At 35.1% G+C, this 57,671-nt stretch carries 63 protein-coding genes and 1 riboswitch (2 of these 64 only partly in view); of the genes, 59 read left to right on the plus strand and 4 right to left on the minus strand.

Annotated features, from left to right (window positions below):
- A protein-coding gene (locus AC4CVH_RS01110; protein ID WP_490785871.1) for an MBL fold metallo-hydrolase crosses the window boundary here: on the minus strand, positions 1 to 332 show its start. It extends 418 nt beyond the left edge of the window; 332 of the gene's 750 nt are visible here — the first part of the coding sequence; its start codon is at positions 330 to 332; its stop codon lies off the left edge, out of view.
- A gap of 111 nt (positions 333 to 443) precedes the next feature.
- Here AC4CVH_RS01110 and AC4CVH_RS01115 point away from each other — a divergent pair, with 111 nt between their 5' ends.
- From AC4CVH_RS01115 to AC4CVH_RS01290, 36 genes are all read left to right on the plus strand, one after another.
- Complete coding sequence (locus AC4CVH_RS01115; RefSeq protein ID WP_490786299.1) at positions 444 to 815, plus strand: VOC family protein; 372 nt, start codon at positions 444 to 446, stop codon at positions 813 to 815.
- Positions 816 to 1,016: 201 nt separating this feature from the next.
- Positions 1,017 to 2,486 carry a spore germination protein gene (locus AC4CVH_RS01120; protein WP_490785872.1) on the plus strand — a complete coding sequence of 490 codons (1,470 nt, stop codon included), beginning with the start codon at positions 1,017 to 1,019 and terminating at the stop codon, positions 2,484 to 2,486.
- Positions 2,487 to 2,503: 17 nt separating this feature from the next.
- Entirely contained in the window at positions 2,504 to 3,679 is a 1,176-nt protein-coding gene (locus AC4CVH_RS01125) for a Ger(x)C family spore germination protein (RefSeq protein ID WP_490785873.1), read from the plus strand.
- A 16-nt stretch (positions 3,680 to 3,695) separates the two neighbouring features.
- Positions 3,696 to 4,793, plus strand: a complete 1,098-nt coding sequence (locus tag AC4CVH_RS01130; protein ID WP_490785874.1) for a GerAB/ArcD/ProY family transporter — start codon at positions 3,696 to 3,698, stop codon at positions 4,791 to 4,793.
- 75 nt (positions 4,794 to 4,868) lie between these two features.
- Positions 4,869 to 4,971: riboswitch (TPP riboswitch) on the plus strand.
- A gap of 102 nt (positions 4,972 to 5,073) precedes the next feature.
- On the plus strand, positions 5,074 to 6,387 hold the full coding sequence (gene thiC / locus AC4CVH_RS01135; protein WP_490785875.1) for a phosphomethylpyrimidine synthase ThiC: 1,314 nt from the start codon (positions 5,074 to 5,076) through the stop codon (positions 6,385 to 6,387).
- A 62-nt stretch (positions 6,388 to 6,449) separates the two neighbouring features.
- On the plus strand, positions 6,450 to 6,782 hold the full coding sequence (locus tag AC4CVH_RS01140) for a single-stranded DNA-binding protein (RefSeq protein WP_490785876.1): 333 nt from the start codon (positions 6,450 to 6,452) through the stop codon (positions 6,780 to 6,782).
- Positions 6,783 to 6,966: 184 nt separating this feature from the next.
- Positions 6,967 to 7,305 (plus strand): hypothetical protein, encoded by a 339-nt coding sequence (locus AC4CVH_RS01145; RefSeq protein ID WP_490785877.1) that lies wholly within the window; start codon positions 6,967 to 6,969, stop codon positions 7,303 to 7,305.
- A gap of 90 nt (positions 7,306 to 7,395) precedes the next feature.
- Entirely contained in the window at positions 7,396 to 8,247 is an 852-nt protein-coding gene (locus AC4CVH_RS01150) for a flagellin N-terminal helical domain-containing protein (protein ID WP_490785878.1), read from the plus strand.
- Between the two features lie 325 nt (positions 8,248 to 8,572).
- Positions 8,573 to 8,965 (plus strand): flagellar basal body rod protein FlgB, encoded by a 393-nt coding sequence (flgB, locus tag AC4CVH_RS01155; protein ID WP_490785879.1) that lies wholly within the window; start codon positions 8,573 to 8,575, stop codon positions 8,963 to 8,965.
- A gap of 11 nt (positions 8,966 to 8,976) precedes the next feature.
- The gene (gene flgC, locus AC4CVH_RS01160; protein ID WP_490785880.1) at positions 8,977 to 9,408 is read left to right on the plus strand and encodes a flagellar basal body rod protein FlgC; all 432 of its coding nucleotides are present in this window, start codon (positions 8,977 to 8,979) and stop codon (positions 9,406 to 9,408) included.
- 17 nt (positions 9,409 to 9,425) lie between these two features.
- On the plus strand, positions 9,426 to 9,764 hold the full coding sequence (gene fliE, locus AC4CVH_RS01165) for a flagellar hook-basal body complex protein FliE (protein ID WP_490785881.1): 339 nt from the start codon (positions 9,426 to 9,428) through the stop codon (positions 9,762 to 9,764).
- Between the two features lie 17 nt (positions 9,765 to 9,781).
- Positions 9,782 to 11,386, plus strand: coding sequence for a flagellar basal-body MS-ring/collar protein FliF (gene fliF / locus AC4CVH_RS01170; protein ID WP_490785882.1), 1,605 nt, complete (start codon positions 9,782 to 9,784; stop codon positions 11,384 to 11,386).
- A 5-nt stretch (positions 11,387 to 11,391) separates the two neighbouring features.
- Positions 11,392 to 12,408 carry a flagellar motor switch protein FliG gene (gene fliG / locus AC4CVH_RS01175; RefSeq protein WP_490785883.1) on the plus strand — a complete coding sequence of 339 codons (1,017 nt, stop codon included), beginning with the start codon at positions 11,392 to 11,394 and terminating at the stop codon, positions 12,406 to 12,408.
- Positions 12,392 to 13,159 carry a FliH/SctL family protein gene (locus AC4CVH_RS01180; protein WP_490785884.1) on the plus strand — a complete coding sequence of 256 codons (768 nt, stop codon included), beginning with the start codon at positions 12,392 to 12,394 and terminating at the stop codon, positions 13,157 to 13,159. The genes fliG and AC4CVH_RS01180 overlap by 17 nt, the downstream gene beginning before the upstream one ends.
- 26 nt (positions 13,160 to 13,185) lie before the next feature.
- The gene (fliI, locus tag AC4CVH_RS01185) at positions 13,186 to 14,490 is read left to right on the plus strand and encodes a flagellar protein export ATPase FliI (protein ID WP_490785885.1); all 1,305 of its coding nucleotides are present in this window, start codon (positions 13,186 to 13,188) and stop codon (positions 14,488 to 14,490) included.
- Between the two features lie 14 nt (positions 14,491 to 14,504).
- On the plus strand, positions 14,505 to 14,951 hold the full coding sequence (gene fliJ / locus AC4CVH_RS01190) for a flagellar export protein FliJ (protein WP_490785886.1): 447 nt from the start codon (positions 14,505 to 14,507) through the stop codon (positions 14,949 to 14,951).
- A gap of 26 nt (positions 14,952 to 14,977) precedes the next feature.
- Positions 14,978 to 16,381 carry a flagellar hook-length control protein FliK gene (locus AC4CVH_RS01195; RefSeq protein WP_490785887.1) on the plus strand — a complete coding sequence of 468 codons (1,404 nt, stop codon included), beginning with the start codon at positions 14,978 to 14,980 and terminating at the stop codon, positions 16,379 to 16,381.
- 31 nt (positions 16,382 to 16,412) lie between these two features.
- The gene (locus AC4CVH_RS01200) at positions 16,413 to 17,123 is read left to right on the plus strand and encodes a flagellar hook capping FlgD N-terminal domain-containing protein (RefSeq protein ID WP_490785888.1); all 711 of its coding nucleotides are present in this window, start codon (positions 16,413 to 16,415) and stop codon (positions 17,121 to 17,123) included.
- 18 nt (positions 17,124 to 17,141) lie between these two features.
- Entirely contained in the window at positions 17,142 to 17,540 is a 399-nt protein-coding gene (locus AC4CVH_RS01205) for a TIGR02530 family flagellar biosynthesis protein (RefSeq protein ID WP_490785889.1), read from the plus strand.
- 84 nt (positions 17,541 to 17,624) lie between these two features.
- Entirely contained in the window at positions 17,625 to 18,473 is an 849-nt protein-coding gene (locus tag AC4CVH_RS01210) for a flagellar hook-basal body protein (protein WP_490785890.1), read from the plus strand.
- A 118-nt stretch (positions 18,474 to 18,591) separates the two neighbouring features.
- Positions 18,592 to 18,786, plus strand: a complete 195-nt coding sequence (locus AC4CVH_RS01215) for a flagellar FlbD family protein (protein ID WP_490785891.1) — start codon at positions 18,592 to 18,594, stop codon at positions 18,784 to 18,786.
- Positions 18,787 to 18,865: 79 nt separating this feature from the next.
- Positions 18,866 to 19,393 (plus strand): flagellar basal body-associated FliL family protein, encoded by a 528-nt coding sequence (locus tag AC4CVH_RS01220; RefSeq protein ID WP_490785892.1) that lies wholly within the window; start codon positions 18,866 to 18,868, stop codon positions 19,391 to 19,393.
- Positions 19,394 to 19,417: 24 nt separating this feature from the next.
- Positions 19,418 to 19,765 (plus strand): flagellar biosynthetic protein FliO, encoded by a 348-nt coding sequence (locus AC4CVH_RS01225; RefSeq protein ID WP_490785893.1) that lies wholly within the window; start codon positions 19,418 to 19,420, stop codon positions 19,763 to 19,765.
- 2 nt (positions 19,766 to 19,767) lie between these two features.
- Positions 19,768 to 20,559: a flagellar type III secretion system pore protein FliP gene (gene fliP, locus AC4CVH_RS01230; protein ID WP_490785894.1), complete on the plus strand. Its 792-nt coding sequence runs from the start codon at positions 19,768 to 19,770 to the stop codon at positions 20,557 to 20,559.
- Positions 20,560 to 20,570: 11 nt separating this feature from the next.
- Positions 20,571 to 20,840: a flagellar biosynthesis protein FliQ gene (gene fliQ / locus AC4CVH_RS01235; protein ID WP_490785895.1), complete on the plus strand. Its 270-nt coding sequence runs from the start codon at positions 20,571 to 20,573 to the stop codon at positions 20,838 to 20,840.
- A gap of 23 nt (positions 20,841 to 20,863) precedes the next feature.
- Positions 20,864 to 22,684 (plus strand): fused FliR family export protein/FlhB family type III secretion system protein, encoded by a 1,821-nt coding sequence (locus AC4CVH_RS01240; protein WP_490785896.1) that lies wholly within the window; start codon positions 20,864 to 20,866, stop codon positions 22,682 to 22,684.
- Positions 22,685 to 22,727: 43 nt separating this feature from the next.
- A complete protein-coding gene (gene flhA, locus AC4CVH_RS01245; protein WP_490786300.1) occupies positions 22,728 to 24,758 on the plus strand; it encodes a flagellar biosynthesis protein FlhA in 2,031 nt (676 codons plus the stop codon).
- Positions 24,755 to 25,906 carry a flagellar biosynthesis GTPase FlhF gene (gene flhF / locus AC4CVH_RS01250; RefSeq protein ID WP_490785897.1) on the plus strand — a complete coding sequence of 384 codons (1,152 nt, stop codon included), beginning with the start codon at positions 24,755 to 24,757 and terminating at the stop codon, positions 25,904 to 25,906. The genes flhA and flhF overlap by 4 nt, the downstream gene beginning before the upstream one ends.
- A complete protein-coding gene (locus AC4CVH_RS01255) occupies positions 25,900 to 26,778 on the plus strand; it encodes a MinD/ParA family protein (RefSeq protein WP_490785898.1) in 879 nt (292 codons plus the stop codon). The genes flhF and AC4CVH_RS01255 overlap by 7 nt, the downstream gene beginning before the upstream one ends.
- Before the next feature lie 14 nt (positions 26,779 to 26,792).
- On the plus strand, positions 26,793 to 27,464 hold the full coding sequence (locus tag AC4CVH_RS01260) for a flagellar brake protein (RefSeq protein ID WP_490785899.1): 672 nt from the start codon (positions 26,793 to 26,795) through the stop codon (positions 27,462 to 27,464).
- A gap of 3 nt (positions 27,465 to 27,467) precedes the next feature.
- Complete coding sequence (locus AC4CVH_RS01265) at positions 27,468 to 28,196, plus strand: FliA/WhiG family RNA polymerase sigma factor (protein ID WP_490785900.1); 729 nt, start codon at positions 27,468 to 27,470, stop codon at positions 28,194 to 28,196.
- A gap of 13 nt (positions 28,197 to 28,209) precedes the next feature.
- Entirely contained in the window at positions 28,210 to 28,602 is a 393-nt protein-coding gene (locus tag AC4CVH_RS01270; protein WP_490785901.1) for a hypothetical protein, read from the plus strand.
- 5 nt (positions 28,603 to 28,607) lie between these two features.
- Entirely contained in the window at positions 28,608 to 28,805 is a 198-nt protein-coding gene (locus AC4CVH_RS01275; protein ID WP_490785902.1) for a hypothetical protein, read from the plus strand.
- Complete coding sequence (locus AC4CVH_RS01280; RefSeq protein WP_490785903.1) at positions 28,802 to 29,578, plus strand: flagellar basal-body rod protein FlgG; 777 nt, start codon at positions 28,802 to 28,804, stop codon at positions 29,576 to 29,578. The genes AC4CVH_RS01275 and AC4CVH_RS01280 overlap by 4 nt, the downstream gene beginning before the upstream one ends.
- Before the next feature lie 27 nt (positions 29,579 to 29,605).
- On the plus strand, positions 29,606 to 30,379 hold the full coding sequence (locus AC4CVH_RS01285; RefSeq protein ID WP_490785904.1) for a flagellar basal-body rod protein FlgG: 774 nt from the start codon (positions 29,606 to 29,608) through the stop codon (positions 30,377 to 30,379).
- A gap of 79 nt (positions 30,380 to 30,458) precedes the next feature.
- Positions 30,459 to 30,761, plus strand: coding sequence for a hypothetical protein (locus AC4CVH_RS01290; protein WP_490785905.1), 303 nt, complete (start codon positions 30,459 to 30,461; stop codon positions 30,759 to 30,761).
- Positions 30,762 to 30,808: 47 nt separating this feature from the next.
- On the opposite strand, the gene AC4CVH_RS01295 is transcribed toward AC4CVH_RS01290, so the two are convergent.
- Positions 30,809 to 32,455 carry a putative manganese-dependent inorganic diphosphatase gene (locus tag AC4CVH_RS01295; protein WP_490785906.1) on the minus strand — a complete coding sequence of 549 codons (1,647 nt, stop codon included), beginning with the start codon at positions 32,453 to 32,455 and terminating at the stop codon, positions 30,809 to 30,811.
- Positions 32,456 to 32,682: 227 nt separating this feature from the next.
- Here AC4CVH_RS01295 and AC4CVH_RS01300 point away from each other — a divergent pair, with 227 nt between their 5' ends.
- Positions 32,683 to 35,220: a calcium-translocating P-type ATPase, PMCA-type gene (locus tag AC4CVH_RS01300; RefSeq protein WP_490786301.1), complete on the plus strand. Its 2,538-nt coding sequence runs from the start codon at positions 32,683 to 32,685 to the stop codon at positions 35,218 to 35,220.
- 37 nt (positions 35,221 to 35,257) lie between these two features.
- Here the strand turns inward: AC4CVH_RS01300 and AC4CVH_RS01305 are convergent, their stop codons facing one another.
- Positions 35,258 to 35,665, minus strand: coding sequence for a hypothetical protein (locus AC4CVH_RS01305; protein WP_490785907.1), 408 nt, complete (start codon positions 35,663 to 35,665; stop codon positions 35,258 to 35,260).
- Between the two features lie 232 nt (positions 35,666 to 35,897).
- On the opposite strand from AC4CVH_RS01305, the gene AC4CVH_RS01310 reads away from it, so the two are divergent.
- Positions 35,898 to 38,210 carry an AAA family ATPase gene (locus AC4CVH_RS01310; protein WP_490785908.1) on the plus strand — a complete coding sequence of 771 codons (2,313 nt, stop codon included), beginning with the start codon at positions 35,898 to 35,900 and terminating at the stop codon, positions 38,208 to 38,210.
- A 59-nt stretch (positions 38,211 to 38,269) separates the two neighbouring features.
- Here the strand turns inward: AC4CVH_RS01310 and ychF are convergent, their stop codons facing one another.
- Positions 38,270 to 39,370 (minus strand): redox-regulated ATPase YchF, encoded by a 1,101-nt coding sequence (gene ychF / locus AC4CVH_RS01315; protein WP_490785909.1) that lies wholly within the window; start codon positions 39,368 to 39,370, stop codon positions 38,270 to 38,272.
- 232 nt (positions 39,371 to 39,602) lie between these two features.
- On the opposite strand from ychF, the gene mraZ reads away from it, so the two are divergent.
- The 21 genes from mraZ to AC4CVH_RS01420 form a co-directional block, all read left to right on the plus strand.
- Entirely contained in the window at positions 39,603 to 40,031 is a 429-nt protein-coding gene (mraZ, locus tag AC4CVH_RS01320) for a division/cell wall cluster transcriptional repressor MraZ (protein ID WP_490785910.1), read from the plus strand.
- Positions 40,032 to 40,061: 30 nt separating this feature from the next.
- Positions 40,062 to 40,991, plus strand: a complete 930-nt coding sequence (gene rsmH, locus AC4CVH_RS01325) for a 16S rRNA (cytosine(1402)-N(4))-methyltransferase RsmH (protein ID WP_490785911.1) — start codon at positions 40,062 to 40,064, stop codon at positions 40,989 to 40,991.
- 36 nt (positions 40,992 to 41,027) lie between these two features.
- Positions 41,028 to 41,471: a hypothetical protein gene (locus tag AC4CVH_RS01330; RefSeq protein ID WP_490786302.1), complete on the plus strand. Its 444-nt coding sequence runs from the start codon at positions 41,028 to 41,030 to the stop codon at positions 41,469 to 41,471.
- 6 nt (positions 41,472 to 41,477) lie between these two features.
- A complete protein-coding gene (locus AC4CVH_RS01335; protein ID WP_490785912.1) occupies positions 41,478 to 43,667 on the plus strand; it encodes a stage V sporulation protein D in 2,190 nt (729 codons plus the stop codon).
- A 138-nt stretch (positions 43,668 to 43,805) separates the two neighbouring features.
- Entirely contained in the window at positions 43,806 to 45,272 is a 1,467-nt protein-coding gene (locus tag AC4CVH_RS01340) for a UDP-N-acetylmuramoyl-L-alanyl-D-glutamate--2,6-diaminopimelate ligase (protein WP_490785913.1), read from the plus strand.
- Between the two features lie 63 nt (positions 45,273 to 45,335).
- Positions 45,336 to 46,745 carry a UDP-N-acetylmuramoyl-tripeptide--D-alanyl-D-alanine ligase gene (locus AC4CVH_RS01345; protein ID WP_490785914.1) on the plus strand — a complete coding sequence of 470 codons (1,410 nt, stop codon included), beginning with the start codon at positions 45,336 to 45,338 and terminating at the stop codon, positions 46,743 to 46,745.
- A gap of 30 nt (positions 46,746 to 46,775) precedes the next feature.
- Positions 46,776 to 47,729, plus strand: coding sequence for a phospho-N-acetylmuramoyl-pentapeptide-transferase (mraY, locus tag AC4CVH_RS01350; RefSeq protein ID WP_490785915.1), 954 nt, complete (start codon positions 46,776 to 46,778; stop codon positions 47,727 to 47,729).
- Between the two features lie 54 nt (positions 47,730 to 47,783).
- Positions 47,784 to 48,902, plus strand: coding sequence for a stage V sporulation protein E (gene spoVE, locus AC4CVH_RS01355; protein ID WP_490785916.1), 1,119 nt, complete (start codon positions 47,784 to 47,786; stop codon positions 48,900 to 48,902).
- A gap of 188 nt (positions 48,903 to 49,090) precedes the next feature.
- Positions 49,091 to 49,864: a cell division protein FtsQ/DivIB gene (locus AC4CVH_RS01360; RefSeq protein ID WP_490785917.1), complete on the plus strand. Its 774-nt coding sequence runs from the start codon at positions 49,091 to 49,093 to the stop codon at positions 49,862 to 49,864.
- A 12-nt stretch (positions 49,865 to 49,876) separates the two neighbouring features.
- Positions 49,877 to 50,605 carry a DUF881 domain-containing protein gene (locus tag AC4CVH_RS01365; protein WP_490785918.1) on the plus strand — a complete coding sequence of 243 codons (729 nt, stop codon included), beginning with the start codon at positions 49,877 to 49,879 and terminating at the stop codon, positions 50,603 to 50,605.
- A 20-nt stretch (positions 50,606 to 50,625) separates the two neighbouring features.
- Positions 50,626 to 50,970 carry a small basic family protein gene (locus tag AC4CVH_RS01370; protein ID WP_490785919.1) on the plus strand — a complete coding sequence of 115 codons (345 nt, stop codon included), beginning with the start codon at positions 50,626 to 50,628 and terminating at the stop codon, positions 50,968 to 50,970.
- Positions 50,971 to 50,980: 10 nt separating this feature from the next.
- Positions 50,981 to 51,712 (plus strand): DUF881 domain-containing protein, encoded by a 732-nt coding sequence (locus AC4CVH_RS01375; RefSeq protein ID WP_490785920.1) that lies wholly within the window; start codon positions 50,981 to 50,983, stop codon positions 51,710 to 51,712.
- 154 nt (positions 51,713 to 51,866) lie between these two features.
- A complete protein-coding gene (locus tag AC4CVH_RS01380; protein ID WP_490785921.1) occupies positions 51,867 to 52,535 on the plus strand; it encodes a YggS family pyridoxal phosphate-dependent enzyme in 669 nt (222 codons plus the stop codon).
- 52 nt (positions 52,536 to 52,587) lie between these two features.
- Positions 52,588 to 53,046 (plus strand): cell division protein SepF, encoded by a 459-nt coding sequence (locus AC4CVH_RS01385; RefSeq protein WP_490785922.1) that lies wholly within the window; start codon positions 52,588 to 52,590, stop codon positions 53,044 to 53,046.
- An 18-nt stretch (positions 53,047 to 53,064) separates the two neighbouring features.
- Entirely contained in the window at positions 53,065 to 53,331 is a 267-nt protein-coding gene (locus tag AC4CVH_RS01390) for a YggT family protein (RefSeq protein WP_490785923.1), read from the plus strand.
- Position 53,332: 1 nt separating this feature from the next.
- Positions 53,333 to 54,112: a YlmH family RNA-binding protein gene (locus tag AC4CVH_RS01395; protein WP_490785924.1), complete on the plus strand. Its 780-nt coding sequence runs from the start codon at positions 53,333 to 53,335 to the stop codon at positions 54,110 to 54,112.
- A 17-nt stretch (positions 54,113 to 54,129) separates the two neighbouring features.
- Positions 54,130 to 54,792: a DivIVA domain-containing protein gene (locus AC4CVH_RS01400; protein ID WP_490785925.1), complete on the plus strand. Its 663-nt coding sequence runs from the start codon at positions 54,130 to 54,132 to the stop codon at positions 54,790 to 54,792.
- Positions 54,793 to 54,860: 68 nt separating this feature from the next.
- Positions 54,861 to 55,943: a 3-dehydroquinate synthase gene (aroB, locus tag AC4CVH_RS01405; RefSeq protein WP_490785926.1), complete on the plus strand. Its 1,083-nt coding sequence runs from the start codon at positions 54,861 to 54,863 to the stop codon at positions 55,941 to 55,943.
- A gap of 18 nt (positions 55,944 to 55,961) precedes the next feature.
- Positions 55,962 to 56,657 (plus strand): 5'-methylthioadenosine/adenosylhomocysteine nucleosidase, encoded by a 696-nt coding sequence (locus AC4CVH_RS01410; protein ID WP_490785927.1) that lies wholly within the window; start codon positions 55,962 to 55,964, stop codon positions 56,655 to 56,657.
- A 3-nt stretch (positions 56,658 to 56,660) separates the two neighbouring features.
- Entirely contained in the window at positions 56,661 to 57,113 is a 453-nt protein-coding gene (gene lspA, locus AC4CVH_RS01415) for a signal peptidase II (protein WP_490785928.1), read from the plus strand.
- On the plus strand, positions 57,103 to 57,671 hold the 5' portion of the coding sequence (locus tag AC4CVH_RS01420; RefSeq protein WP_490785929.1) for an RluA family pseudouridine synthase. 349 nt of this gene lie beyond the right edge of the window; the window shows 569 of its 918 coding nt (coding positions 1–569); the start codon lies at positions 57,103 to 57,105; the stop codon falls past the right edge of the window. Before lspA ends, AC4CVH_RS01420 begins: the two co-directional genes overlap by 11 nt.

Here is a 57,671-nt window from a genome sequence, read left to right on the forward strand (position 1 = left end):
AGGGTAATTTCACTGTACCTTGAAATACTGTGATGATTTTTCACCTTTGGAGATATATTTACATCCGAGCTGAATACGTATTGTATATTCTCGTTTAGGGCTTCCCATTCCAATATTACAGGATTGAAATGGTCTTCATGACTATGAGATACAAATACGGTTATATTTTTTTTAGTGTCTATAAAATCATGTGAAACAATGCCGTTTTCTATGGAGCTTTTTTTACCGGGAAAACTGTCCTTGTAATAGTCGAATATCAGTATATTGTTTTGTGTTTCAACTGCGAATCCGCTGTGATGGAGATAATGCACCTTTATGTTGTAAATATTCAATAAAGTTTCACCCCTTTGTTAATAGTTATTATTGTTAATGATATAATAATATAAATGGTTTAATGCTGCAACGGTATTATCTTGCAGACTGAATTTATTCTGGAGGGATGTATTTTGAAATTTAATTTTAATCATAACAATATAAATGTGTTTGACCTTGAAAAATCAAAGAAATTTTATGAAGAGGCACTTGGTTTTAAAGAGATAGATAGAAAAATACCTGATGACAAAAGTTTTATTCTCGTGTACATGGGAGATGGTGAGAGCAGTTATAAAATTGAACTTACATGGCTGAGGGATAGAGAGAAATCGTATAATCTTGGTGACAATGAAATACACATGGCAGTTACAACAGATGATTACAAGTCGGCACACAGACATCATGAGGAAATGGGATGTATATGTTTCGAAAATCCCAAAATGGGATTATATTTCATAGAAGATCCTGATGGTTACTGGACGGAAATACTTCCTGAGAGGTAGAATCAAGTTAAATCAATGGCTTCATGGATTCCGTCAAAAAATTCGTCAGATTTGGTGTATAAGGGAATGGATATAGATTTTATGTAAAAATAAAATCTATATCCATTTTAGTTTGTTGAAATTGAATCAAATATAAATGCAATTATTGTATGAATAAATTAAGTCGATTTTACAAATTAATAATTATAAGGAGGATTTTCTATGGATGGAATATCAAAAAATATAGAAGTTACAAGAAGGTATATGGAAAAATACTTTTGCAAATGTTTTGATTTGATTGAAAGAGAAATTTTACTTTTTGGAAGGGAAGATATAAAGGCATTTGTAGTTTATCTTGAAGGACTATGCACGAAGGAAATAATAGAAGAGCAAGTCATATCGAGACTTTCGGCTCACGATGATGATTTTGAAGTGCCACAGGGAATTAATGAATCCGAGTTTTTTAGACAAAGTCTTGGAGTGGACGTGGATTTTGTACATGATACAATGAAAAAATCTGTAGATGCGGTTCTTTCAGGTAATCCGGTAATTTTCATATCAGGGTTGAAAGTTTCATTTGAAATGAATTTAAGCAGTCCACCTAAAAGAGATATAGGTGAACCTCCAATTGAAGTAATAAGCAAGGGGCCAAGAGAAGGCTTCACAGAAAGCTTTATGACAAATGTAAATCTTATAAGAAAACGAATAAAAAACTGTTCTTTGAAAATGGAAAAACTCAATGTAGGAGAAAAAACGCGTACAAATGTTATAATGGTATATTTGGATGGAGAAGCAGATAAAAGAACCGTCTCATCGCTTGAGAAAAAACTTCGGAGTTTAAAAATAGATTCGGTTCTTGATTCAAATTATATAAGTGAGTATTTACAGAATGATGATAGAACTATATATCCTAAGATATTTAAGACTGAAAAAGCAGATGTGGCATGCGCCAAGCTTCTTGAAGGAAGGGTTGTAGTTATTGTGGACGGTTCGCCGGTGGCTCTTTCACTTCCAGGTCTTTTTGTCGAGTTTTTGCAATCAAGTGAAGATTATTATATAAAATATTCATCAGCTACGCTGAACAGATATGTAAGATATATTTCACTTCTTATTACGGTTCAACTTCCGGCAATGTATGTTTCACTTACTACCTTTCATCAGGAACTTATACCAAGTAAGCTTCTTTTGAGTTTTATCGGGGCAAGAACAAATGTACCGTTGCCTGAGTTCTGGGAAACTTTGTTTATGTTGCTGGCATTTGAAATAATGAGGGAAGCAGGACTTAGAGTATCTAAAACACTTGGAACAACTATAAGTGTTATAGGGGCACTTATACTTGGGGATGCAGCGGTAAGTTCGGGAATAGTTGGTACACCGACAGTTGTTGTTGTGTCGCTTACTGCCATGACGAAATTTACCATACCGGGGTTTGAAATGGATCATCCTATTATATATGCAAGGCTTTTTCTGCTTATTTTAAGTGGGTGTTTTGGACTTATTGGGCTTACATGCGGTACACTTATGATTCTTATAAGGCTTGTTTCAATGAGAACTTTTGGAGTTCCATACATGTTTCCAATATGTCCGTTTAATATAAATTCAATGCAGGATGTTGCAGTAAGAGCCCCTATGACCAGATTGAAATATACTCAAAAAACACTTGGAATCAAGGCTAAAAAAGGTATTTTCTAGTGTAGAGGAGGGAAACTATGAGCAAATTTATTAAATCAGTTTCTCTTGCTATTTTATTTTTGTTCCCGGTTTTTTTTATTACGGGATGTCAGGACAAAAATGAAATTGAATCTCTTGGATTTATAGTTGCCATGGGAGTTGATACTGACAACAACGAAGATTTTAAAGTTAGCCTTCAGGTTATAAGAAAAGGTGCTTCAACTGAAAGAAATCAGGATGCAGAAGTACTCGTATATGTTTCAACAGGAAAGACTATAAGCGGGGCAGTAGCAAATATTTCGAAACAAATGAGCAAGAAAATAAAGTTTTCAAATGAAAAGTGCATAATTGTAGGTCAACGCCTTGCAGAGCGGGGCATACAGCCTGTTTTGGATTTTTCGCTTCGACGAAGTGACATAAGGCCTATTGTGCCTATCCTTGTAACAAAAGGTGAAGCAATTGATATAGTCAAAACGCGTACAAAGCAAAATTCCATATCCGGATATGAGATAGATAATCTGGTTAAAATACAAAGAAATTTAGGAGTGGCTGCAGTTTCTACAAGTCTTGATTTTGAAAAAAATAAAAGAGGCAGGGAATGCAGCCGGGAATGTGTGAATACAGCTGGTATAATAATGAAAAAAACACCAAGGGATACTGGATCGGAGAATGATCTTTCTATATCGGGGAGTGCAGTTTTTAAAAATTGTAAACTTATTGGATATATGAGTGAAAAAGAAACCCGCGGAATGAACTGGATAAAAGGAAAAGTAAGACGTGGAACTATTACAATACAGAAGGATGGCGACACAATAAATACTAATATTTTAAGAGCAGGAAGTTATATAGAGGCTCAAGAAGAAAAGAATGAAGTTGTGATTCATGTAAAAGTTACTGAGAAATCAAATATAGACGAGGTAAACAAAAATTCTGGAGAAGATATGGATTTTAACTCCAACCCGGATCTGGTGGATTTTTTGTCTGAAAACCAGAATGAAGCAATATATGATGAGATAATTTCGGCTCTTAATGTTGCAAAAAACACGCTTGGTGTTGATATATTTGGATTTGGCAATGTTGTGTATGAAGAATGTCCAAAAATATGGAACCATTTGAAGGAAAACTGGAATGAAAATTTCTCCAAACTTCGCGTAGATGTAAACGTTGATTCAAATATAACTAGAACTGGAATATTGTCAAAATCTATAAATTGACAAGGAGAATTTATTTATGACTAAAAGAATATCCATATATCAGTTTTTTGCATTGATGATAATTTTTCAATATGGAAGCGTGGTGTTGTATTTCCTTGCACCAGATGCGAAGCAGGATGTTTGGATAGGATATATTGTGTATTCCATTGTAGGGGTTATTCTACAGATGATATACATATATGTATATAGAAGATATCCGGAAGATACTATAGTAACATATCTTCCAAAGATATATGGAAAAATTTTAGGAAATATAATTTCCATTTTATATATATTGTATTTTATATATATTGCAGCAAATATATTCAGAGAGTTTATGGAACTTATAGCGACGACTGCACTCAGGTATACTCCAAAGGTTATGTTTGGAACACTTTCTGTAATTGTAATAATGTATGCAGCATATTATGGAATTGAAACAATTGCGGGTATGGCACAATTTTATATTATAATTGTTTTTATAATAAAAGTATTAAGCTTGGTGCTTATACTGCTTACTCCGGATACATTTGACATTTCAAATTTGAAACCTGTATTTGAAAATGGAGTGCTTAATTTCTTAAAAAATTCATGGATACTTATGCTTGTTCCATATGGGGAGACTGTAGTTTTTACTATGATTTATCCTATTACAAATGAAAATTCGAAAATAAAAAAATTTGCGTCCCTGGCAATTATGTTGGAGGGAATTATTCTTGCCATGAACAACATTTTGTTTATATGCACTCTCGGAGTTGATTTTGCAACGAACTGCAACTTTCCACTTCTTGAAACCTATAGAATTATAGATGCAGAAGACCTTCTCATAAGAATGGATATAATGTTTGCAATTACATTTATAATTGATGGATTTTTCAAGATCTCCATATTTATGTATGTTGCAATGAAGGGCATTTCACAGTTTTTTCATGTTTATAATTTAAAGGTAATTTCTTCAATTTTGGGGTGTGTGCTGCTTGCTGCGTCTTTTCTCATTTCAAGAAATTTACCTCAGCAGCTCAATATAGGACATAATTTTGTTATGAAGTATATACATCTTCCAATGCAGGTGATATTACCTTTTATAACTTTTTCTTTATGCTGTATTAAAAGTAAAAGTGTGCGAAAAATTTAAAATGTATGGAGTTGTATTTTGAAAACTGGATTTTATTGTGTTAAAATAAATTTGTATATTTTAAAATTTAATAAATTAGTTTACTGGGTGTGCCTTTTTGGCTGAGAGAAGCTTTGAGTTTCAAACCTTAGAACCTGATGTAGTTAATTCTACCGGAGGGAAGTAGTTGTGCTTTTTTAGGAGAAGTATAAGAACAGCTTTCATTTGTAGAAGGCTGTTTTTTATATATCTATAGAAGGGTTCGTATTAAGTAATGCTAATTTGAAGGGAGAAATTTATTATGAATTATTCAACTCAAATGGATGCAGCACGAAAGAATATAATAACAAAAGAGATGAGGCTTGTTTCTAAAAAGGAAAATATTGATTTGGAAGATCTTAGACAACTTATAGCAATCGGACAAGTAGTAATTCCGGCAAACAGAAATCATATGTTACTTGATGCTGAGGCGGTTGGAAAAGGACTCAAGACAAAAATAAATGTAAATCTTGGGATATCAAGAGATTGTCCTGATGTTAATGTTGAATTGAAGAAAGTTCAAAAGGCAATAGATATGAAGGCAGAGGCAATAATGGATTTGAGTTCTTTTGGAAAAACTGAAGAATTTAGAAAAAAGCTTATAAAAATGAGCAGTGCAATGATTGGAACGGTTCCGATATATGATGCTGTAGGGTTTTATGATAAAGAGCTTAGAGATATAACAGAGCAGGAATTTTTAAAGGTGATTGAAAAACAGGCTGAAGATGGTGTTGACTTTATGACGATACATGCGGGATTAAATAGAGAAACTGTCGAAGTTTTTAAAAGAAACAATAGGATAATGAATATAGTTTCAAGAGGCGGTTCTCTGATGTATGCATGGATGGAGCTTAACCATAAGGAAAATCCATTTTATGAATATTATGATAAAATCCTTGATATATGTGAAAAATATGATGTAACCATAAGCCTTGGAGATGCATGCAGGCCGGGATGTATTTCAGATGCCACGGATGCTGTACAAATAAAAGAACTTATAACTCTTGGTGAACTTACGAAGAGAGCATGGAAGAGAAATGTTCAGGTAATTATAGAAGGACCCGGGCATATGGCATTGAATGAGATAAAGTCAAACATGATTCTTGAGAAAAAGCTTTGTCATAATGCACCATTTTACGTTCTCGGACCTCTTGTTACAGATATTGCACCAGGGTATGATCATATTACAAGTGCAATAGGTGGTGCAATTGCAGCATCATGTGGAGCCGATTTTTTGTGTTATGTTACACCGGCGGAACATTTGAGACTTCCTACTATTGATGATATGAAAGAAGGAATAATAGCTTCAAAGATAGCGGCACATGCGGCAGATATAGCAAAAGGGGTGAAAGGTGCTGTGGATTGGGACAATAAAATGGCAGAGGCAAGACAAAAACTTGATTGGGAAAGTACATTCAAACTCTCAATAGACCCTGAAAAGGCAAGGAGATATAGAAGAGAGTCAACTCCTGAGTGCAGTGACAGCTGTACTATGTGTGGAAAGATGTGTTCTGTTAGAAATATGAATAGGGTTATGAGCGGAAAAGATGTAAATATACTCAGAAGAGATGAATAGCTGTGTTTAAAAATTTCCATTCTGGTCATAATTAATAAAAAAATAGTCGGGAGGTAATTTATTTGAATAATGTTACCCTTATAGGAAGACTGACCAGGGATGCTGAACTTTTTAAAATAGAAAATAGCAAGAGGAGCATTTTGAAATTTATACTTGCTGTAGATAAGAATTATTTAAACAAGCAAGGGGAAAGACAGGCTGATTTTATTTCGGTATCCTATTTTAGTGGTGGTGCTGAAAAGCTTCAACAGTATCTAAAAAAGGGGAGACTTTTGGGCGTAAGTGGAAAGATAACAACAAAGAGTTACATGAAAGACAATGTAAGAAAGTATTATACCAATGTTGAGGCGGATACAATCCAGTTTCTTGAGTACAAGAAAGAAACACTTGCCTGAGAAGACGGGCGTTTCAAACAAGTGAATTTTATTTTAAGGACATTTTCAAATTTGAAAGTGTCCTTAAAGCTTTTACATGATTGACACATATATGCAATTATTGATAATATAAGTTATAGCAATTATTTTGGGATTGAATCCATGGATTGGGGACTAACTATATTATGAAGTGAGGGGATATGAATTGGACAACAGTGATAAAATACTAATAAGTAAAAGTTGTATAAATAAAATAAAATTTGGACTTAAAGATATAAAGATGAATGAGAAGAGCAAAATTTTAAAAAAGCAGATTACAGAAATGCTGAGTATGCTTGAAAATGAACTTAGTTATGATGATCTTTCACTTGAAGACAGGATACTTAAGAAGATGAAAGAAACAAAAAGTTCTGATCCTGAGATGAATGCAAATTTATATATATTGTATCGCAATTTGACAAATGGGCGTATAACTCAAAGGCAAGCGCTTGAATTGTTTAACATGTACAGCAAAATAGAACCTTACCAGAAAACTATAGAATAAATTTACTAAAGTCAAGCTTGGCGGCATACGATAATAAGACAAACTTATTTTATCGTATGTTGTTTTTTATTAGCATGAAAGGAGTCAATTATGAGAATAAATTATAATATTCCTGCACTTACAATGAGTTTCATTCAAGATCAGGCGATTGGAAGGCAAAGCACAAGTCTGCAGAGAATAACAAGTGGTTACAAGATAAGTAGTGGAAAAGATAATCCCGGGGCAATTGTTCAGAGTGAAAATATAAGGATACGACTTTTAGGAATGCAGTCAGCAGCTCAAAATGCACAGGATGGTGTGAGTATGCTTCAAAATGCGGAAGGTGGAATGAATGAAGTAACGAACATGATTCAAAGAATAAGACAGCTAGTTGTACAATCCGGTGATGGATCAATTGCAGATAATGACAAAAAAATAATACAGAATGAAATTGATGAGGCACTTGATGGCATAAATGATATAGCTGGGAACACTGAATTTAATACATTTAAACTTCTTGGAAGTGACAAGAGCATAGATATTCAGATAGGTGCTGGTGCAGGGGAAAGTGTTTCTGTTCAGCAGATAAATATAACGGATAGTAGCAGCGATGATGGAATAAAGGCTTTGTATAATCTTAAAACTGGAGGAAGCAACAGTATTCTTAATGGAAATATAGACGAGTCATTGAATGCTGTGGATAATGCGATGAATTCTATTACTTCAATGAGGAGTCATTATGGAGCGTTGGAGAATAGATTTCAGTCGACTTATTATAATATCCAGGATTTAAGTGAACAAATGACTGATGCTGAGAGTAGTATTGTGGATACAGATATATCAGAAGAAATAGTTAATTATTCCAAAGAGGATATAATTGTACAAGCATCTAATGCCATGATAGCACAGGCAAATAAACTTCCACAAGATATTCTTCAAATACTTTCTACTTTTAATAAATAATAGAAAAAATATCCGCTTTAAAAAGTGGATATTTTTTTGTAAACTAAATGTAAAATTTAATGTTGCTAAAACTACATTAATGTTAAAATATAAGTAAAAATACAAATTAGTGTTAAGATTATGTAATGTACAATAAAATATATAAAAATAGAAAAAATTTTACATATTTATGTAGAATATAATGTTTAATTATGTTAAAATAAAATGTATTAAAAAAGTAATTTAATATAAAGTAAAATTAAATTAAAATTTCGTCTTTAAAAAGGATATTATAAATGTCTAAAATTGTTAATAAAATAAGAAATATAGTAAAGGAGGAAGAATTATGAACATACAGGACAGCCAGACTGTTGACAGTCTTATAAAAAAAGGACTTGATGCTGCTTCTGCAAGAAGCAGAGCCATATCGGACAATATGGCCAACATACAGACAAAAAATTACAAAAGAAAATATGTAACTTTTGAAGAAAATCTTAAAAATAGTATCGATAATCTTGAATTGAAAACCAGTGATAAAAGACATATGAAAGATGGAAATAGCTATGGGGATATAGAGACAAAAGTTGATAATTCTACAAGTATGAGGGATGATGGAAACAATGTGGATATGGAAGTTGAAACTGTAAACCAGGCAGCGAATGAGCTGATGTATTATTCTCTCATAACCATTGAAAACAATAGGTTTAGTATGCTTAATAATGTTATAACCGGTAACTAGGAGGTGATTTTATGATTCAGGCTTTTAATACGATGAGAATTAGTGCAAGTGGTCTTTCGGCAGAAAGGTTGAGAATGGACACGATATCGTCAAATATGGCGAATTCAGAAACTACACATGGTGCAAATGGACAACCATATAGAAGAAAGGTTGCGGTATTTCAAGAAAATATCAACAACATAATGAACGATAATGGTACATATGAAAAACAACCTATGGGTGTAAAAGCTATAGGGATAAAAGAAGATACTTCGCCTTTTAGGCGGGTTTATGATCCATCAAATCCCGATGCCGATGCTTCAGGATATGTTTCTATGCCTAATGTAAACATATTGAATGAAATGGCCGACATGATGACTGCTACCAGGTCATATGAAGCAGATATAAGCGCAATTAATTCAGAAAAGGGCATGTTTCAAAAGGCTCTTGAGATAGGAAAATAATCGGGAGGAAAATACATATGAAAATAAATGAATTTACACCAGATACCGGTGTATTTAAAAATATTAAAAATGAATCATCAGGAATAAATTCGGAAAATGATAGTAATAACAATTCAACAATTTCAGGTGAAAGTGCACTTGATTTTGGAAATATTTTAAAGGATAAGCTAGACGAGGTAAATGATTATCAGGTAAAGGCAAATAATGCAGAACAGGATTTTGTAGAAGGCGGAAATACGGATGTTCACACCGTAATGCTGGATGCAGAGGATGCCAAGCTGTCACTGGCACTTGCGGTACAAGTGAGAAACAAGCTAGTTGATGCATACCAAGAATTGAATAGAACTCAGATGTAGAAGGAGAGCTAGATTAAATGGGTAAGCTATCGCAGTTTTTTAAAAATTTGTTTGGCAAGTGGAATGGACTTGGGAGAAATAGAAAGATAGCTTTTGGCATATTGGCGGCAGGAGTTATCGCAGCTCTAATATTTGGCGGAGTTTCTGTCGGAAAGACGAAGTATGCTGTATTGTTTTCAAATATGAACAGTACAGATGCGGCAAATGTGTATAAACAACTTGAGAGTGACAAGGTTGATGTAAAAGTCCAGGGAAATTCAATACTTGTTCCGAAAGATCAGGTAGACAAGGTAAGAATGCAGGTTCTTTCAGAAGTTCAGCTTACAAATGGAAGCAAAGGATTTGAACTTTTGGATGATGATAAGTTCGGCCAGACAGATGAACAATTTAAAGTAAACTATCAAAGATCTCTTCAGGGGGAACTTGAAAGAACTATAAAATCACTTCCTCAGATATCCGATGCAAGAGTACATCTTGTATTACCGGATGATACTGAATTTGTAAAGGACTCAAATCCTGGAACGGCATCTGTAACTGTAAAATTGAAATCAGGACAGAGTCTTTCAGACGATCAGGTAAGGGCTCTTGTTTCACTTGTATCGGGAAGTGTCAAAAATCTTCCAAAAAAGAATATTGAAGTGGTAGACAACAAACTCAATCTTCTTTCTAGAAATTTATACAACAGTGATGGGACAGATGCTACTTCTGATGGAGGTTCCAGTGTATCTGCTGAAAAACAGCAGCAGCTTGAAACAAAATATGAAAATCAGATGGAGAAAAAGCTTCTTGCATTACTTGAACCTGTATATGGTAAAGACAAAGTTAAAGTTACAGTAAATGCGGATCTTGATTTTGATGCAGTTCAACAGGACAGTAAAACTTACGATTCTAAAAATGTTGTAGTTAGTGAACATGTTGTAAACAGTTCAAACTCAGGAGGTACGGAAGATTCAGGAAGTACAAGCCCTGTAGATAATAATATGAGCAATACTTCTGAAAGTACTACAAATAGTGGAAATTCTACGTCAAGTGATGTTACTAGAAATTATGATGTACCTACAGTAGAACAGAAGACGGTAAAGGCGCCGGGAAGTGTAAAAAGGCTGACAGCGTCAGTTGCACTTGACGGGGATGTTGATAATGCCACGAGAACGTCTATAAGAAATCTTGCAGTTTCAGCTATAGGATTTGATACGGCAAGAGGTGACACTATAAGTGTTGAATCTTTGCCATTTGATACAACTGCTCAGGACAATGCAAAAAAAGACTTGAATGAAATGCAGCAGCAGGAGAAAAAGGCTCAGACTCAAAAGTATATTATTGCCGGGGCAATAGGAGCAGCAATTTTAATAGCAGCTGTAATTGCATTTATAATATGGCGAAGAAGACATGCTGAGGATGATGAGGATATGTTCGAGGGTGAAGAATTTATAAAAGAAGCAGACCAGAATGAAGAGAATGATGTAACGGGTCAGCAGCAAAAACCTAAATTTGAACCTGTACAATTTGAACAGGAAAGTCAAGACACGCATGTTGAAAATGAAATAAAGAAGTATGCAAAAGAAAAACCTGATCAGGTTGCAGATATAATCAAGTCATGGCTGGCAGAGGATGAGAGGTGATGTAAGTGGCTAGAGACAAACAAGCTTTGACTGGAGTGCAAAAAGCCGCAATACTCTTTATAACACTCGGGCCAGAAGCATCTGCTGGAATAATAAAAAAGCTTCCAGAATCTGAAATACAAAAAATAACGTATGAAATAGCAAATATAAGCTCCGTAAAGTCAGATCAGAAAAAGGAAATACTGGGCGAGTTCATAGAGATGAACAAGGCAAAGGATTATTTGATAGAGGGAGGAATAGACTACGCCAAAAATCTTCTTGCAAAGGCACTTGGAAGCCAGAGGGCAATGGAGATATTGGACAAAGTTACGGAAGCAACACAGCAGTTTAGACCTTTTGCAATAGCTAGAAAAGCTGATGCACATCAGCTTCTTAATATAATATCAGATGAGCAGCCTCAGACTATAGCACTTATATTGTGCTATCTTCAAGCTGACAAGGCTGGTCAAATATTGTCGGCGCTTCCTGAAAATATTCAGGCTGAAGTTGCGTTTAGGATAGCTACTATGAGGAATACTTCTCATCTTGTAATAAAAGAAATAGAGAAAGTTCTTGATGATAAACTTTCATCAATAGTAAAATCCGATATGAAGGTAATAGGAGGAGTCCAGACTATAGTTGACATATTGAATCAGGTTGACAGGACTACTGAGAAGAATATTACAGAGGGACTCGAAAAGCAGGATGAGGAACTTGCAGAGAAGATCAAAGGCTCAATGTTTGTATTTGAAGATGTTACTACTCTTGATGATGTATCGATTCAGAGAGTTCTTCGTGAAGTGGATACCAAGGAACTTGCACTTGCACTTAAAGGATGCTCTGAGGAAGTTGCGGAATGTATATTCAGGAACCAGTCAAAGAGAGCTTCATCTAGCTTGAAAGAAGATATAGAATTCCTTGGACCTGTAAGGCTTATGGATGTTGAAAAATCTCAGCAGAAGATTGTAAACATAATAAGAAGACTTGACGAGGCAGGAGAAATAGTTCTGTCAAGAGGAGGAGAAGATGCAATCATCGTATAACAGGATATTCAAAGGTGACAGCATAAATAAACAGGGCCAAGAAAGTATATGTACGGAATTTGAAGTTAGACAGGAAAAAATAGATACAAATGGGGTACAGGAGAGCAATGCTATCATAGACAGTTATGAAAATATTGGTCAGTCGATTATTGAGAGTGCGCGTGCAAAAAAGGACAGCATAATTTCAGAAGCATACAAGCAGGCTTCCCTTATAAATAAAGAAGCATATGAAAAAGCATATCAAAAAGGGAATAAAGATGGAATGGATGCAGGATATAAAAAAGCATATGAAGATGGGTACCAGAAAAATATTGACATTGCAAAACGTGAAGGCGAAGCTATAAAAAAAAATGCAGATGATGTTCTAAAAAGTGCAATAGCAGAAAAAGAAAAGTATTTGAAAGACAACGAAAATAATATAAAAAGAATTATAATCGACTCTGTTGAAAGTGTTTTAAAACATGAGCTTAAAGATAGCAGCAACCTTAATGATGTAGTTTTGGATTTTTTAAGACAGATGAAAACCACAAAATCCTTTGTGATTAAAGCGAGGGAAAAGTACTGTATGGAGTTCAGAAAAAAAGTGGACGAGTGGAAGCAAAAAGCTCCCTTCAAAGGGGATATATTTATTGTTCAGGATGATTCTGTAGGAGAAGGCAGTGTAATTGTGGAGCATGATGGAGGCAAGATGGTTTTTGGAGTAGATATTGCATGTGAAAAGATAAAAGAAATATTTGAGGATGAAATTTAAAATCTAATCCGGGGTGGAATATTTTGATGAATATAGACTTTGAAGGACTTGATAGGAAAATACTACAATTGAGTTACTGCTATCAGGAAGGAACGGTAAAAAAAGTAATCGGACTTACAATAGAAGTTCAGGGTATAACTGCATTTGTAGGCGAAGTGTGCTCCATATACAATGAAATGAACGATAGGATAATGTGCGAAGTTGTAGGTTTCAATGATGACAATGTAATTTTAATGCCGCTTGGTGAACTTGTAGGAATATCGTCGGGATGCAGGGTTGTCCCGGAGAGAAGACCACTTAATGTAAAGTGCAGTGATGCGCTTCTTGGAAAAGTACTTGATGCACTTGGAGAGCCTATAGATGGCTCGGTTCTTCCGCCGGGGGTGCCGTATAATCTTGATGCGGAACCTCCAGATCCGCTAAAGCGAAAGAGAATTACAAAGGTGATTCCAACAGGAATACGTGCTATAGATGGATTCTTGACATGTGGTATGGGACAGAGAATAGGAATATTTGCAGGGAGTGGAGTTGGCAAAAGTACAACACTTGGCATGATAGCAAGGTATGCCGAGGCCGATATAAATGTTATTGCACTGATTGGCGAAAGAGGCAGGGAGGTGCGTGACTTTATAGAAAAAGATATTGGAGAAGAAGGAATGAAAAAGTCGGTTATAGTTTGTGCGACTTCAGATAAACCGGCACTTGTAAGGCTTAAAGGAGCTTTTACTGCTACGGCCATTGCCGAGTATTTTAGAGACAAAGGTAAAAAGGTAATCCTTATGATGGATTCAGTTACAAGATTTGCCATGGCACAGAGAGAGATCGGTCTTGCAGTTGGAGAACCTCCGGCAACCAAAGGATATACTCCTTCAGTGTTTGCAAAGCTTCCAAGGCTTATGGAAAGAGCAGGAATGTCAGATTCAGGTTCTATTACTGCATTTTATACAGTGCTTGTTGATGGAGATGACTTGAATGAGCCAATAGCAGATGCCGTAAGGGGAATACTTGATGGGCACATAGTTCTCTCTCGAAGTTTGGCAAATAAAAACCACTATCCTTCAATAGATGTGCTTGCAAGCATAAGTAGGCTTATGTCAGAAATAGTTACAAAAGAGCACAAGGAAAAGGCGTCTTTTGCAAGGGACATGCTTTCGACTTACAAAAACTCCGAAGACCTCATAAATATAGGTGCGTATGTCAAGGGCAGCAGTAAAAAAATAGATAAGGCAATAGCATGCCATGAAAACATAATAGATTTCCTTAGACAGGGTATGGATGAAAATTCTTCATTTGAAGAAAGTGTAAATTTACTTGAAATGATGTTTGATTGATATGGAGGATTTAAATGTCAAAGTATAAATTTAGGCTTCAAAAGCTTCTTGATATGAGAAAAGAAATGGAGCAAAAAAGCATAATGGAATTTCAAAAAGCAAGAAAAGAAAGCATGCTTGTAAAAGAAAAACTTGATGGTTTGAGAAAAAGTTATGAAAAGTACAAAAATATTTCAGAAATAAAAGGTGTGGTCGAACAGAAAATGGCCAGAGTTTATCTAAATAGCCTTACATATAGTATAGATGATGCTGAAAATAAACTTAAATTAAAGATGAAAATAGTCTCCCAAAGACGTGAGGAGTTAAAGAAGAAACAGGTCGACAGGAAGACTGTGGATATCCTTAAGGAAAAAGATGAAGCATCTTTTATAAAAGAACAGAACAGACTTGAACAGAATGCAAATGATGAATTTGCTCTTCAAGGATTTTTAAGAGCTAAGAGGGAACAAAGCAGAATATGAACCATTGAAAGGAGGTGAGTAAATAGATGAACGTATCACAAACATTGAATTCTTTAGCTGCTTCAAATGTTCAGGGAAATTCAAGCAGTAGTCCGAAAGTTTCTAAATCAGCTGAAGCGACTGATAAAAGATTTAGTTCGTTTATAAAAAAATCAAGTGATATATCAAAAGATGTATCAATAAATGATTCCGGCGATTCAGAAAAAGCTCCTGTGGAAAAAACTTCATCGGATGATATTTCTAAAATTGAAAAATATCTTAAACAGGCAGGTCTTGATGATAAGCAAATAGATGACATCAAGGAAAAGATTAATGATGGAGAGATTGATGGAACAGATCTTCTTGCAGCTTTAAGTGAGATTTTTTCTAAGGTCCAGAATATAAAGTCTGAATTTGGAAAGCTTATTGAAAATATTTCGAAAGAAATAAGTAGTTCTATTTCAAAAGATTCCACATTTGACCTTGATGGAAAAGGGACAGATATAAATTCATTGAAGGACATAATTTCCAATGCTGTTTCTGAAAATCTTGAAGTTGTCAAGAATGTTTTATCAAAATTTGACAATAAAGAAGAAATTGCAAAGACCATAGCATCTGCAATTTCAGAAAATGTAGTTTCAACGCTGCCTAGAAGTGAAGCATCTGTTGATTCTGATTTAAAATCTCAGATATATACAGAACTTGCATCAAAAATAGTCAAGGGGAATGATGACTCAGAAATGCCTAATTTACATAGAGAGCTTTCAAACTTGAACTTGTATGAACCTGTAAAAATTGAGGCTGAAAATGGACAGAATGCAGGATTGAGTCAGGACACTTCAAGTGAAAGTGGAGAAAAGTTTTCTTCGAGCAAAGACAGTGAAATTTTGAGCAAGATACTTGATGGAGAAAAATCTGACGACAGCAATATATCAAAAACAGTAAATTTTATGACACAATTTGATAAATTAAGTGGCAAGAATACTGCATCAGGTATTAATGCAGGACTTCAAAAACTGACTATAAACAAGAATAATTTAGGTCAGGATATTATAAAAACAGTCAAATATATGGAAGTAAACGACATGAAGGATCTTACAGTAAAAATAACACCTAAGGGACTTGGGGATGTTACTATAAATCTTGTAATGGAAGATGGAAAGATGAGAGCTGTCCTTACAGCTTCGAATAAAGATGCCTATAATGCATTAAATGCAAATCTTCCTGACATCTCAAGCAAATTTTCGGAAAATGCTATAAAGGTTCAGGATTTTTCACTTAATCTTTATCAGGAAGATACAACTTTTTTCAAAGGTCAGAATGGAAAAGAGAATCAGCAGGGAAGAGAAAAGAAAAATAGAGATGTTTCAGTGAAGGGAATGACTGAAGACAATTCCAAGGTGGAAGATGATGAGTATTATAATGACAGCAATGTAAATATGCTGGCATGATGAAATTTAATTTAAGGGAGGAGGATTGAGAATGTCAACGGTAATAGGAAATGATATTTTAGACAGTAAAATAGCTGCAAGTGCTGCAAGTTCGTATGCTCAAGATGACGATACTTCAAAGAAATCTTCAAGAAGCAGCAGTTTGGCTGACGAAAACATGTTTTTAAAGATACTTTCTGCAGAGCTTGCAAATCAGGATCCTACAAACAGTGACAGTCAGAGTGGTACCGAATATGTAAGTCAGCTGGCACAGTTCTCGGCGCTGCAGCAGATGCTTAATTTAAATGAGACGAGTAAGCTTGGTACAGCTAATTCCATGGTAAACAAGTATATCACTTCGACACAGCAAGATGGTGACGGCAATCCTATTGGAGGTCTTGTAACCGGAGTGTTAAAAGATGGGGATGACGTTTATCTGAATGTACTTGTCGGACAGAATACCGATAAAGATGGAAATACATCTGGAGAATATAAGAAAATAAATATAGATGATGTTTCAGATGTCGAGGATTTAGGTGATACGTATAATACATCTACGAACAACATACTTCTTTTAAACGCAAGCTCTCTTATAGGAAAAAAAGTGGAGACAAGTCAAAAGGATGCAGATGGAAAGTATTACAGTGGAACTGTTGAATCGGTATCGAGGAGCAATGGAACGGTAATTGTAATTGTAAAACTGGCGGATGGTACCGAGAAACAATTTGATTTCAATGATGTTTCAAGTATAGAAAATAAATAGGAAACGGATGTGATATCCATGGGGTATAGGATTGTCAATGGAAAACTGCACTTTGCCCAGGATCTTTCACAGGCTTACAGCAGCACAAAGTCAAATAGTAGAAAAAATGTGTCAAGTGAAAAATCTTTCAAGGATACTTTTGATTCTGAAATAAAAAAATCGCAAGGATTTACAATTTCAAACCATGCAGCAGAAAGGCTCAAAAGCAGAAAGATAAATTTAAATGAAGAAGACATGAAAAATATAGATTCTGCACTGAACAGGGCAGAGAACAAAGGATGCAGTGAATCCGCACTTTTGTACAAAAATACTGTACTTATTGCTTCCATAAAGAACAGGACAGTCATTACAGCCCTTGGAAAAGATGAAAGCAATGGAGGAATTTTTACAAACATAGACAGTATGGTTATAGTATAGCGGCTGGACCTTGTTTTGGAAGCCGCATCCTGTTGAATGACAGATACGGGATTAAAATTAAACACAAAATTGGAGGAAAAATATATGTTACCATCGTTGTATTCAGGAATAAGCGGGCTTAGAGCAAATCAGCAGAAGCTGAATGTAATTGCGAACAATATAGCAAACTCGTCAACTACGGGATTTAAAAGTCAGGCCATGAATTTTTCGGACATGATGAGCCAGACACTTTCAGATGAAAGTGCACCCGTAGAAGATGGAGTGGGAGGTATAAATGCAAAGCAAAGCGGTCTTGGAGTGAAAGTTGCGGGGATAAATACAGACTTTTCAGAAGGAAGCCAGCAGACTACAAATAGAACTTTGGATTTGATGTTAAGTAAAGGAGGAAGCTACTTTGTAGTAAGTGTAGATGGAGATAATGATTATTACACAAGAGATGGCTCTTTTACAATAGATTCAGATGGATATCTTGTTACTCAGGATGGACATCATGTTATGGGATATGAAACTCCAGGATCTACAAATACTGATAAACCTACCACGGAAATAAGGCTTACAGATGACCCTGAAACTAATAAGGTTACTTCAATATCAATTGGTACTGATGGAACTATAACTGTTAAAACCAAGAGTAATCCTGATGGAGAAGTTGTAGGACAAATTGCACTTGCATCATTTTCAAATGAAGGCGGGCTTTTGAAAAATGGAGGGAATCTGTATTCTTCCTCTAAAAACTCAGGAGATCCAGTATATGGAACAGGTGGTACGGATGAGTATGGAAGCATTATTACAGGTTCGCTTGAAATGTCAAATGTAGACCTCGCACAGCAATTTACCGATATGATAGTATCAACCAGGGCTTTCCAGGCAAATGGAAAGATAATAACTACAGATGATGAAATACTTGAGGATCTTGTAAACTTAAAGAGATAATTTTTTTACATAGGTAGAAGATAACTTCTTCTACCTGTATAATTTATAAAAACTGTACATAATACAGCGGTTTGGATTTATAATATAAACAATAATTATATTTATGGGAGGGCTTTTTATGATAAAACTTGTTGGTCTTGATAACAAGGAGTTTATTCTAAATTCCGATATTATTGAAAAATTGGAATCCATACCTGAGAGTTTAATAACACTTACAAATGGAAGAAAATATCTTGTACAGGAATCAAATGACGAGATAGTAGACAAAGTCATAGAATACAAAAGAAAGATATACGGGGGAAACTTTATATAATGTATAATGGTTATTCCCATGTTTTATATAGATTGACTGCAATGTTAAAATTGCAATTGGATGAATGGAGGTATACAAAATGGAAAACAAAACTGAAAAAGCAGGTTCATCAAAATTAAAAACTATAATTATATTTATATTGGTACTTGCAGTAGTTGGGGCAGGCGTATTTATAGGATACAACAAATTTTTAAAAAAAGGAAACAAGAATAGTAATGTTCAGAATCAAACAGTACAGACAAGTGCACCACAGGCTCAAAGTCAGGGACAGAGTTCATCGGATTCTTCCTATTTAAGTCAGGTTGTATCTTCAAAAACTTTTCAGCTTGATGAAATTACTGTAAATCTTTCAGATCAGGATGCAAAAAGATACTTGAAGGCGGATGTATATCTTGGGTATGATGAAAAGAAACTTACGGACGAACTCACTGATAAAAAACCTGTAGTCATGGATGCTGTTATTGGAATATTGAGCAGCAAAAAAGCTTCTGAAATAGTGCCTAAAAATATGGATAATATAAAGATGCAAATAATTCAAAAAATAAATCCAATGCTTGAAGATGGAAAGTTAAGCAATGTTTATTTTACAAATTTGATAGTACAGTAATAAGTCTTATTCGAGGAGAACAAAATGGATTTACAATTCATATGGCTGATGTTCAGGACTATACTTGCCTTGCTTTTTATCCTGTTTGTATTATATGCTTCTATGAAGCTTGGAGGTCAAAAGTTGAAAAACTTTCAGGGGGAAAGATTTATAAAGATTCTTGAAAGAACCCAGCTTTCCAAGGAAAACACACTTTTTCTAGTGAAAATAGGGCAAAAGGCGTATGTAATTTCCTCGACATCCGGTGATGTAAAAATAATGTATGAGCTTACGAAAGAGGAAATATCGGAAGTCGAGACAAGGAAGAGTATTCCGCAGTATAAAAGCCTGAAAGATTTCTATAAAAAACTTAAAGATAAAAAAGGAAGATAAAAATGAACATTAAACTTAATAGAAATTTTGTAGTTGTATCAGTTATTACATTATTTATAATTGCCATTGCGTCAAGCAGTGTGTGTGCTGCACCAGATGCATCGCAGACTATGCAGATACCGAATATAAATGTATCTATGGATAATGCAGGTACGTCTACACCAACACAATATGTTCAAAACATAAGACTTCTTATAATGCTTACAGTGCTGACACTTCTTCCTTCTTTTATAATGCTTATGACAAGTTTTGTAAGAATAGTAGTGGTGTTTGGATTCCTGAGAAGTGCAATGGGAACACAACAGTCGCCTCCTAATCAGGTACTTATAGGACTTGCACTTGCTCTTACTTTGTTTATAATGTATCCGGTATATACAGACATAAATAAGAATGCACTTCAGCCGTACATGCAGAACAAGATTACACAGCAGCAGGCTATAGATATAGGGGCCAAGCCTCTTAGAAAGTTCATGCTCAGGCAGACAAGACAGAAAGACTTGAAGCTCTTTGTAGACGAGGCAAAACTAAACTACAATGTTACAAAAGACAATGCACCTCTTAATGTAGTAATACCTGCGTACATAATAAGTGAATTGAAAACTGCATTTGAAATGGGATTCCTGCTCTATATACCGTTTATGATAATAGATCTTGTAGTTGCAAGTGTGCTTATGTCAATGGGAATGTTTATGCTGCCGCCTACAATGATATCACTTCCTTTTAAGCTTCTGCTGTTTGTAATGGTTGATGGATGGTATCTTCTTGTGAAGTCGTTGATTGCAAGTTTTTCGTGAGGTGAATTAAAATGAGTGAAAATATGGTAATTGGAATAATGAAGGATGCAATACAGACAGGGCTTGTTGTTTCGGCACCTATTCTCCTGGTGTCTATAGTTGTTGGACTTGTGATAAGTATATTTCAAGCTACAACCCAGATACAGGAGCAGACACTTACATTCGTGCCAAAACTTATTGCCATAGCCGTAGTAGGGCTTATTGCAGGAAGCTGGATGCTGCAGGAACTTGTGAGTTTTACTCAGAGAATTTTTACTTATATAGCACAAATAACTCAATGATCAGTATATAGGAGTGTGGAAACTTGATAGATACTTTGTATTTTACCGCATTGGTTCTTGTATCAATAAGACTTTTCTGCTTTTTTGTACTGGTTCCAGTGTTTTTCCCGGAAGGGACTCCGGGTGCGGTTAAGGTAGGGATTGCACTTGCAATTGCATATATATTAATGCCGGGAATAAACTATAAGTCTATAAATGATATAAACAATATATGGCCATTTTTAATGGAATGTACAAACGAAGCGGCTGCAGGGCTTATGCTTGGGTTTCTTACAAATTTATGTTTTTCAATGGTCAGATTTGCGGGAAATCTTATGGATATGCAGGTTGGATTTTCTATGATGACTATGTTTGATCCTTCTTCAAACAGTAACACTACACTGCTTGAACGTATGCTCTATTGGTTCTGTATGGTCATATTTCTAGTGGTTGATGGCCATCACATGCTTATAAAATCGCTTATTCAGAGCTTTGATGCTATAAAGCTTGGGAATTTTATGCTTGCCAAAGACTCGCTTAATGTAATATTCAAGGCATTTATAGAATATTTTAATGTTTCCGTGCAGATAGCGATCCCAATTATACTCATAATTTTATTTGCAGATTTAACAATGTCGCTTATTGCACGAACAGTTCCACAGCTTAACATAATGATTCTCGGACTTCCAGTAAAAATATTAATAGGACTTGCATCTTTTTGTTTTGCACTTCCAATTTTTGCAGATATTATGGAAAAGTCTTTTACAAACATACCGAATTCGATAAAAGGCCTTTATAGTACACTTCCACTTCTACTTGTGTTTGAAAAAGATGGAAAGACTGAAGAAGCTACTCCGAGAAAGAAAAGTGATGCAAGAAAAAAAGGTCAGATTGCAAAGAGTAAGGAAATCAGCCTTGCACTTACACTTATGATATCCACTCTTGTAATTGCAGTTCTTGGAGGATACACAGGTTCACAGCTTGGATTAAGCATGAGAGCTTTCTTAAATAATTATTTGACTATGTCTCTTGATTATGGAAGCGTAAGAAAAATAATGTTTATAACGGTTTGGAGAATTGGGATAGTGCTTTTACCAATAATAATTCCAATACTTGTTATGGGAGTTCTTGCAAATATGCTTCAGACAAGGGGACTTGTAACAATGGAACCTCTTAAGCCTGACCTTTCAAAGTTAAATCCAATAAATGGACTAAAAAGGATGTTTTCCTTGAGGTCTGTTATGGAACTTTTCAAGGATATAATTATAGTTGTTGTTGTTGGATACATAGGGTATAAGTTTGTGCGGGACAATTACATATACATATTAATGCTTGGACAACTTGATGTACAAGCAGTTGCAAAAGCAGTTGGAAAGCTTACTGTAAATATATTTTTCAGGGTAACTCTTATTTTATTTGTAATTGCAATTGTTGATTATATGTTTCAAAGATTTCAGTACAACAGGGATCTTAGAATGTCCAAGCAGGAGATAAAAGAGGAATTTAAACAGGATGAAGGTGATCCTGCCATAAAAGGCAAGATAAAACAGAAACAGAGAGAATTTGCCATGAGGCGTATGATGCAGGAGGTTCCTAAAGCTTCTGTTGTAATTACAAATCCTACCCATGTGGCGGTTGCACTTAGGTATGAAAAAGGGGAGAATGCTCCTGTACTTCTGGCAAAGGGCCTTGATGCAGTCGCACTTAGAATAAAGCAGGCTGCAAAGGATAATAAAGTACCAATATTTGAGAACAGGTCGCTTGCGAGGCTTATATATAAAGAAGTTGAACTTGATGAAGAAATACCTGTTGAGATGTATCAGGCAGTAGCTGAAATAATGGCTATGGTTTACAAGGTGAGGTGATATTTTGGAAAACAGCAAGAAAAAATTCAATATAAAAAACAATATGGATATAATAATGGGCATGGTGGTAATTCTTGTAGTACTTATGATTATAATACCACTGCCGTCAAAACTTCTTGACATTTTTATAGCATTTAATATAACGCTGTCCATAATAATTATACTTTTGACCATGTTTACTACGGAAATACTGCAGTTTTCTGTTTTCCCGACACTGCTTCTTATAACAACACTTTTCAGAGTGGCTCTGAATATTTCATCTACAAGGCTGATACTCAGAGATGCCTATGCAGGCGAAGTAATAGAAGCTTTTGGAAGCTTTGTTGTAGGCGGAAACTACATGGTAGGAATAATTATATTTCTTATAATAATAATAGTTCAATTTATTGTAATAACTAATGGTGCCAGCAGGGTTGCCGAAGTATCTGCAAGGTTTACACTTGATGCAATGCCTGGAAAACAGATGAGTATAGATGCTGATTTGAATTCAGGACTTATTGATGAAAAAGGTGCAAGAGACAAGAGATCAAAACTGCAGAAAGAAGCTGATTTTTATGGTGCCATGGATGGTGCCTCCAAGTTTGTAAAAGGTGATGCTATAGCTTCACTTGTAATTGTTGTTATAAATATTATAGCAGGAATCATAATGGGAGTTTTAATGCTTGGAATGGATGCACAAACTGCGGCTCAGACTTATGTGAAGCTGACTATAGGTGATGGACTTGTATCACAGGTTCCGGCACTTTTAATATCAACTGCATCAGGAATACTCGTTACGCGCTCGGGAAGTGATGAAAACTTTGGAACGCTTGCGATGAAGCAGCTTACAGGTTTTCCAAAGGTAATAGCTGTTGCAGGTGGAGTGCTTCTCTTTCTTGCAATAATACCTGGACTTCCACATGTTGCATTTATAATCTTGTCTGCAATGTGTTTTATAGCGGCATATTTACTTTATAAAGATGACATTCAGAAAAACATCGAAAATGAAGAGGTACAGCAGCAGCAGATGACAGAGATAGAAAACAAGGAACCTGAAAATGTGATGAATTTGATATCGGTGGAACCGATGGAGGTTGAAATTGGTTATGGACTTATACCTCTTGCAGATGAAAGTGCAGGTGGAGATCTTCTGCAGAGAATAACATCTGTTAGAAGGCAGTGTGCTATTGAAATGGGAATCATAGTACAACCTATAAGAATCAGAGACAATCTTCAGCTGAAGACAAATGAATACATCATAAAAATAAGAGGAACTGTAATTCAAAAAGGTGAACTTATGCCAAACATGCTTTTGTGCATGGATCCTACAGGAGTAGAAGGTGGTATTCAGGGAATAAGTACCAAAGAGCCATCCTTTGGACTTCCTGCTACATGGATAAACGAGGATCAGAGAGAGGAAGCCGAAATAAAGGGACTTACAGTAGTTGATCCTACTACTGTAATGGTAACTCACTTGACTGAAACAATTAAGAAACATTCCTATGAACTTGTAGGGAGACAGGAAGTCAAACTTATACTTGATTCTGTAAAGGAAAAATATCCTACTGTAGTGGAGGAACTCATACCGGATCTTCTTACTATAGGTGAAGTGCAGAAGGTTTTGCAGAATCTTTTGAGGGAGAGAGTTTCTATAAAGGATATGGTTACAATACTTGAATCTCTTGCGGATAATTCCCGAAATACAAAGGATATAGAGCTTTTGACTGAATACGTAAGATTTGCACTTGGAAGGGGTATATGCAATTCACTTATTGATGAAAATAATACTGTTTCAGTGGTAACTCTTGATCCGAGGATAGAAGATATGGTTGGAAAAAACATACAAAAATCCATGCAGGGTTCATTCCCGGCAATAGATCCTGAGAATACAAGTAAAATATTGAATTCAATGAAAAATACCTTTGATTCTGTGGTGTTTTATGAAAATCAGCCTATAGTTCTTGTTTCTCCAAAGATACGTTCAGCATTCAGGAGGCTTATAGAGATGGTATTTCCTTCAGTTACAGTACTTTCTCTAAATGAAATACCGAATGACGTGGAAATCAAGACTGAAGGAGTGATTTCAATACAATGATTATAAGAAAATACAGAGCCAGGAACATGAATGAAGCTATTGCTAAAATAAAACATGAACTTGGAAGAGAGGCTGTCATAGTCAGTCAAAGAAAAGTTAGAAAAAATGGTTTTATAGGATTTTTTTCAAAAAAGATTATAGAGGTTACTGTAGCTGTTGACAATTCACGTGAAAAAGCCAGTGATGAAAATATGATTGGAAGCATAGAGGCTTTAAAACAGGCGGTAAGTTCTAAGAGCAAGAAGATGAAAACAGAATATAAAGGCAGGCCAAGGACATCCAGTGTTTACATGAACAACTTGAATGACAGGAACGATGAAAGTCTTGTGAAGGAAGTCCGAAAGATGAGAGGCATGCTCGATGAAATCGTGCAAAATTCAAATGGAATTCCGGGAAAGAGCAAACTTCAGCTGAAGCTGGAAAGCAGTGATTTAAATCCTGAAATTATAAAAAGGATACTTAGAGATGTAGATTGCATGGATGACGATGTGGATGAAAAAACAAAACTTGAAGTTGTAGTCAGAGACATGATAAAAGTTGAAGAAAAGTCACTTGAGGATATAGTTGTTCTTGTGGGGCCGACTGGAGTTGGAAAAACTACTACGATTGCCAAGCTTGCCGGAAAACTAGCTCTTGTTGATAAGAAAAAAGTTGGCCTTGTAACTATTGATACATACAGAATTGGAGCAGTAGAACAACTCAGAACATACGCAGATATAATGAATATACCATTTGAGGTTGTTCTTACAATAAAGGATATGGAAAGAGCCATTGAAGGTATGAAATCATGTGATGTAATACTTGTCGATACTACAGGAAGAAGCAGCAAGAATAAAATGCAAATATCTGAACTTAGAGCATTTATTGAGAAAACAAATACGGAGAATATTAATCTTGTAGTCAGCTGTACGACGAAAAACAGGGACATAGATGTGATTGTCAATGGCTATAAAGAACTTAAATACAATAATGTTATAATAACCAAGCTTGATGAAACTTCGACTTATGGATCTATATTGAACATTGTTTATGCTGCGAAAAAACCTATAAGTTTTGTGACTACAGGTCAAAATGTGCCTGAAGATATAAAAAATTTAAAACCTGAAGAAATTGCAAAACTGATAATAGGAGAGGATATAATATGCTAGACCAGGCCGACAAGCTGAGGAAACTTGTTATGGAAAGCAGGGAAGTTGAAAACAATGAGGTTGATTCCAGCAGGAAACCTATTATAATTACAGTGACATCTGGAAAAGGGGGAGTTGGTAAAAGTAATTTTGTGGTAAATGCAGCTATATGTCTTCGAAAAATGAAAAAAAGCGTACTTATATTTGATGCTGATATGGGAATGGGAAATGATGATGTACTAATGGGTCTTTTACCTAAATATAGTGTATATGATATAATATTCAAGAAAAAAGATATAGAAGATGTAATTGTTAAAGGCCCATTTGGTGTCAGACTTCTTCCAGGAGGAACGGCTGTACCGGATTTTGGTGAGATTTCAAGTGAGCAAAGGAAAAATTTCATGAAAAATCTTTCCAAACTTGAAAATTTCGATTATATAATAATGGACACCGGAGCAGGCATAGGTAAAAATGTACTTCAGTTTATATCATGCTGTGACAAGTTGATTGTAATTATGACACCGGAACCAACTTCGCTTATGGATGCATACAGTCTTGTAAAGGCAGTTGATCATTCCAAAGTTAAAAACTCGGCTGGAGTTGTTATAAACAGGGCAGCCACAGGTGATGAAGCAGAGGATACATTCCATAGATTCAATTCAGCTGTTAACAAGTTCCTTGATATAGAGCTTGATTACTTTGGTTATCTGTCAGATGACAAAAAGGTAGTGCGTTCAGTTAAAAATCAGATACCATTTGTAATTGCCTGTCCTACATCTCGTGCAGCAAAGGATATGAATTCAATAATAAATAAAGCAATTGCAACTGTTCCAGTTGGAAAACACAGTAGTATAAAAGGGCTTTTTGCAAAAGTTTTTAATATATTTTCATAAGGAGAAGATGGTAGATGAATTATGAAGTGGAATTTTTGGTAAACAATAAAATTGAAATTGAGATGGAAGATGACTTTTATAAAAGTAATATACAGGATGTAAGCGACAACACAATAGGAATAAGCATTCCGGTGAATAATGGAAAATACCTTCCGCTTAAGCGGGGTGAAAAGGTCATATGTTCTTATATTTATAAAAAGAATGTATATGTTTTTGAAAGTATTGTAGTTTCAAGAAAAATAGATAGAATACTTATAATAGATATAAAAAAACCCGAGCAGGTAAAACTTTATCAAAGAAGAAATTTTGTAAGAATACCATTTATGATAGATGTACTTTGCGCTGTTGTTCCTGTAGAGAAAGATGTAAAACATTTAAATAATCAAGTGGACTTTTTTAATGCAATTTCAATTGATTTAAGCGGAGGCGGAATGAAACTTTCAATTGACTCCAAAATCGCAGACAAGCTTTACTACGGTTCTCTTCTTATGATAACAATACCAAGTGATTCTGAAAATATAACAGTAAGAGGGAAAATTGCAAGAATAGATAAAAACCAGGTAAAAGACAGGGTTTTGTGTGGAGTATCTTTTATTGACCTTGATGAGACAAACAGAGAAAAAATAATATCAATAGTTTTTAAAATCATGAGAGATCAGATAAAAAAAGGAACAAGGGAGGATTAGGCCATGGCTGTATCAAATAAATCCAATATAAAGGAGGAAATTGTAAAAAGATATGTTCCTCTTGTAAAATACATTGCTTCAAGGGTTATAATAGGAAAGACAAAGTATATAGAGTATGAGGACCTTGTAAGCTACGGGATAGTTGGACTTATGGATGCCATAAACAAATTTGACAAAAGCCGTGGAATGAAATTTTCTACCTATGCGTCTATCCGTATAAAGGGGTCAATGATAGACGAGCTTAGAAAAAACAGTCCCATATCAAAGGGTGCTGTAGACAAACTTAACCGATATAACAATGCAATAGAGGATTTGCAGAAAGAATTCGGCCGTGAACCTACGGTAAATGAAATATGTGCAAAGCTGAATATTTCAGTTAAAGATATGGTGGAAGTTGAAAATTATATTAATTACATATCGATAGTTTCACTTGAAAATCTTATATTTTCGGGGGACGATGATATTCCAATAATGGGTACTATAGAGGACGATAAAAGTCCAAGCCCTGAAAAAATACTTGAAGAGAAAGAACAACTTGAATATTTGGAAAAGGCTCTTAAAATGTTAAATGAGAAAGATAATCTTGTCCTAACACTCTACTATTATGAAGGACTTACACTAAAAAAAATAGGAAATATACTGAGTGTGTCGGAGTCAAGAGTATGTCAGCTTCACAGTAGAGCCATAATTCATCTTAGACAGGTAATGCAGAAATTGAAATATACAGTCTGAAGGAGAGTTTTTGATGGAAGCAGTAATACTTTTTTTGTTTGGAATAGCACTTGTAGTTTTTAATGCAAGAGCGGTATTGAAGGAAAAACACAGTTTTAAAAATGACTTGGAATTAAGAGAGAAGTCATTTGGTGATACAGACATGGAAATAGGGGAGATTCGAAAGGAATTTGGAGAAACTATTTTTGAAATTCAGCAACAAATAGAGGATTTGAAGAAAAATAAGGAAAATCATGATATAATTGAAAATGAAGAGCCTGAAAATAAACTTGAAAATTACAATAATGTTAAGATAGATGAAATAAAGAAAATGATTGACGAGGATGTTCCAATAGATGAGATCTCAGAAAAAACAGGAATAGGGAAGGGGGAGCTCATATTAATAAAGCAATTGTACATAAGATAGTGAAAGTGCTGGATTTCTTCAGTGATAGAAAAATGCTTCTTGGCATAGGCATAGGTATAATATTTTCCACATCTATAATGCTTGCTGCCAAATTAAATTATCAGATGAGCAGAAGTCAGATAGAGCAAAAGGCTAGAGGTATTGGAATGCAGTATCCTGAGGACATGAAGGTAATAAATAATTATAATGGAGGCAAAAAATGATTAGAAGTTTTTATACTGCGGTATCTGGTATGATAACACAGGAAGCCAAACAGGATGTGATAACTAATAATATTGCAAATGCCAACACGGTTGGATTTAAACAAGATGATCTTTCTGTGGGAGATTTCAAGGAAATGCTTCTTCAAAACCATGACAAAGTTGTAGGCGGGAAAAATGTACGAAATACCATAGGATATATAAGTCTTGGCAGTGAAGTCAATGGTGTAAATACAGAATTTAGCGGTGGAGTTATAAAAGACACAGGCTTGTCTACTGATTTTGCAATAGATGGAAAAGGATTTTTTGCTGTATCCAGGCAGGAGGGAAACCAGAACAACACTTATTATACAAGAGACGGACATTTTCATGTAAATATAAATGGTATGCTTGTAGATGACTCAGGAGATACTGTTCTTGCAAGAAACCTTGAGACGGGTGCATTGGGTCCTATAAATGTTGGAAAAGGCAAGATAACCTGTAATACGCAGGGAGACATAAGTATAGACGGTAATCCAAAGTATAAGCTTTATACAGCAGATTTCAACGATTATAATAATCTTACCAAGGTAGGAGACAATCTATATAAAGGAAATGGTGCTGTGGAGGCGAATGCAGTTGTACGGCAGAATTCACTTGAGAGCTCCAATGTCAATATAATAAGTACAATGGCTGACATGATTACGACGATGAGGGCTTTTGAGACAAATCAAAAGGCTGTACAATCTATAGATGAAACTCTTGACAAACTTATAAATCAGGTAGGAAAAGTGTGATTATACATAGAGAAAGGATGATATGCAATGCTTAGATCCATATGGAACAGTGTAAGTGCAATGAATGCGCAACAGGACAAGTTAGACAGTATATCAAACAATATAGCAAACGTAAATACAACAGGGTATAAATCCGAAGATGTAAATTTTCGTGACCTTATGTATGAAACTTTGGACAGAACCGGATATCCTGTAAATCACAATTCAGATACTGCACTTGTAAGTGGAGATGGAACAAGAACTACAGGATGGATTAGAGATATGCATGAAGGAACCCTTGAAGAAACAGGTATAAAAACCAATCTGGCAATAGGCGGAGAAGGATTTTTCAAAGTGATGCTTCCGACAGGGGAAGCTGCATATGAGAGGGCAGGAGACTTCAATGTAGATGTCAATGGTACGCTTGTAGATGCGGATGGCAATAAAGTAGATATACAGATGAATGGAGCAGCAGCCGGTACAAAGCTTACAAATGATAATCTTACGGTTGACGTAGATGGCAATATTTATGTAAAAAATGGAAATAAAAATGTTTTGTACGGAAAAATCAACATATATAATGCAGTTGGTGGAGATTCAATGATATCAATAGGTGACAGCTTATATTCTCCGAAAGATGGCGCTCAGATATATGTGAACAACGATGTACAAATATATCAGGGATATCTTGAACGATCAAACGTAGATGTGGGAAAAGAGATGACCGATATGATACTGGCACAGAGAGCTTTTCAGCTCAGTTCAAAGGCTCTCAGTACTTCAGATGATATGTGGGGTCTTGTAAACAGTATGAAGAGATAGAGGAATATAAAATTTTAGTAAACATATGGTTTGTAACTACATATAATATAATGATTTAATATTTTGGGAGGAATTTTATATGTACAGATACCCTAACCAGGGATATGATTATATGCCATATGGATACTATGGAATGCCGTACCCTTGTCCTCCGGTTTCTTTTGTATATCCCGTTGATCCATATATGATGTACTGGTCTCCGGAATACATGAACTCTGCCGTGCGTCCGTGTTTAAAAAAACCGCACAAAAAAGTTTCTTTAAACAGAGGAGGCAATTTTGAAAGTTGCGACAAAAAAAATACGAAGGGTACTTATTTTAATAGCGAGGATTTTCAAGATTTGAAAATGAGGACTGTGGACATAAGTGAAATAAGAGATTAAACAAATCCGAAGATACATTTTGTATCTTCGGATTTGTTTTTTATATATTATTTTTTGCCTGACTTGCTCATTGCAGTTGTAAGCGGTGGAATTATCTGTTTTTTTCTTGAAAGTATTCCAGGTACATATGCACTATTGTTTACAAGTTTTACATTAAATATGTCTGAAACTATGTTACTGTATTTACCTATAGAAATCAGTTCTGAGCCGCTTTTTATTATATCCGTAAGCATGAATATCATAAGTCCGAATCCATCATTTTTGCACATTGAATCCATAAGTTTTTCAATACTTTCCCGTACAAGTGAGAAACTTTCGGGAGCTGTTGTAGAAATCTGAGAAACACCTATTTTTACTCCTTCAAGGTTGAATATCTTGAAATCCTGCTTGAGTATTTCTTCAGGACTTTTTCCTTCAAGGGAAGAAGCAGCCTTGAACATTTCTTTTGCAAATTTTTCAGGGTCTATGTCCGCGATTCCAGCCAGTCTTTTGAGCATCATTTTATCAGCTTCAGTTGATGTAGGAGACCTAAACAGAAGTGTATCTGAAATTATGGCTCCACACAGGAGACCGGCTGTTTTCTTTGAAGGTCTTATACCATTTTCAAAGAATCTGGAAGCGACTATGGTACCTGTACAGCCTACAGGCTCATTCCTGAAATATATTGCAGATCCTGTCTGTATATCGGCTATTCTATGGTGATCGAGTATTTCGAGTATTTCTGCATCCTGAAGGCCATCAACTGATTGTGATTTTTCATTGTGGTCCACCAATATTACTTTCTTTTTGTTTCGAGATATAAGGTGATATCTCGACATGCTTCCGACTACCTTGTTTTCCTTATCGACTACGGGATAACTTCTGTATCTTGTATCGAGCATTACCTCGCGTACGTCATCCAGAAAGTCGTCTGTTCTGAATGATATTATACCTTCTTTTTTCATTACATAATTAACTGGAATGCTTTGAGGTATAAGCCGTGCAGCAGTAAAAGTGTCGTAAGGTGTAACTATAAGTGAACAATCAACCTTCTTTGCCTTTTCTATTATTTCGTCAGATATTTCATGATTTCCAGTAAGAATCATAAGTGAGGCGTTGGAATCTAAAATTACACTTTGAGCATCAACCCTGTCACCGCATATTACTATGTCGCCGTCTTCTATTACATCGTCGATGCTTTCAGGCTGCATTGCAGCAACGATTACTTTTCCCTTGAAATTTGAAGAGCTTTTTGATTCATATATGCACTTTGCAGCAAGTGTATCCAATATGTTGTCTAGGGATGTACCGCTTTTTTGGATTACATTACTGTCCCATATGTCCATGTAAGATGAAGTTATATTGGATTGTGATGCTACACCTATAAGCCTGTCTTCGTCATCAACCACAGGAAGTGTTTTTACACTGTTTTTCCTTATCATTGCCCAGGCTGTTTTAAGAGAAGTCTGAGGGGAGATTGGGTTTACACTGTCAAAATTCAAATCTGCTATTTGTGTTTTGACTGTTTCCATAAGTTTTTGTGGTTTTATTTTGAAGTAATCTAAAACGAACTGAGTTTCACGGCTTATGTTTCCAAGTCTTATTGGAATGGCATTTACTCCGGTTTTATTTTTGAATTCTGCATATGCAATAGAGGAGCATATGGAATCTGTATCTGGATTTTTGTGACCTGTTATATATACAATGTCATTCATTTGTAAATCTTCCTCCTAACATTTGTTGATTATAAATTAAATAGTCAAACTTATATTATTATATATTATTATGTATTATAGTTCCAGTTGGAAGTCGAAGTTTGACACAAAAATTATTGCTTTTAAATTAAACTGACTTTTATATTGATAGAATAATGGCTGATTGGTTTGGCATATATATTATTAATGAACATAAACCAAACAAATACATGGAGGTATTCAAATTGATCAATGAAAGGGAAATCAAAAGCGGTTTAACTGAAGCTGAAGCTTCAAGGAGACTGGAAAAATACGGGCATAACTCACTTCAAAAAAACAAAAAAGTGTCCCCTTTTAAAATATTTCTATCCCAATTTAATGATTTTATAACATGGATATTGATTGCAGCTACTGTAATATCGGGATTTATGGGGGAAAAAGCGGATGCAGTTACCATAATAATAATAGTAATAATGAATGCATTTTTGGGATTTATACAGGAATTTAAAACTGAAAGATCCCTGGAGGCATTAAAAAATATGACATCACCTACATCCAAGGTAATAAGAGGGGGCAAAGTAAGAGTTATAAGTGCTGAGAATCTTACAATAGGCGATCTTATAGTAATTGAAAGCGGAGATAAGGTTCCTGCGGACTGTATGATTGTCGAGGAGAATGACATAATGGCGGATGAATCTCTTCTAACAGGTGAATCTGCAGGAGTAAAGAAGAGCATGAAAAATGATGAGAATTCAATATACATGGGTACAATAATTCTTAAAGGATCGGGCAAAGCAAAGGTTGTAGGAGTCGGAATGGACACTGAGATGGGAAAGATAGCCGGAATGCTTCAGAATATAGAAAAAGATACTTCACCGCTTAAAGAGAAGCTAAACAATCTTGGAAGAGTGCTTGTAGTCCTTTGCATTGCAGTTTGTGCAGTTGTTACGATTACAGGAATATTGAGAGGCGAGGATAAATACGAGATGTTTCTCCTTGGAGTCAGCCTTGCAGTTGCAGCTATTCCAGAGAGCCTTACAGCTATAGTTACAGTTGCACTTGCACTTGGAGTTTCGAGAATGTTGAAGAGAAATGCACTTATAAGGAAACTTCCAGCAGTTGAAACGCTTGGATGTACTTCTATAATATGCAGTGATAAGACAGGTACGCTTACTGAAAACAGAATGACTGTGAAGGCAATGTATTTTGACGGCAGACTTTATAATCTTGATAAAGTCAAAGTTCCTGAAAACATTATGCTGAAGAAAATATTTACATATTGCAATGACTGTGATTTTGATGAAGACAATAAGGATATATCAAAAAGCCTGCTTGGGGATCCTACTGAAGCGGCACTCATAAAAGTTTATTTTAGAAATACCGGAGAGCTTAAGAAGTTTCTTGGAAAATCCTCAAGAATATATGATATACCGTTTGATTCAGATAGAAAGATGATGTCTGTTATAGTGAGATGTGATGGGAAAAATATAGGCTGTGTAAAAGGAGCACCGGAAAAAATAATAAAAAGGTGCAAGTATGTGCTTGACCATGGTAAAAAGAGAATTATGAGTTCAAGTGAAAGAAACAGAATACTAAGGGCAGTTGAAGAAATGTCTTTTAATGCATTGAGATGTATAGCTGGAGCGTATAAAGACAGCAATCTCGTAAAAGGGGGACAACTAGAGGAGAATCTGATATTTGTAGGAATAGCAGGCATAATAGATCCACCAAGAAAAGAGGCAAAAGATGCAGTATTAAGATGTAAAATGGCAGGAATAAAGCCGGTAATGATAACGGGAGACCACAAAAATACTGCTTTTGCAATAGGAAAAGAGCTTGGAATATGCAGTAATCAGTCCCAGGCGATAACCGGAGATGAACTCGATCGTATGTCTGAAAGACAGCTTTCAAAAATTGTTGATGACAAGGTTGTGTTTGCAAGAGTTACCCCCAAGCATAAGTTAAGGATAGTCAAGGCCTTCAAGTCAAAGAACAAGATTGTGGCAATGACAGGTGACGGGGTAAATGATGCTCCAGCTGTAAAAGAAGCGGATATAGGGATATGTATGGGAATTTCAGGAACAGATGTTACAAAGGAATCTTCCTCTATGATACTTCTCGACGATAATTTTGCAACAATAGTTTCTGCGGTGGAAGAGGGCAGAGTTATATATGATAATATACGAAAGTTTATAAGATACCTTTTATCCTGTAATCTGGGAGAGGTTCTTACAATGTTTCTTGCTTCGGCGTTTAACCTTGAAATACCTCTTCTTCCCATACAGATACTCATGGTTAATCTTGCAACGGATGGTCTTCCGGCAATAGCTCTTGGAGTAGATCCGCCGGAAGGGGACATAATGAGGGAAAAGCCGAGAAAGAAGAATGAGAGTATATTTGCAAGGGGACTCACGGAGAAGATAATTGTTAGAGGTGCGCTCATTGGGACATGTACAGTGCTTTCTTTTGCAGTTGGACAGTACCTTGGTTTTGGAATAAAGACATCAAGGACAATGGCACTTGTAACTTTGATAATGTCACAGCTTGTGCATGTATTTGAGTGCAGATCTGAAAAACATTCAATATTCCAGATAAATTTATTCAGCAATGTATATCTTCTTGGAGCAATATCGGCATCAATATGCATGGTGATTGCAATTTGTTATGTACCGTTTCTTGGAGGTATATTTCATACTTCCCCGCTTAACATGGTTCAGTGGGTGATAGTACTATTTTTCTCTGGAATAATAGCACTTATAAACAGTCTTTATTTGTATTTCAAATAGAAAAACAGAGTTGGATTTTTATCCAGCCCTGTTTTTTTTATTTGAATCTCTGAACTTTTCTTTGAACTTTTGGAATTTTTCCTTCAATGGGAATTAAATCGGTTTTTGTAGTCATGTTTCTTATATTCATAAGTTGAATTTGTTCTTTTCCATGTTTGCCAGGTTTTCCTTTAAGTCCCTGTACAAGTACGAAATTACCCTGGCTTACAGGTATAAAGTCGGGTTTCTTGAACCACCTGTTTTTTATGTAGGTGCATTTTGATATATTTTTGCTTCTCTCTGGTCTTACAAGAAGAGTAACATTAAGTTTGTTGAATATCCACAGTATGGATTTCCTTTTTATTTTTACGGATACAACAGTTCCCTGCAGTTGAGTTATCCTGTCGCCGTATTTTTTTAAATAGGATTTTGTATAATATCGTGAAATTTTTTCTTTAAAGCTCATGTATACATTTACCCCTTTATCAATTTATTTTATAAAGACTTTTAATAATTAATTACATAAGAATTTTATTTTATTATATCATAGTAAATATTTTTTTGAAATACGTGAATGAATTGAAAGTGTGATTCTATAGTTTTTAACATTTTTGTTCCTAAATATACCTTGAAGGAATATTAATATATTAAAAGATAAAGGAAAATTGGACTGCAGATTAATTAGAGGAGGCTTGAAAATGAATCTTGAATTGAAACCAGAAGAGATAGTATATGATTTTAATATAAAAAATGTTGAACCTGACAAGGAAAGCCGCGGGAATAAAGAATATGAAGATATCCGCAAAAAAATAAAGATGGCTCTCGATATAGAAAGAGAAGGGTACAATATCTATATTGTAGATGACTTTTCAAAGAGTAAAATTAAGGATATAGCAAATTATATATATGAAAATGTTTCGCCAAAACAACTTGAGGACATATGTTATGTGGTATATGACAGCGTTAAAAAGCCAAGAGTGCTTTTTTTAAGAGCAGGCTTTGGAAATAAACTTGCAGATATGATAAAAAAAATAAAAGAATTATATTACAAAATTACATTTGAATTCTACAATGGGTCTTATGAAAAAAAAGAAGAAATAATCGAATACATGGACAGCAAAAAAAACGGTATTGTTGCTAAAATGATGGATGATGCAAAAGAGAAAGGTTTTACAATAAAACCTACAAGAGACGGATTTGTATTTATTCCCGTGAAATCTGACGGAAAAGCATTTAGTGAAGAGGAATACGAACTTCTTTCACCGGAGAAAAAACAGGAGATACTTGACAATGTAAAAGTGCTTAAAGCAAGTTCCAATAAAGTTATTGATGAATTGAAAGATATGGAAAGTGTGCAGGTTGAAAAGATAAAATTGATAATGGATGACTACTATAAAAAAAATACAGCAAATATAAAAAAAGAATATTACGATATATTTTTTGAAAATAAAGAGGCACTTTCCTACCTTGATAATGTATGCAGCAGTATAGAAGAAAATATAAGGGACATATATTCTATAGATTATGATGAGGACGAGAAAAAAATCAAGGATATAATACTCAAATATTCAGTAAATGTAATGGTTGATAATGGAGGGAGAGACAAGGTACCTGTAATATATGAGGATGATCCGAGTATTATAAATTTGCTTGGAAATATAGAGTATCAGAATAAAGATGGAAATTATGTAACAGACATAAGTCTTATAAAGGCAGGTTCAATGTTGAGGGCAAATGGAGGTTGCCTTATTTTAAGAATAAACAACCTTCTTGCAAATCCAAATGCATATTATTATTTAAAGAAATCACTTATAAACGGCAAAGTGAATATTGATTACAAGAGAGGATACATGGAGATATTATCACTTGATGGTCTAAAGCCTGAACCTGTGAAGTTTAGAGAAAAAGTAATACTTGTGGGAGATTACAATATATTCAATCTTATTTATAATTATGATCCTGATTTTAAGAAGATATTTAGAATAAAGGCTGAGAGAAGATATGTCCTGAATATAGATGACGATGTACGGAGGTTGTTTATCGAAAAGATAGTAAGAATTTGCAAACAGAAGAATCTTAAACCTGTCACAGATGAAGGAATACGTGAGATAGCCAAGTTTTCGTCACGAAAAGCTGAAGATAGAAACAAGCTATATATTGATGATTATGAATTGGAAAAGGTCATTACAATTTCCAATAATAATGCATGTGGCAACAAGTCGGGTTATATAGAAACAAGGGATATAGAAAATGCAATTTACAGAGAGGAACTCATAAAAGAACAGATGCAGGAAGGATACAAACAAAAACAGATATTCATAGATACAGAAGGCAAGAAGGTTGGACAGGTGAATGGTTTGTCTATTCTGGACGCCGGATATTTTAGCTTTGGACGTCCTGTAAGGATCACATGTTCCTGTGTAAAGGGAACTGGAGAAATATTTGATGTTCAGAGAGAAAGCAGTTTGTCTGGAAAGATACACACGAAAGCTGTAAATACCATAAAAGGGTATATAAACAATTTAATAGGAGGATATTCAAAACTTCCGGTAGACTTTCACATGAGTTTTGAGCAGATATATGGAACTGTTGATGGTGACAGTGCATCCATTGCAGAAATTGCAGCAATAATATCTTCCTTGTCAAAGATGGGAATTAAACAAAATATAGCTGTTACAGGATCTGTAAATCAATTTGGAGAGGTTCAGCCGGTAGGAGGGATAAATCAGAAAATAGAAGGCTTTTTTGATATATGTAGAATAGTAGATGACAGCACAGGCAGAGGGGTAATAATTCCAGAATCAAATAAAACAAGTCTTGCTCTGAAAAATGAGGTAGAAGATGAAATAAAAGAAGGCAGGTTTCATATATATTCAGTAAAGACTGTGGATGATGCAATGGAAGTTCTTATGGGGGATGCGGGCATTGATTTTGGTTATATTATAGATCAAGCCAGAAAAGAATGCAGAAAATATATTGCAAAACAAGGCAGGGCAGGAAGGCACGGCTGATTAATATTTAAAGGATGAGTATAGATTTATTGCGTCTATACTCATTTTAAGCTGAAATACTATACATTAAATCTAAAGTTTACAACATCTCCGTCTTCCATTACATAATCTTTGCCCTCAAGTCTGAAATAGCCTTTTTCTTTTGCACTGGATTCAGAGCCGGATTCTATGAGCTTTTCAAAAGATATCACCTCGGCACGGATAAATCCCTTTTGTATGTCTGAATGGATTTTACCGGCAGCTTCAGGAGCTTTTGTACCTTCCTTGATTGTCCATGCTCTTACTTCTTTTTCACCAGCAGTTAGAAAACTTATGAGCCCAAGCAGTTTATAACTTGCATTTATAAGTTTGTCGAGGCCTGCTTCTTTAAGACCGTATTCATCCAGCATTTCTGATTTCTCTTCAGGTTCAAGAGATGAAAGTTCTTCTTCGATTTTTGCGGAAATTGCTATGACCTCGGCACCCTCTGCTTTTGCATAATTTTCTACCTGTTTTACAAATTTATTTTCTGTATTTCCAGAGATAAGATCATCCTCTGATATGTTTCCAACATATAGAACGGGTTTTGTAGTGAGAAGGAAGTATCCTTTCACATCTTTAGCTTCGTCTTCGGTAAGTTCAAGAGTTCGCACAGGTTTTCCTTCTTCAAGGTGTTTTTTGACTTTCAGCATAAGTTCATATTCAGCTTTTGCCTGTTTGTCTGCGCCGCTCTTTGCAAGCTTAACTATTTTTTCTATTTTTCTGTCCATTACTTCTATATCTGAAAATATAAGTTCGAGATTTATTGTCTCTATGTCGCGGACAGGATCTATGGATCCATCAACGTGGACTATGTTTTCATCTTCAAAACATCTTACAACATGAATTATGGCTTCAACTTCCCTTATATGGGATAAAAACTTGTTCCCAAGGCCTTCTCCTTTGCTGGCACCTTTTACGAGACCGGCTATGTCGTAAAATTCTATGGCGGTGTATACTTTTTTTTGCGAGTTATACATTTTTTCAAGGGTGTCAAGTCTGCTGTCGGGAACGCTTACGACTCCTACATTTGGTTCTATGGTACAAAATGGATAATTGGCAGATTCAGCCCCCGCCTTTGTTATTGCATTAAATAAAGTACTTTTGCCAACATTTGGCAAGCCTACGATTCCGAGTTTCATCTATGTACATTCCTTTCCTTTATATCTATGATAAAATTCATTTTAAATTATACTCTACAAAGGTTTGTATTTCAATAAAATAGAGTTTATAGAGAAAGGGCCTTTTGAAAGGGTTCTCTAAAAATTAAAATCAAGTAAAAAAAGCAGGATTTTTTATGTTTTTATAGAATAGTTAGTTATAGTGGTTTAAAGTGGTTCTAAGTGGAGTAAAATATAAGAAAAGGGTGCAGATGTGTTTATAGGAGAATATGAACATTCACTGGACAGTAAAAATAGAATAATCATACCATCAAGGTTCAGAGCGGAACTTGGAGTTGATTTTATAATAACAAAGGGTCTTGACAAATGTCTTTATATTTACACTAAAGATCAGTGGGCAGTTCTCGAAGATAAATTGGAGAGACTTCCTCTTGCAAACAAAAGTGCCAGAGCTTTTGTGAGATTCTTTTTTTCAGGCGCGAATGAACTTAATATGGATAAACATGGCCGGGTGCTTATAAATCAGCCTCTTTTAAAATATGCCTCGATAAAGAAGGACGTAGTGAGCATTGGAGTATCAAATAGGATAGAAATATGGAGCAGGGAAAATTGGATTGAATACAATAATTCCAATGTAGATTTCAATAATATTGCAGAACAGATGGGCAATATTGGAATATGATTTTAAATATTATACTGGAGGAAACACTTTATGGAATTTAGGCATGTACCAGTGCTTTTGAATGAAACAATTGAGGCACTTGACGTAAAGAAGAACGGAATATATGTAGATTGCACCATGGGAGGAGGAGGACATTCAAGTGAAATATTGAAAAAACTCGGAGATGGTGGGAGACTTATAGGAATTGATCAGGACATAGATGCTCTTGAAGCTTCAAAAAAGAGATTGTTTCAATATGATAATGTAACCTATGTACATGATAATTTTTATAATATAAAGGATATACTTGACAGACTTGATGTCGAGAAAGTTGATGGCATACTTATGGACCTTGGTGTTTCATCATATCAGATAGACAGTGCTGAAAGAGGATTTAGTTATATGAAAGATGCACCTCTTGATATGAGAATGGACAGGGAAAGAGAATTAAGCGCCTATGATATTGTAAATAAATATAGGGAAGAAGATATAGAGAAAATTATAAAAAATTATGGAGAAGACAGATTTGCAAGGAGAATAGCAAAAGCCATAGAAAAATCTAGAAATGACAGTCCTATAGAAACTACTTTTGAACTTGTGGAAATTATAAAAAGGGCTGTTCCTATGAAGTTTCAGAGAGAAGGACATCCTGCAAAAAGGACCTTTCAGGCTATAAGAATTGAGGTTAATAGTGAATTGAAAATACTTGACAGGGCAGTCTGCGATTCAGTAGAGAGGCTAAACCCTGGCGGCAGGATAGGAGTTATAACTTTCCATTCTCTTGAAGACAGGAAGATAAAGACGAAGTTTAAAGAATTGGAAAAACCATGTACGTGTCCACCAGATTTTCCCGTTTGTGTATGTGGAAAGCTTCCAGTTGTAAAAATTTTGAGCAGAAAACCTATAGAACCAAATGCCGAAGAAAAAGAAAACAATCCGAGAAGCAGAAGTGCCAAACTCAGGGTTGCAGAGAAAATTTAGTTCTAAAGTTTAGGTGGTGTGAATAAAGTGATAGTGATGAACAAGAACATTATAAACGGCAATAACGCAATAGAAGTACAGCAGCAGTCTCCAGAAACGGTTAAAAGAAGAAAAAAGAGAAGGAATCCAAAACATAAAGTGAGTACTATAAGGAATATTGCAATTGTATTTGTTGTTGGAGTTGTTTTAGTGGCAAGGTATTCCATGATATATAATATGCAGCTTCAGCTGACATCGATTCAAAACAGGGTCGATGATGTAAACAGGCAAAATGAAAATCTTACAGTTGAGCTTGTAAAATATAACAATTTGGAGTATATAGAAGACAATGCCATACACAAACTTCACATGATACAGCCTCAAAAGAGCAGTGCAGTTTATGCCGATTTGAACAAACCGATTATAAATCAGGAAACCTCTGACAAGGATGATTCATCTAATATCATCCAGAAAATAATAAAGCAATTCAAATGGAGGTAGTTACAATTGCCGAAAAACGAATACAGGGATCGGGTTATAACTAGAAAGAGGATGGTAATTATATTTAGCTTTCTCTTTATAGCCTTTTTCCTGCTGTCCATAAGGATGCTGTACATAATGGTATATAGATCTCCAAAGCTTAAAGCCATGGCTGTAGCACAGTGGACAAGTGATGTCAAAATTGATGCAAAGAGAGGCAAAATACTTGACAGAAGTGGAAATGAACTGGCGATAAGTGCAAATGTATATCGTGTGGATCTTGATATGAATGCACTGAGAGATACTATGAAGGAGAAAAAGCTTTCTAAGGATAAAGTTGCTGATATGCTGGCGTCTTCTCTTTCAATGGAAAAAAGTGAAATTTTGAAAACCTTGAATAAGAGCCTGCCTGGAGGACTTCCACTGGCGTCTGCCACATTGAAAAGAAGGATAGAAAAGGTTGAAGCCGACAAAGTTAGAAATTTAAATTTGAATGGAGTTCTCGTCTCGGCGGACACAAAGAGGTATTATCCAAACAATAATTTTCTCTCCCATGTTCTTGGACATACAAATTCAGATGGTGTCGGACTTACCGGAATTGAGCTTTACTACAACAAGGAACTTTCGGGAACACCGGGAAGAAGAATCGCAGAGACAGACAGCAAGAGCAAGGAGCTTCCATATACCATAGCAGAATTTACGAAACCTGTAGACGGTAAAAATGTTGAGCTTACAATAGACAGTATGATACAGCATTTTGCAGAAAAAGCAGCGGATCAGGCAATTAAGGACAACAAGGCGAAGGCTGTTAGCATAGTTGTAATGGATCCTAAAAGCGGGGAAGTACTTGCAATGGTTAACAAGCCTGATTATAATCCGAATGATCCATGGGTTAAAGGAAAATCGTATAATGAACTTCAAAAAACATGGAGGAACAGGGCTGTAAGTGATACTTTTGAACCAGGCTCGATATTCAAGGTTGTGACTGCCGACACTGCACTTGAGACAGATTCTGTTGATGTTGATAAAGATACCTTTAACTGTAATGGAAGTATAACTATAGGAAATAAGACAATACACTGCTGGAAATCAGGAGGACACGGAACTCAGAAATTCCCGGACATATTAAAGAATTCCTGCAATGTAGGCTTCGCACAGCTTGGAAAAATGATAGGAAAAGACAAACTTAATCAATATATACAAAAGTTCGGCTTCGGGCAAAAAACGGGTATAGACCTTCCAGGTGAGGCCAAGGGAATTGTAAAAAAGACAAAAGACATAAGCGACATAGATCTTGCCACAATTTCTTTCGGGCAGGCAAATACTGTTACAATGATGCAATATTTGAAGGCCTTCAATACAGTTGCAAACGGCGGGTATTTTATAACACCGCATTTAATGGATAAGATAAGTCACTATGACTATAAAAACAACAAGGAGATAGTTGACAGCAAGTATGATATTTCAAAGAACAAAAAGAAGATTATAGATACAGCAAAAGCAGCACAGCTTAGAACTTATCTTGAAAGAGTTGTTTCAGAAGGTGGAGGAAAGAACGCCTTCATAGATGGTTATCACATAGCAGGAAAAACAGGCACGGCACAAAAGGCCGGTGTTGGAGGGTATCAGTCGGGAAAATATGTGTCTTCCTTTGCTGGAATGGCACCTGCAGCAGATCCTAGAATAACGCTGCTTATTTCAATAGATGAACCTGATCCGTCAAATTATTATGCAGCACAGACAGCGGCACCTGCGGCAAAACAGCTTTTCATGGATATATTCAACTATCTTGCAATGAAAAGTGATGCAAGTTCTGAAAAAATAGCGAAGAGCATGCTTAAGAGTGTTGTTGTACCCGATGTAAGAGGTGTCACGGTTCTTGATGCCGAGAACAAATTGAAAGAGATGAATCTTGTAACGGAAGCAGAAGGAAGTGGACAGTATGTAGTGGGCATGAGTCCAAAACCGGGAGAACCCGTAAAAGAAGGAAGCAAAATTACTTTAAAAATTTCGAATCAAAACAATTATGAAAAGACGGTTATAGTCCCTGATGTAACGGGAATGAGTGAAGAATCTGTAAAACAGGTATTTGAAAACCTTGGACTCAAGGCTGAATTTGATGGAAGTGGAGTGGCTGAGGAGCAGAGTATACAACCAGGAAAAGAAGTTGAAAAGGGAACAACTATAAATATTCATACTGAGGTACTTGGAGACTGAACTTAAGGCATGTATTGGCACTTTTATACAGGTGCTGGTGCATGCCAAGTGCTTATAAAATATTTGATTTATGACAGCATATGTGTATAATGATTATGGTTAGAATATAGTGTGCATTTAAATTGAGGAGTGATTTGTTTGAAATTGGATATCATATTGCAGGGAATAGATTATGAACTGCTGCAGGGGAAAGATGATATAAATATAGAGAGCATACAGTATGACTCAAGAAAAGTTAAAAAAGGGGATATATTTGTGTGCATAAAGGGCTACGAGACAGATGGACACAAGTATGCAGAGGCTGCTTATCAAAACGGAGCTCTTGCTGTTGTATGTAGTGATGAAATTCAAGGACTGCCGGGTTGCACGATTGTAAAAGTCAAAGATTGCAGAAAAACTTTGGCGCTTGCAGCATCAAACTACTATGAAAAACCTGCATCCAAAATGAAAATAATAGGTGTTACAGGTACAAATGGGAAGACAACGTGTACTTTCATGGTGAAATCAATTTTGGAAGAGGCAGGATATAAAGTTGGACTTGTGGGTACTATTGCAAATTATATAGGACACAAGAAACTTTATTCGGAAAGAACAACTCCTGAATCTCTTGAACTTCAGAAGTTGTTTTTCGAGATGGTGAATGCAGGTGTTGACTACTGCATTATGGAAACGTCATCGCATTCGCTTTACCTTGACAGGGTATATGGAATCAAGTTTTCGCAGGCCATATTTACAAATCTCACACGAGATCACCTTGATTTTCATAAGACCTTTGAAAATTACTACAAGGCAAAACTAATCCTTTTCCAGAATACATCAAATTCAGTGATAAACATGGATGACAGCTATGGAAAGAGGATATATGAAGACGCATGTGGAAGTAAGACTGCGTATTCCATTGAACAAGAAGCTGATCTTACAGCTTCAAATCTTGACATGCACTCAAGAGGTGCAAGTTTTGATGTGACATATAAAGGTGAAAAAAAGCATATAAATTTAAATATACCGGGTAAATACAATGTCATGAATGCACTGGGTAGTATAGGTGCCTGCATTGGAGAGGGAATAGAAATGGATACTGTGAAAAGAGGCCTTGAGAAGATGCTTTCGGTACCTGGACGATGTGAAATAGTAACGCATGGATATAATATTGGATTTGAGGTTATAGTTGATTATGCACATACTCCGGATGGACTTGAGAACATACTTAAAACCGCAAGAGAGTTTACAAAAGGAAGACTTATAGCAGTATATGGATGTGGTGGAGACAGGGATAATACCAAAAGACCTATAATGGGTGAGATAGGTACAAAACTTTCCGATATTGCATTTATAACTTCGGACAATCCAAGAACCGAGGATCCAATGAAAATTATAAATCAGGTAGTGGAAGGCGTCAAGAAAAATAACTACAAAGTCATTGAAAACAGGAGAGAGGCTATAGAAGAGGCAATTAAAACTGCAAAACAGGACGATGTGATAGTTATAGCAGGAAAAGGACATGAGGATTATCAAATACTTAAAGAAGGCAAGATACATTTCGATGAGAGAGAAATAGTAAGTGAGATTATTGAGAAACTTGGGATGAAAAAAGAGGTTGAATAAAATAACACTAGAATAAGTTGAAAGTGATGAAGGATCATCGTTTCAGAAAGGGGAGTGCAGTTCTTGGAATATATGAGTTTTGATGATATTTTAAGGGCAGTAAACGGAAAAGTAGCATTAAAGGGAATTTATGACGGATTCAATAAAATAAGTACTGATACGAGAAAAATAGAAAAAGGTGACATATTCATAGCATTAAAGGGAGAAAATTTTGATGGAAATAACTACGTGAAGCAGGCAAGCGAGAAAGGTGCATGCATGTGTATAGTCGACAAGATTAAATTCGAGAAGTCGGACATATGTAGAAATACTACAGTTGTGGAAGTTCGTGATACGGGCAAGGCACTTCTTGACCTTGCAGAATTTTATAGGAGTATCCTTGATATAAAGGTTGTAGGAATTACAGGATCTGTGGGAAAAACATCAACAAAGGACCTGGTGGCAGCTGCTCTCAGTGGTAAGTTCAGGGTGTTCAAGACAGAAGGAAATTTTAATAATGAAATAGGACTTCCGCATATGATATTCAAGCTTGACAATAGCTACGACATTGCAGTTCTTGAAATGGGAATGAACGGACTTGGAGAAATACACAACATGGCAAAGGCTGCCAGACCGGATGTTGCACTTATTACCAACATAGGCACTGCACATATTGGAAAATTAAAATCAAGAGAAAACATACTTAAGGCTAAAATGGAGATAACGGATTTTTTTTCGGAAAAGAATGTACTTGTAGTAAATGCTGATAATGACATGCTTTCAAAAATTAAGAACAATACATTTCCATACAAGCTCAGGACAGTTGCAATGAATGAGAAATCAAACATATCTGCATTTAATGTGAAGGTTATGGAGGAATCCGTTGAATTTTATGTAAAAGAAAATAATAGGATAACGGAAGAAAAGATAACTGCGGCTGTTCCAGGAAAGCACAGTGTAATGAATGCACTTTTTGCTGTATGCACAGGAAGAATTTTTAATCTTGGATATGATGAGATAAGAGATGGGTTTAAAAAGCTTGAGACAACTAAAATGCGCCTTGAGATTATTCATGGAAAAAAGTTCAGCATAATAAATGATTCCTACAATGCAAATCCGGATTCAATGATAGCTGCCCTTGATGTACTTGAAGAATCGTCTGGGAAAAGGAAAATAGCTGTGCTTGGTACGATGAATGAACTTGGAGAAGACTCAGAGAAACTCCATAAGAAAATAGGTGAATATGCTTCAAAAAAGAATATTGATCTTCTTGCAGTACTTGGAGTACACAAGGAAGATTATAGAGATGGTTTTGAGAGTTTCAAGAGGAAAAAAAATGAAGGCAAAGTTGTTGAATTTCGCGATTATGAAAGTCTTGTAAAATTTTTAAAGGAGAAATACATTCAAAAGAATGATGTAATACTTGTCAAGGCTTCAAGATCCATGAAATTTGAAAATATAGTGTTGGAATTGAAAAAAGGTATGAATAATTAGGAGGTGTAGGTGCTCTTTTGGAGCATGTTTATGTATATATTAATTTATCCCGTATTAATAGCATTTTTTATAGCAATTTTAATTGGAAAGATTGCGATTCCGCTGCTGCACAGGTTGAAATTTGGACAAAGTGAGAGAGAAGAGGGTCCAAAGAGTCATCAAAAAAAAGCAGGAACTCCTACAATGGGAGGAATAATATTTATAGTAGCTGCGGTTATAACAATGTTTATAATAGTAAAAAATCCAGGAGACGAGTCAATGGTGGCGCTTTATTCACTTGTGGCTTTTGGGGTGATAGGCGCTGTAGATGACGGGCTTAAAATACATAGAAAAAGAAATCTCGGGCTTAGGGCATATCAAAAAATGCTTTTGCTTCTCATATTTTCCTGTATTTTTGCATACTATTCAATGAAAAGTCCGCAGATAGGAACAAGCATAATAGTTCCTTTTGCAGACATAAGTATTGATCTTGGGGTGCTCTATATACCGTTTATAGTAATATTTTTTGCAGCTACTACTAATGCAGTTAATCTTACAGATGGACTTGACGGACTGGTATCTTCAATAACACTTTTGGTGATGACGTTCTTTGCAATTGTAAGTTTTGCCATGGGACATGTAACTCTTGCAGTATTCTGCGGAATTATAGCCGGAGCGCTTCTCGGATTTTTAAAATTCAATGCATTTCCGGCACAGGTATTCATGGGAGATACAGGTTCACTTGCACTTGGAGGAGCTGTTGCTGCTGTTGCAATGATACTAAAATTGGAATTATTGGTTATAATAGTTGGTGGAATATATGTTTTGGAAACACTTTCGGTAATAATACAGGTTGCAAGTTTCAAGTTGACAGGAAAGAGAGTATTCAAGATGAGTCCGATACATCATCATTTTGAACTTTCAGGCTGGCATGAGACAAAGGTTGTATCTGTATTTTCAATAATTACAGTTATACTTTGCCTTATAGGATTTCTATCATTCTAGAAAGTACAGAGCACATACATGTCAACTGCAGTAATTTGGTAGGAGGATATATCTATGTACAAATTGAACAAAAAGCTGGGATCTATAGATTTTATACTGTTTTCAACTATAATGCTTCTTATAGCAATTGGAGTTGTCATGGTATACAGTGCCAGCTCGTATATGGCTTTCTTTGATAAGAACATACAGGATAGTACTTATTACCTGAAAAGACAGGGATTGTGGGCTATAATAGGGACTGTTGTAATGTTTACAGCGATAAAATTTGATTATCACAAGATAAAGAAATATACTAAATTTTTTATGTTGGTTACAGTAGGTCTTCTTCTAGTGGTGTTTGCATTTTCTGCAACGAAAGGTGCACAGAGGTGGATAAAATTTGGATCTTTTGGACTTCAGCCTTCTGAAATAGCAAAATATATAGTTGTCCTTTATATGGCAAAGAGTATTGAAGCAAAGGGAGGAAGAAAGATAGAAAGTTTCCTGTATGGAATACTTCCGTACCTTATTGTGTCTGGGTTTTATGCAGGACTGGTACTTGCAGAAAAAAATCTCAGTATAGCTGCAGTAATTATGATAGTTACCCTTATTGTGCTTTATTCTGCAGGTGCAAAGACAATACACATGATTGGAGTTGTAATTGCAGTGGCTGTATGCGGTATTGCAGGTATAATTCTTGAACCGTATAGAATGGCCAGATTTACAAGCTTTTTGAATCCATGGGCGGATCCAAAGGATAAGGGGTATCAGCTTATCCAGTCACTTCTTGCCATGGGTTCTGGTGGAATATGGGGAGTGGGACTTGGAAGGTCGAGGCAGAAGTGCTACTACATACCGGAACCACATACTGACTTTATATTCTCGATAATAGGAGAAGAACTTGGCCTTATAGGGTGCGTAGTCATAATATCACTTTTTATAGTACTTATATGGAGAGGCATTGTTACGGCAATGAAGGCAAAAGACATCTATGGAACTATTCTTGCAACGGGAATAACTTCGGTAATTGCAGTTCAGGCTATAATAAACATAGCTGTTGTTACAGGATCTATGCCTGTAACGGGGGTACCACTTCCCTTTATAAGCTATGGAGGGTCGTCACTGCTTTTTAACATGGCGGCGGTAGGGGTACTTTTAAACATCTCGAGGCAAAGCCGAGAATATTCAGTATGATTATTTCAGACAACTTTCTGATTTATAAAATAAGGACCTGGATGTGCATTTTATACACGTCTCGGGTCCTTTATAAATTTTTTATAAACTGTTTATAAAATTAATATTAATTTTAATGAAATTAGTTTTATTAAGTGTTAATATATATGATGTAAGATATAAGTAAATTATTACAAGTTGGTGTGAACATGAGTAGAAATTCAAACAATACAGATAATGAACTGATAATTACCAGAAGAAAAAAAATAAGGATTAAAAATGGAATGATTTTATTTATATTTCTTTTGGCGGTGCTTTGCATATTGGCTGTAAAGCTTCCTTATTTTGCTATAAAAAATGTTGAGGTTTTCGGAAACAAAAGTATTAAAAACAGCGAAGTTAAGACTTCCTCAAAAATATATAAAGGTAACAACATTTTTTATATCAATTTATATGAGGCGAAAAAGAATATACTTGAGAATCCATATATAGGAAACGTGTCGATAAAAAGAAAATTGCCGTCCACTATAGTCATAAACGTAGTTGAAAGAAATGCAGTATACTATGTTGAGTATGATTCTAAGTTTTATATAATAGACAGTAACGGAGTTCTTCTTGAAAAGAAAGCATCCATTAAAAATATGAATCTTGTAGAAATAAAAGGAGTTAATGTATCGGGATGTGAAATTGGAAATGAAATAAAGGACAAAAACACGCGAAAAATTGATACTTTAAAAACTATAGGAAGTTTGATATCACAGAGCAATGTTTATTTTGGAATTAAGTCTGTGGACGTTTCAAGCTTGATTGATATAAAGGCGTATGTAAATAATATGGCTATAAAATTGGGAAGTACAGATGATATGAGAGGTAAACTCAATAAATCACTGAATATAATAAAACAGCAAAATCTTGCAGATAAAAAGGGATATGTGGATGTCAGGTTCAAGGGTAATCCTGTATTTTCCACTGTAGGCAAGTAGGAGGTTTATAATATGCGTAAGTTGGGTTCAAGTGTAAGTATATTTATTGTATGTATGATATTGGGTTTTATGCTTGCTTATCAATTTAAAATATTAACAAATCAAGGCAATGCCGTTAATATTATAGGAAGTGACAATAGTGATCTGACGGCGGATATTGATAGGTACAAGAAAGAAAAAGAAAAAATGGAATCAAAGGTCAATGACCTTCAAAATAAGGTCAAGGCTTACGAGGATTCTGCAGCAAGCAAAAGTGAATCCACAAAAAACCTTCTCGACGAGCTGCAGGACAGCAGGATACTTACCGGAGAAACCAGTGTTGATGGTCCTGGAGTAGTGATATATATTACTCCAAACAGCAAGATGTTTGGAAATAATATAACGGGGGGCATATCAGATACAATAACGGATAAACACCTTGTGTATATTGTAAATGAACTTAGATTTGCAGGGGCGGAGGCAATATCCATAAATGATATAAGAATTGTATCTGATACAGGCATAAGAACTGCAGGAAATTACATACTTGTAAATGATGATGAAAAAATTTCACCTTCCAGCAGAATAGTAATTCAGGCAATAGGTGACAAAGAACTTCTTTACAAGGATATGAGTTTCCCGGAGGTTTTTTCGGATTTTAAAAATATAGCAGATGTAAAATTTGAAAAAAAAGATAACATACATATTAAAAAGTATAATAAAACGTATAAGTTTCAATATGCTAAGCCGGTTAAAGATTAATTTTAGGAGAGTGTATATAAATGGTAGGTTTTGTAGGTCTTGTATTGGGAATAATAGTAGGTGTAATCTGGAATGTCAATATTCCGGATAAATTTTCACCTTATATGTCCGTGGCCATTCTTGCATGTCTGGATTCGGTTTTCGGTGCAATAAGGGCGAGTCTGTCTAAAAATTTTCAGGCTGATATATTTATATCCGGCTTTTTTGGAAATGCGGTTCTTGCAGCTGCTCTTGCCTATCTTGGAGATAAACTTGGCGTACCTATATATCTAGCTGCTGTAATAGTTTTTGGTGGAAGGATATTTGACAATTTTGCAATGATAAGACGGCTTTTGATTCAAAAGGCAAGGCTTCGCAAACAATGAGGTGCAGTAAATGAAGAATAATGAGGCCAATATATTTTTGCTTATAGCGTCATTTATAATAGGTATACTTATATCTACGAATATAGCCATCACAAAGAATAATGGAAAATCAAAAAAGACTGTATTCCTAAATTCACAGCAGTATCAGGAGGCTTATAACTACAAAAACAAGTTGAGAAATGAAATACTTGGATATATGGGACAGTATAATAATTATGCTGAAAAGCTCAAGAAGTATCAAAATGATGATAAAAATCAGATACAGACCAAGACAAACATAAGCAGGGAACTTGAACAGGATAAGATGATACTTGGAAAGGTTCAGGTTCATGGTCAGGGTATAGAAATAAATATAACAGATGGATTTACAAATGATTCAATGGATGCATTTGAATACCAGATGAGGATAGTACATAATACTGACATTATTCAGGTGATTAATGATTTGAATAATGCTGGAGCAGAGACATTATCGGTGAACGGACATAGAATAATAGATAGAACTGAAATTTATTGCAGTGGTCCATTTTTGAGAATAAATCAGGTTAAAGTAGCGGCACCTTTTATAATTACTGCAATAGGGAATAAAGAAGTCATGTATAATTATATTACATCACCTGAGAGTTATATTGCTATTATGAAAAACAGAAAAATAAATGTCAATGTAAAAAGGTATAATGATTTAAAGATACCGGCATATGATGGAAATTATAGCAGTAAGTTTATGAAAGAGGGCAAATGAATATAAAATTATTTATTTTTTATTAAATTCAGCTAAAATAATGAAGGATTTTTCAATTTAATGAAGAATATTAATAAAGTATATGAGATTTTAGAATAAACTTTTATGTTTAATTGGGTTGAATGCGGCTTATAATGTGAAGGAGACGAGAAGATTGCCAATAAAAGAAAATCTGTATGACATAACTAAAGATTTAGGACGCAATGTGACTTTATTAGCAGTTTCAAAGACTAAGCCTGTGGATTATATAAAGGAAGCTTACTCTTTTGGAATTCGTGATTTTGGAGAAAACAAGGTTCAGGAGCTCATAAAAAAGCAGCAGGAGCTTCCAAAGGACATAAGGTGGCATCTTATAGGACATCTCCAGAGGAATAAGGTCAAGTATATTGTTGGCAGTGTTTACTTGATTCATTCACTTGACAGTGTTAGGCTTTTAGGTGAGATAGAAAAGCAGTACAAGTCAAAAGGATTGTCAGCAGATACTTTGATACAGATAAACATAGGAGAGGAAGAAAGTAAGACAGGTATATTTCTCAGGGATCTTGAGGGCCTTCTGGAGGCATGTGAAAGATGTGGGAATGTTAAGGTCAAAGGACTTATGTCAGTAATTCCAAAGGGCGATGAAGAAAGCTGCAGGGGCTATTTCAGGAAAATGAATTCAATTTTCAATGATCTCAAAAAGAGGAGTTTTAAAAATATAACCATGGAGGTATTGTCTATGGGAATGACTCATGATTATAAAATAGCTGTTGAGGAAGGTTCAAATTTAGTTAGAATTGGAGAAGGAATATTTGGCGAGAGGGATTATTCCCTTAAAAAATAATAATTTTTTTACTAATGGAAAGAATAATTATAAACACAGGAGGGTATTTGAAATGGCAGGTAAAATATTAAACAAAATGATGGGATTTCTTGGACTTGAGGATGATATGGACGATGAAATCGAAGAATCGGAAGGTTTAAAGGCAGACAGAGCTGTAAATGATTTGCAGGATGTTGAACCAGTAATAACTTCAAGAAAACAAAATAAGGTTGTAAGCATACATACTACTATTTCTGCAAAAATTAGAATAGTGAAGCCTACTACTTATGAAGAAGCGGTAGATATATGTGATGATCTCAAAAATAGAAAAATTGTGGTTGTAAATACTACGGGACTTGAAAATAAAGTGGCACAGAGGCTTCTTGACTTTATGGGAGGATCGAGTTATTCACTTGGTGGAGCACTTGAAGAAATAGAAAGAGGGATTTATGTACTGTCGCCTTCGTGTGTTGAAGTTAGCAATGACCTTAAAAATGAACTTTCAGGAAAAGGATTGTTCAATTGGAAATAGAACATATTGGAGGACTATATGATAAGTACTACTTTAAAAATTGCATTAAGTTTGTTGTTTCGTTTCCTGGAATTTGCCATATTGGCAGATGTGGTATTGTCGTGGATAATGCCTGGTAGAAGAGGGGGCCTTGTAGATGTTCTGCATGTTTTTACGGATCCGCTTATGAAGCCGGGAAGAAAACTTCAGGAGAGGATTATGCCAGGCCTTATGATTGACTTTTCGCCTATAGTCGCATTTGTCATAATAGATATACTTAGAGCAGTGGTATTTTATATATTGTAATATGATGGGCAAGAGGGAATTTATAAAAAAACTGGATATTCCACAAACAGCCAGTATATCAAATCTGTATGACAGGATGATTCTTTCAGACAGGATTGGAAAGAGTGTATTTACAGGCGAATTTTATACTCCTAATATATGGACCAGGATTCAAGGTATTCAGGACGAAATAGGCGTTAAAATTGCAAGCTATGGGATATTTGAAGATGCTGAAAGAAGAATTATAGCGTTCGGCAAAAATATTGATATGAAAGAATATCCGATTGATTTAATCAAGATAAGGTTAAGTTCAAAATTTTTCAGATTGCATCATGGAGACTATCTAGGTTCACTTATGTCTTTAGGAATTAAAAGAGAAAAGTTTGGAGATCTTATTTTAAATGACGATGGTAGCTGTTATGTTGCATGTTTAAAAGACATAACCAAATACATAGAAATTAATTTTAAAAAGGTGGGCAACACGCCTTGTACTGTTAAAATCGAAGATGCATGGAAAGATGAGGTTCCAAAGTGTAATTTTAAATTGCAGGAGGTAATTGTTTCTTCAATGAGACTTGATTGTATTGTAGGCGCATTGTCAAAGACGTCAAGAAGTCATGCATGTCAGATTATAAAAAGTGGAAAAGTAAATGTCAATTATTTTGAATGCTGCAAAAAAGATGCTATAATGAATTGTAGTTCTACGTTAACTATAAGAGGACATGGAAAGTTTAAACTTATAGAGGAAGCTGGCACCACGGCAAAGGGTAGAATAAAACTTACTGTGAAAAAATTTATTTAATTTGAGGTGAAAATTAAATGGCAATAACGTCCATGGACATAACCAACAAGGAATTTAAAAAGGCACTTAGAGGCTATAATATTGATGATGTAGATGAATTCTTGGATAAAATTTCGGCGGATTATGAAGAAATATTAAGGGAAAATACAAATTTGAAGGACAAGATTAAGTCTATAGAGGAAAGGCTTGACCATTATAGCAAAATGGAGAACACTATACAAAATACACTTCTTCTTGCACAGAATGCTTCGGAACAGGCCAAGGAAAATGCTAAAAAAGAAAGTGAGCTTATAATAAAAAAGGCAAATGAAACTTCTAAAAGCGTAATTGACAAGGCTCATGGGGATGTTATACAGGTAAATGACGAATTTGAAAGAGTAAAACAGGAGTTCAATAAGTTTAGAACCAGATATAGAAACTTTATGGAATCTCAACTTGAAATGTTTGATGACATGGAAAAAAATTTTGTCAAGAATTATAATATAGGCTATGAAAAAAATGAAGAGCAGCAGTTGAATAAGGAAGAAAACATGCCTATAAAGGAAAAAGAAATTGAAATAATATCTCAAAATGAGGAAAGCGAAGATGGAGAAGTTTCACATGAAGATAGCATTGAGGGAGAACTTAAGGCTAGTGACAGTGAATTGGAGGAAATTAAAAATTTCTTTATAAAAGGATAGTGATTCCACTCTTAGGAGTGGAATTTTTATTAATACAGTATTATAAAATTCTATTATATCGGAGTGATGTGATTTTGAAAAAGATAATGGTAAATATGAGAGATAAGGGTTATGAAGTGTACATAGATAATGAATTAAAAAATTTGTATTATTTTATAGAAGAATATAAATCCAGCGGAAATATATTTATTATTACCGATGACATAGTTTCATCAATTTATGGCGATATTATAGATCAAATTGAGAAAAAATTCAAATGTAAGACTTGGGTTTTGGAACATGGAGAGAAAAACAAAAGTCTTGATACAGTAAAAAAGATATATGATTTCCTTCTTGAAAATAATGCAACTAGAAACAGTACTATCATAGGTTTCGGAGGAGGAATAGTAGGAGATGTTGCAGGATTTGCCGCTTCAACATATATGAGAGAAATAAGTTTTATAAATGTACCTACTACTATGCTGTCGCAAATTGACAGTTGTATAGGTGGAAAAGTGGGATTTAATTACAATGGCATAAAAAATCTTATAGGAAGCTTTTTTAATCCGAAGTTTGTTTATGTATGTCCGGTGCTTCTTAAAAGCTTAAGCAGAAAACAGTTTAAAGATGGACTTGGAGAACTTATAAAATATGCACTTATAGACTCAAGAGAGTTTTTGAACTATATTGATTCAAATTTTGAAAAAATAATAAGTAAAGATGAGGAAGTACTTTTATATATAATAGAAAAGTGCCTCAGTATAAAAAGAGATGTAGTAACCCAGGATTTTAGAGATACTGGTCTTAGGAATATACTTAATTTTGGACACACTGTAGGTCATGCTATAGAGGTATCTTCAAATTTTGACATATCTCACGGCGAAGCAGTTGCTCTTGGGAGTCTTGCAGCTATAAAGCTTTCGGAATACAAATTCAACATATCAGGGAATGTATATGATTTTGTTGTGAAACTTCTTGAAAGACTGGAACTTCCAGTAACTTATAAAATAAACGATTATGACTCTTTTTTAAGTACAATAGGCCATGACAAGAAGAATGATTTAAATATAAGATTTGTTCTCCTTGAGGATATAGGGAAATGCAAAATAAAAATAGATGTTGAGAAGGATGAAATTGTAAAGGCTCTTAAAGAATCTATAGACGTTTTATAAAATTGGAGGAGAATATTTATGAAAATTGGAATTATATCAGCTATGAATGAGGAACTTGCCATGCTTCTTTCAAAAATGGAAGTTGAAGCTGTAAAAAAGAAAGCGAATATGGAATTCAATTCGGGAAGAATAAGCGATAAAAACATAGTTGCAGTTGTATGTGGAATAGGAAAAGTCAATGCTGCTGTTTGTGCGCAGATATTGATAGATGATTATAAAGTTGACAGGGTAATAAATGTTGGAATAGCCGGGGGAGTTGGAAAAAAAGTTTACCCCGGGGATATAGTAATTGCGGACAATCTTGTTCAACATGATATGGATGCAACTGCTTTTGGAGATAAGCTTGGTCAGATACCAAGGCTCGATACTTATGAATTCAAGTGCGATTCAGAAATGATTGACGCTGCAAAGAAGGCGTGTGAGGAGTTTTCAGAAAGAAATAGTTTTGTTGGAAGAATAGTTACAGGTGATCAATTTGTTTCAAGTGCGGGAAAAATAAACTGGCTTCTTGATAAGTTTGATGCCCTTGCATGCGAGATGGAAGGTGGAAGCATTGCTCAGGTTTGTTATTTAAACAGTGTACCATTTGTAGTCATAAGATCCATTTCGGATAATGCCAATAATGGTGCACATATGGAATATGAAAAATTTGCACCTATTGCGATAAAAAATTCAACTGAAATAATCTCACATATGCTTTGTGCCGGGAGGTAGTTGATGGCAATACTTATAATAGCAGTTGGACTGCTTGTTGACAGAATAACTAAACTATGGGCATCAAACAGTCTTTCTGGCTCTTCGGAGATTACGGTTATAAAGAACTTCTTTTCTTTTTTTTATGTGGAGAACAAAGGGGCTGCTTTTAGCATACTTGAGGGAAAGACAGTATTTCTATCTGCCTTTACTATTATTATACTTGTTTGCATAGTAGTATATCTTGTAAAATATAAACCAAACAAGTTTGTAAAGGTAAGTCTGTCATTTATAGTGGGGGGAGCACTTGGCAATTTGATAGACAGAATAAAGTATGGATATGTAGTTGATTTTATATCTGTTCATTATAAAGATGCCTATTATTTCCCAATATTTAATGTAGCGGATATTATGGTGGTGGCAGGAACTTTGCTTCTTGTAGTTTGTTTGTTGAAGGATGAAAAATATGGAAATTAAAAAGTTTTTATTTGAACAGGATTCCGAGGAAAGGCTTGATGTTTTTCTCCATGAGAAGTTTTCGGAAAAGTCAAGGTCGTATATGCAGAAACTTATAGGCGATGGATTTGTGAATGTGAATGGAATACAGAGAAAGAGCAATTACAAGCTGAAGCAGGGTGATTGCGTAAGTGTATCTGTGAGAGACGTTGTGAAGCCGGATATAGAAGCTGAAGATATACCGCTTGACATAATTTATGAAGATCACTATGTGATAGTTGTAAATAAGCCGCAGGGTATGGTTGTTCATCCTGCACCTGGAGCAGGGAGTGGAACACTTGTGAATGCACTTCTGTACCACTGTAAAGGTGATCTTTCAGGCATAAATGGAATTGAAAGACCGGGAATAGTGCATAGAATAGACAAAGATACTTCAGGTATACTTGTGGTAGCAAAGAATGACTATGCCCATAATAAACTTTCACTTCAGCTTAAGGAACATTCCATGACACGCGAATATATGGCACTTGTAGAGGGTATTGTCAAAGATGAAGAAGGAACGATAGACGAGCCAATAGC

This window comes from Clostridium pabulibutyricum, assembly GCF_058242705.1.

What these genes read in the sequence shown, in the direction of transcription:
- AC4CVH_RS01120 (WP_490785872.1), top strand. Translation starts at nt 1,017, where the DNA reads ATGGATGGAATATCAAAAAATATAGAAGTTACAAGAAGGTATATGGAA.
- AC4CVH_RS01125 (WP_490785873.1), top strand. Translation starts at nt 2,504, where the DNA reads ATGAGCAAATTTATTAAATCAGTTTCTCTTGCTATTTTATTTTTGTTC.
- AC4CVH_RS01130 (WP_490785874.1), top strand. Translation starts at nt 3,696, where the DNA reads ATGACTAAAAGAATATCCATATATCAGTTTTTTGCATTGATGATAATT.
- thiC (WP_490785875.1), top strand. Translation starts at nt 5,074, where the DNA reads ATGAATTATTCAACTCAAATGGATGCAGCACGAAAGAATATAATAACA.
- AC4CVH_RS01150 (WP_490785878.1), top strand. Translation starts at nt 7,396, where the DNA reads ATGAGAATAAATTATAATATTCCTGCACTTACAATGAGTTTCATTCAA.
- flgB (WP_490785879.1), top strand. Translation starts at nt 8,573, where the DNA reads ATGAACATACAGGACAGCCAGACTGTTGACAGTCTTATAAAAAAAGGA.
- flgC (WP_490785880.1), top strand. Translation starts at nt 8,977, where the DNA reads ATGATTCAGGCTTTTAATACGATGAGAATTAGTGCAAGTGGTCTTTCG.
- fliE (WP_490785881.1), top strand. Translation starts at nt 9,426, where the DNA reads ATGAAAATAAATGAATTTACACCAGATACCGGTGTATTTAAAAATATT.
- fliF (WP_490785882.1), top strand. Translation starts at nt 9,782, where the DNA reads ATGGGTAAGCTATCGCAGTTTTTTAAAAATTTGTTTGGCAAGTGGAAT.
- AC4CVH_RS01180 (WP_490785884.1), top strand. Translation starts at nt 12,392, where the DNA reads ATGCAATCATCGTATAACAGGATATTCAAAGGTGACAGCATAAATAAA.
- fliI (WP_490785885.1), top strand. Translation starts at nt 13,186, where the DNA reads ATGAATATAGACTTTGAAGGACTTGATAGGAAAATACTACAATTGAGT.
- fliJ (WP_490785886.1), top strand. Translation starts at nt 14,505, where the DNA reads ATGTCAAAGTATAAATTTAGGCTTCAAAAGCTTCTTGATATGAGAAAA.
- AC4CVH_RS01195 (WP_490785887.1), top strand. Translation starts at nt 14,978, where the DNA reads ATGAACGTATCACAAACATTGAATTCTTTAGCTGCTTCAAATGTTCAG.
- AC4CVH_RS01200 (WP_490785888.1), top strand. Translation starts at nt 16,413, where the DNA reads ATGTCAACGGTAATAGGAAATGATATTTTAGACAGTAAAATAGCTGCA.
- AC4CVH_RS01205 (WP_490785889.1), top strand. Translation starts at nt 17,142, where the DNA reads ATGGGGTATAGGATTGTCAATGGAAAACTGCACTTTGCCCAGGATCTT.
- AC4CVH_RS01210 (WP_490785890.1), top strand. Translation starts at nt 17,625, where the DNA reads ATGTTACCATCGTTGTATTCAGGAATAAGCGGGCTTAGAGCAAATCAG.
- AC4CVH_RS01215 (WP_490785891.1), top strand. Translation starts at nt 18,592, where the DNA reads ATGATAAAACTTGTTGGTCTTGATAACAAGGAGTTTATTCTAAATTCC.
- AC4CVH_RS01220 (WP_490785892.1), top strand. Translation starts at nt 18,866, where the DNA reads ATGGAAAACAAAACTGAAAAAGCAGGTTCATCAAAATTAAAAACTATA.
- AC4CVH_RS01225 (WP_490785893.1), top strand. Translation starts at nt 19,418, where the DNA reads ATGGATTTACAATTCATATGGCTGATGTTCAGGACTATACTTGCCTTG.
- fliP (WP_490785894.1), top strand. Translation starts at nt 19,768, where the DNA reads ATGAACATTAAACTTAATAGAAATTTTGTAGTTGTATCAGTTATTACA.
- fliQ (WP_490785895.1), top strand. Translation starts at nt 20,571, where the DNA reads ATGAGTGAAAATATGGTAATTGGAATAATGAAGGATGCAATACAGACA.
- flhA (WP_490786300.1), top strand. Translation starts at nt 22,728, where the DNA reads ATGGATATAATAATGGGCATGGTGGTAATTCTTGTAGTACTTATGATT.
- flhF (WP_490785897.1), top strand. Translation starts at nt 24,755, where the DNA reads ATGATTATAAGAAAATACAGAGCCAGGAACATGAATGAAGCTATTGCT.
- AC4CVH_RS01255 (WP_490785898.1), top strand. Translation starts at nt 25,900, where the DNA reads ATGCTAGACCAGGCCGACAAGCTGAGGAAACTTGTTATGGAAAGCAGG.
- AC4CVH_RS01260 (WP_490785899.1), top strand. Translation starts at nt 26,793, where the DNA reads ATGAATTATGAAGTGGAATTTTTGGTAAACAATAAAATTGAAATTGAG.
- AC4CVH_RS01265 (WP_490785900.1), top strand. Translation starts at nt 27,468, where the DNA reads ATGGCTGTATCAAATAAATCCAATATAAAGGAGGAAATTGTAAAAAGA.
- AC4CVH_RS01270 (WP_490785901.1), top strand. Translation starts at nt 28,210, where the DNA reads ATGGAAGCAGTAATACTTTTTTTGTTTGGAATAGCACTTGTAGTTTTT.
- AC4CVH_RS01280 (WP_490785903.1), top strand. Translation starts at nt 28,802, where the DNA reads ATGATTAGAAGTTTTTATACTGCGGTATCTGGTATGATAACACAGGAA.
- AC4CVH_RS01285 (WP_490785904.1), top strand. Translation starts at nt 29,606, where the DNA reads ATGCTTAGATCCATATGGAACAGTGTAAGTGCAATGAATGCGCAACAG.
- AC4CVH_RS01290 (WP_490785905.1), top strand. Translation starts at nt 30,459, where the DNA reads ATGTACAGATACCCTAACCAGGGATATGATTATATGCCATATGGATAC.
- AC4CVH_RS01295 (WP_490785906.1), bottom strand. Translation starts at nt 32,455, where the DNA reads ATGAATGACATTGTATATATAACAGGTCACAAAAATCCAGATACAGAT.
- AC4CVH_RS01305 (WP_490785907.1), bottom strand. Translation starts at nt 35,665, where the DNA reads ATGAGCTTTAAAGAAAAAATTTCACGATATTATACAAAATCCTATTTA.
- AC4CVH_RS01310 (WP_490785908.1), top strand. Translation starts at nt 35,898, where the DNA reads ATGAATCTTGAATTGAAACCAGAAGAGATAGTATATGATTTTAATATA.
- ychF (WP_490785909.1), bottom strand. Translation starts at nt 39,370, where the DNA reads ATGAAACTCGGAATCGTAGGCTTGCCAAATGTTGGCAAAAGTACTTTA.
- rsmH (WP_490785911.1), top strand. Translation starts at nt 40,062, where the DNA reads ATGGAATTTAGGCATGTACCAGTGCTTTTGAATGAAACAATTGAGGCA.
- AC4CVH_RS01330 (WP_490786302.1), top strand. Translation starts at nt 41,028, where the DNA reads ATGAACAAGAACATTATAAACGGCAATAACGCAATAGAAGTACAGCAG.
- mraY (WP_490785915.1), top strand. Translation starts at nt 46,776, where the DNA reads ATGTATATATTAATTTATCCCGTATTAATAGCATTTTTTATAGCAATT.
- spoVE (WP_490785916.1), top strand. Translation starts at nt 47,784, where the DNA reads ATGTACAAATTGAACAAAAAGCTGGGATCTATAGATTTTATACTGTTT.
- AC4CVH_RS01360 (WP_490785917.1), top strand. Translation starts at nt 49,091, where the DNA reads ATGAGTAGAAATTCAAACAATACAGATAATGAACTGATAATTACCAGA.
- AC4CVH_RS01365 (WP_490785918.1), top strand. Translation starts at nt 49,877, where the DNA reads ATGCGTAAGTTGGGTTCAAGTGTAAGTATATTTATTGTATGTATGATA.
- AC4CVH_RS01370 (WP_490785919.1), top strand. Translation starts at nt 50,626, where the DNA reads ATGGTAGGTTTTGTAGGTCTTGTATTGGGAATAATAGTAGGTGTAATC.
- AC4CVH_RS01375 (WP_490785920.1), top strand. Translation starts at nt 50,981, where the DNA reads ATGAAGAATAATGAGGCCAATATATTTTTGCTTATAGCGTCATTTATA.
- AC4CVH_RS01385 (WP_490785922.1), top strand. Translation starts at nt 52,588, where the DNA reads ATGGCAGGTAAAATATTAAACAAAATGATGGGATTTCTTGGACTTGAG.
- AC4CVH_RS01390 (WP_490785923.1), top strand. Translation starts at nt 53,065, where the DNA reads ATGATAAGTACTACTTTAAAAATTGCATTAAGTTTGTTGTTTCGTTTC.
- AC4CVH_RS01395 (WP_490785924.1), top strand. Translation starts at nt 53,333, where the DNA reads ATGATGGGCAAGAGGGAATTTATAAAAAAACTGGATATTCCACAAACA.
- AC4CVH_RS01400 (WP_490785925.1), top strand. Translation starts at nt 54,130, where the DNA reads ATGGCAATAACGTCCATGGACATAACCAACAAGGAATTTAAAAAGGCA.
- AC4CVH_RS01410 (WP_490785927.1), top strand. Translation starts at nt 55,962, where the DNA reads ATGAAAATTGGAATTATATCAGCTATGAATGAGGAACTTGCCATGCTT.
- lspA (WP_490785928.1), top strand. Translation starts at nt 56,661, where the DNA reads ATGGCAATACTTATAATAGCAGTTGGACTGCTTGTTGACAGAATAACT.